The following is a 57671-nucleotide window of genomic DNA, read 5'->3' as shown; positions in this document are numbered from 1 at the left end:
CCGAACCAGTCCTGCATGATCTGATGGCTGCGGCCGGAGACCAGCAGGAAGTCCACATCGGGATTGCTTCCCACCTGGGTCAGCAGACGGCGGAGGGCCTGGGTGGGCTTGGCTCGCTCAGGACGGCGAACCAGCGGGGTCAGCGTCCCGTCATAGTCGCACAGGACCAGACGACGATGGGCGCCGTCCCACTGACGAACGATGGCGTTGTGGTGATCCATACGCAGCCTCCTGTCTGTCATGCCCGGAGTGGACACCTGCCGCAGGGAGTCGAGGAACGAGGTGCACCAGTTGGCTGCGGTGCGCACCTTGAGCCGGGCCTGCATGCGGATGTTGCGCCGTTTGGACTCCTCGGGGGTGATCTCCAGAGCGTTGTGCAGCGCCTCGCAGACCATGTCGATGTCGTAGGGATTGACGATGAAGGCATCGGTCAGCTCGTCGGCAGCCCCGCACATGTCCGACAGGACCAGGGTGCCGTCGCGCCCGTCATGGCAGGCCAGGTACTCCTTGGCCACCAGGTTCATCCCATCGCGCAGGGGGGTGACCAGGGCTACGTCTCCAGCCGTGTAGATGCCGCAGACCGGCTTGATGGACAGGGAGCGGGTGATGTAGTGGATGGGGGTCCAGGCTAGCAGGGAGTAGCGGCCGTTGATCTCGCCCACCAGCTGGTCCACCTGGGCCTTGAGCCGCTGATAGGACTCGACGACCTCACGCGAGGGGGTGGCCAGCAGGTAGTAGGTGACATGGCCCACCCACTCAGGGTACTTGTCCAGCATGCGGCCGAAGGCCTGAAGCCGCTCGGGCAGACCCTTGGTGTAGTCCAGCCGGTCCACCGAAACGATGACCTTGTTGGAGCGGCTGCCCACCGAGGAAGCTGCCTGCTTGGCCAGCGTGGACTCGGGGATGTCCTTCTCCATGTAGTGGCTCCACCAGTTGGCGTCCGATGTGGCGGCTTCGTTGGCCGCCACGCCCTCGGCAGTCACCGAGGTGCGGTAGCGATGACGGGGGGACTTGCCACAGGCCTCGTCGATTCCTCGACGCATGGCCCGGGCCAGGCCGGAGTGGGCGGTACGCCGGTAGAGATTGTAGTCGATGCCGATGGGGAAGGCGTCGATGGCTGCTCGGTGGCCGTCAGGCATCTCGACCACGCCGTCCCGGTTGACGGGCAGTTCGGGCAGCAGCCTGTGCAGGGAAGCCAGGAAGCTGGCGGAGAAGTCCACCGTGTGGAAGCCGATCAGGTTGGCGCCCAGGACGCCCTCCAGGATCTCGCGGCTCCAGGGCAGGGAGCGGAAGATCTCGGCGCTTGGGAAGGGCACGTGCAGGAACCAGCCGATGGAGGCGTCAGGGTAACGTTCGCGCAACATCTTGGGCAGGAGCATCAGGTGGTAGTCCTGGACCCAGATGGTGTCGCCCTTGCGGATAAGCGGCTCCACCACCTGTGCAAAACGCATGTTGACCTTGCGGTACATCTCCCAGTCCTCCTGGCGGAAGACGGCCTCGTGCGAGAAGTCATGGAAGAGCGGCCACAGGGTGTTGTTGGAGAACCCGGCGTAGTATCCGTTCAGCTCCTCCTTGCTCAGGAAGATAGGAATGCACCGGCTCTCCCGGTAGGCCTGACGGATGCGGTCCAGCTCCTTTTCCGAGTACTTCTGAGGATCGATGCCGCTCCAGCCGATCCAGAGGCAGTCCTTATGGGAACGGTGGTAGGGGCCGATGGCCGTGGCCAGTCCCCCCACGTTCTGGTGCAAGGTGTAGGAGCCGTCTTCCTGCGCCTGCAGTGACATGGGCAAACGATTGGAGACAATGATCAGACGAGACATGCAACCCGCTTTCTATTCCCGTCCGTGCCGGAATCGTCGGGATTGACCACGGCGCGGACCCATCGCCCCTGGACCCGGGGGACCCATCCGGTCCCACAGGCCCATCAGGGCATCGCTGACTTCCACTCTAGCCTGGAAGTTGTGCCGGCGACGGGGTTTCCTCAGAGTCGGTAGACGAAACCCTCCCATGGGGAGAGACGACCGGTCAGCAGTGAGCTGGCAGTTTGCTCGGGCCGGTAGGTGGATATGAGGATCCGGTCGGGATCCACATCCCCAAGAGCCATAGAGGTGAATCCGGTCTGGTCCAAGCCCAGAAGCGCTGCGGTTTCAGGAGGCAGTGAGGCCGGGCGGCTGCTCAGATTGACCACAACCAGCAGGCGCTGGCAGGGCAGGGCATCCAGAACACTGGCAGCCTCGGGTCCCGACTTGGGCTCCGGCGCCTGGTCCAGGCAACGGGTGAATGAATAGATCTGGTCCGCATCCGGATCCAGAAGGGTGAAGTCGCCGGCCGCCACGACCGGATTGGTGTGACGCAGACGAATCAGCTCACGGTAGAAGGCCAGGACCGATTCAGGGTCACGCAGCTCGGTCTTGGCGTTGACCTTGTCCCGGTTGGCATTGACGGCCAGCCAGGGCTCCTTGGGAGCATAAGAAGCCGTGAAGCCAGCGAACTTGGTGGAATCCCACTGCATGGGGGTGCGGGCATTGTCGCGGCTCATATAGGCCAGGGCTGCCATCATGGACTCCGGATCCTGCTCGTGCGCCTGGTCGACCCGCTGATGGTAGAGGTTGATGGATTCCAGATCCTGGTACTGGTCGAGGCTGGTGAAACCGGCGTTGGTCATGCCCAGCTCCTCGCCCTGATAGATGTAGGGGGTCCCCCGATGCATGTGCAGGAGGAGCCCCAGGGCCTTGGCCGAACGCGAGCGCAGCTCCTCGCTGGAGGTGTCACCCCAACGGGAGACGATCCTGGGCTGGTCGTGGTTGTCGAAGTAGAGGCTGGCCCATCCGGTCTTGGCCACGGCCTGCTGCTGCTCGTCCATGACCGCCTTGAGCCGGGAGACCTGGAAGGGGCGGATGTCCCACTTGCTGTCCCCGGTGTCAACCTCGGTCTGGGTGAAGAGGAAGAGCATGTCCAGCTCGTGGTTGGCCGGATCGGTGATCTGCCCGCTGCGGGCAGGCGCCAGACTGGGAGCCTCCCCCACGGTCAGGTAACCCTGCCGACCCTGGAAGACCCGGCTGCGCATCTCTTGGAGGAACTCATCCAGCCTGGGGCCGTCCACGCAGAAGGGCACCGAGGACGAGTACCCCTCAGGCCCCACGGGACCGTCAGCGATGGCCGATCCGTCCTCGCCGGGCAGACGACCCTCGGGGTCGACGGCCTTGGAGATCATGACGATCACATCCATGCGGAACCCGTCGATGCCCCGGTCCATCCACCAATTCATCATGTCGAAGACGGCCTGCCGGACCTGGGGGTTCTCCCAGTTGAGGTCAGGCTGCTTCTTGGAGAACAGGTGCAGGTAGTATTCGCCTCGCTGTGGATCGTACTGCCAGGCGGAGCCCCCAAAGTAGGACCCCCATTGGTTGGGCTCTGCGCCCGGAGTGCCGGGTTCGTGGCCGGCCTTGGCGGGACGCCACCAGTACCAGTCGGCGTGCGGGTCATCCTTGTTGCGGGAGGCCTGGAACCAGGCGTGCTCGTCCGAGGTGTGGTTGACCACCAGATCCATGACCACCTTGATGCCCCGACGGTGGGCCTGGTCCAAAAGCTCGTCCATATCGTCCATGGTGCCGAAGATGGGGTCGATGTCCTGATAGTCGGAGATGTCGTACCCGTTGTCATCCTGGGGAGATCGGTAGACAGGGCTCAGCCAAATCACGTCCACGCCCAGATCGGCCAGGTAGTCCAGACGCTGGGTAATGCCCGGCAGGTCGCCGTAACCGTCGCCGTTCGTGTCCTGGAAGGACCGTGGATAGATCTGGTAGACCACCGCATTGGCCCACCAGGGATTGGGGGTGGCTCCGTTGGTCCGCACCCGGTCGGGCAGCTGCATGCGTTCTTCCTGGGTCATGATCCTCCTGGCCGGACGGGTTCGGACGTCCTTGTGCCACCCCCACTATAAATCACCCATTCACCCCCGGTTGGCCTGCTCCTCATGATGGACGCGGAAAGCCAGCTCGGCCAGATGGACGCCGTGGGTCAGGAACTCCTGGGTCCGGCAGACGTAGTCATGCTCGCGTCCCAGACGTGCCAGATAGCCGTTGATGTAATCCACCTCGGTCGGGCGGCCCTTGGACATGTCCTGATACATGGAGGGGTAGTGGAGGGGATTGCCCACGCGGCTGACATAGTCCACCTCGTCCAGGGTCTCCTGACGGGTCTGGATCAGCTGCTTGCCGGCCCGCTCGCAGGCGTCATAGGCCTCGTCGATCAGCTGGCGGGACATATCCTTGGCGCCCGGGTAGGAGATGAACTGGCCCATGGTGATCTGGTACATGGTGCAGATGGTGTTGACCACCGAGTTGAAGATGATCTTGGCCAGGCAGGTGCCCTCGAAGTTCTCGGTCAGGATGGGGTTGAGGTTGGCGGCCTTGAAGTCCTCGGCCATTCCGCGCTCCAGGTCGCTGGTCTGCTCGGTCATGGCACACAGGTGCATGGAGCCGGCCCCGGACTTGCCGATGAAGTCCACGTCGCCCGGCCCGTTGAGGACTGTGCCGATCATGGCCGTGCCGCCGTAGATGCGCTCCTTGGGGAAGTACTTGAGCAGCTTGTCGAAATGCCCCCAGCCATTCATGGCCGAGAAGACCACCTGATGGTCGCGGAAGAGCGGTGCGCAACGCTCCAGGACAGCCTCCAGCTGCATCTGCTTGAGCATGACGATCCAGACATCGGGGTCGCCCTTGTAGTCCTCGGGGGTGTAAATGTTGACGGGCACCAAATGACGATTTTCGTGATCGCGGGAGACATAGACGCCTCCCTGGTCATGAACCTTGTCAATATTGGGCATCCAGGTATCCACGAAATCCACCTGCAGGCCGGCCTGCTCCTGCAGCAGCACACCCAGACGATAGCCCATGGCTCCGGCACCGATGACCGTATATCGCATCGAAACACACCCTCTTCATTTTCTTGATTAGACAACGCACCTCCGGGGACCGGCCCGGGGGATACCAAGCAGTATGCCGAGACGGCAGAAGGGAACCAAGGCAACGGTCGCATGGTGGACATAAGAGCTGGGATATGCCAGGATTCCAGCACCTTGGAGGACCTGGCCACATACGCGGACATCCTGCCATCACAACGAAAACGTCGACCTAGGCTGGAACCCATGCAGAAAGAACAGAGAGGAGCCGGAGGGATGGACCGGCGGACCCTGGCCATCCTGATACTGGTGGGCGTGATCAGCGGATTCCTGTCGGGGATGTTCGGCATCGGCGGCGGATCGATCATTGTGCCTGCCCTGGTATGGACCGGACTGCAGCAACGTCAGGCCTCGGCTACCTCGCTGGCATCCATGATCCCCATGTCGCTGGCTGGCGTGGCCTCCTACGCCCTGGGCGGGCATGTGGACTGGCTGGCCGCCCTGCTGCTGGCCGTGGGCACGGTCATTGGGGCGCAGATCGGCACCTGGCTGCTGGACCGGCTTCCAGAGGTGATACTCAGGTGGCTCTATGTGGGCTTCCTGATGGCAGTCATTGCCCAGCAGCTGCTGTCCACGCCCTCCAGAGATAGCAGCATCCAGCTGAGCCCGGCGGTGGCTTTGATCATTCTGCTGGTCGGCATCCTGATCGGAACCCTGTCAGGGTTGCTGGGCGTTGGCGGCGGAGCCATAGCGGTCCCTGCCCTGGCTCTGCTGGGCGCCAGCGACCTGATCGCCAGGGGGACCTCCCTGCTGGCCATCCTGCCCAGTTCACTGTCAGGGACATTCACCAACCTGAGGCATCATCTGGTCCACGCAGGCCAGGGGCTGCTTCTGGGCATCGTGGCCGCACTGACCACGCCGGTGGGCACCTGGGCGGCTTCAGGGGTCAGCGCGCGAGTGGGCGCCAATCTGTTCGCCGCCTACCTCTGCCTGATTGTCCTGCGCTGCATCTGGGCGGCCCTCCAGGTCACCCCGGCCTTCCAGCGGTACAGGGCCAATCACAGCCACCGCTGAACAACGGGACTCAGTCCTGGCGGCGCCGGGCGAAGAAATCGGCAAGAATCCCGGCGCATGCCTGTTCGCACACACCGCCCAGCACCTCGACCCTTGTTCCGGTGTGCGGGTCACGAGGCAGATCCCAGACCGACCCGCAGGCCCCCATCTTGGGATCCCAGGCGCCGAAGACCACCCTGCTGAAGTGGCAGGCCATCAGGGCTCCGGCACACATGGGACAGGGCTCCAGGGTGACGACCATGGTGCACCCTGCCAGATCCCAGCCCGCGTCGGATTTCCCGATGGCCTCCATCTCGGCATGAGCCAGGGGACGGCCCAGGGTCTGCCGCTGGTTGAAGCCCCGACCGATGACCCGGCCCGAGGCATCCAAGACCAAGGCGCCCACGGGCACGTCCCCCTGGTCTCCGGCTATCCCGGCCAGCCGCAGGGCCTCCTCCATGGGCGCCTTCCACCGTTCTTGCACGGGCTCAGTCTGACAGTCCAGCCCGACAGGCCAGTTCAGTTGATCATGCCCGCGATGCGGCGGCGCACATGGTGCAGATGGCCCTTGGGCCGCCCGGACGTGTCGATGCCACGCTTGGCCAGGAAGGCACGAACCATCTTGTCGCCCTCGCTGAAGATCAGGACCGTCAGCCCAATCACCAAGCAGATGAGCCACTGGCTTGCGCTCAAGGGGGCCATGCCCAGTACGCCTGCAACCGGAGCCAGATACATGGCCCCCGCATGGATGCCCAGGGCCACGAACGAGGCCACCAGAAGGAAGGTGTTGTCCAAGGGATTGAGTTGGAAGATCAGCCTGTTCTCGGACCTGGCCGACATGGCGACGAAGAAGTTGAAGAGGACCAGCAGGGTCAGGGCGATGGTCCGGGCGTGGGCCAGATCCATTCCCGCGTTGATGTTGAGGCGGAAGAGGACCAGGATGCAGGTGGCCATCCAGAGCCCGCAGACGGCCAGTCGCGCCCAGAGCACCCGCGAGAGCAGGCCCTCTCCAGACGAACGCGGGGGCGACTCCAGTTCATCCCCGTTGCCTGGTTCGAATCCCAGGGCAATATCCTGGACACCGTTGGTCACGAAGTTGATCCAGAGCATCTGCAGGGGCAGGAAGAGCAGGGGCTCCTCGGAGATCACATTGACCCCGACGGCGATCATGGCGGCTGCAGCCGTGGACAGGAGGAAGTAGGCGGACCCGCGGATGGCCTTGAAGATGACCCTCCCCTGGCGCACGGCCTGGGTGATGGTGACGAAGTTGTCGTCGGTCAGGACCACATCGCTGGCCTCCCGGGCCACGTCGGTGCCGGAACGGCCCATCGCGATACCCACTGAAGCTGCCTTCAGGGCCGGGGCGTCATTGACGCCGTCGCCGGTCACAGCCACCACGTGGCCCTCGTCCTGCAGGGCCTCCACAATGCGCAGCTTGTCCTGGGGGGAGACGCGGGCGGCGATGGAGGTCTCACGCAGACGGGCCCGGAGGACCTCGTCGCTCATCTCCAGCATTTCGCTGCCGGTCAGCGCCTGGTCGGTGTGCTCCAGACCCAGGCGGCGGCCTATGGCGGCCGCGGTCACCGGGTGGTCGCCGGTGATCATGACCACGCGGATGCCGGCCCCTGCGCATTCGGCGATGGCCTCGCGCACGCCGGGTCGAGGCGGGTCGAGCATGCCCTCAAGCCCCAGGAAGGTCAGGTCGTCGGGTCGACGACGGGAGGCGGGGTCCTGGTCAGAGGAGAGGACCCTGCTGGCCACGCCTATGACGCGCAGCCCCTGGGAGCCCATGGCTTCGTAGGACTTGTGGACGGCCTGGGTGTCCAGGGGAACGACCTGGCCATCCGGATCCAGCATGGTTCGGCTCATGGCCATGACCGCGTCCGGGGCGCCCTTGACGTATTGGGTCAGGGTGCCGTCCGGACTGCGGCGGATGGTCATGGAATGGAGCAGCTCTGGCTCGTAGGGGGTCTCCATGACGATAGGAGCGTCCAGGTCTTCAGCAGTCACAGCCCCGGTCTGGTCGGCCAGGCGGGCCATGGCCATGTCGACCGCGTCGCCGCTGTATTCGATGCCGCCCTGTTCATTCGGCTGCCGGTGGGCCTCATTGGTCAGAGCCCCGGCCCGGGCAAGGGTGGCCAGGCCGCTCATACGATCGTCGTCGGATACAGCCGCTGCGCCCAGGTCCAGGCCCTCTACGGGGACCGGCTGGCCGCCGCCCAGGGTGAACTGTTCCACGGTCATGCGGTTCTGGGTCAGCGTGCCGGTCTTGTCCGAGCCGATGACGGTGATGGAGCCCAGAGTCTCCACCGCTGGCAGCGAACGGACGATGGCATGGTATTCAGCCATCCTCGAAACGCCCAAGGCCATGGCCACGGTCAGCACGATGGGCAGGGCCTCGGGCATGGAGGCCACCACCAGCGAAACTGCTGACAGGAAGGCCCCCGTGGCATCGCCATTGAGGATGGCTCCGCCGATGAAGACGAAGATGGCCACCAGGATGACGGCGACGGCGATGCCCAACTCAGTGCGATGGATGATCCGCTGCAAAGGTGTGCGGCCCTTGGCCACATGGACCAGATCGTTGATCTCGCCCAGCTCGGTGTCAGAGCCGGTGGCCACCACCAGCCCGCGTCCACGGCCGCTGGTGACCATGGTGCCTGAGAAGGCCATACAGTGCCTGTCGCCCAAGGCTGCGTCACGGTCCACAGGGTCCGTATTCTTCTTGGCGTCCTCGCTTTCGCCCGTCAGCATGGCCTCGTCGATGCGCAGGTGGAGGGCCTCGATCAACCGCAGGTCGGCGGGGATGCGATCGCCGCTCTCCAGGAGGACCAGGTCACCCGGGACCAGCTGGTCGGCGTCAATCTGCTCCATCCGGCCCTGGCGCACCACCCGTGTGGTGGGGGTGGACAGGGTCGTCAGGGCCTCCACGGCCTTGTCGGCCTTGGACTCCTGCACATAGCCGATGATGGCGTTGAGGAAAAGGACCAGGAATATGGCCGCAGCGTCCACATAGTGCTGCAGAAAAATGGTGATGATGCCGCAGACCATCAGAACGGCGATCAGGGGGCCGGCGAACTGCTCCAGGAAGAGCTTCCAACGGGGTTTGGCCTGGGCCTCGGCCAGGCTGTTGGGCCCGAAGATCTCCAGTCGGCGTGCGCTCTCCTGCGTATCCAAACCCTGATCCCCGGCGTGCAGGGTCTCCAGCACAGCCGAGGTCTCCAAGCTGTGCCAGTCGGTGTCGTCGAAACGCATGTCAGCCCCTGCCGCCGCTGCGTTCTGATTCTTGATATTTGTAGATGTCATGGATGATGTCATCGGTCAACCTGGCCTTTCCAAACCGGATCGGTCATTTGTCCCCGCATGCGACCCTCTGCAGTCGTTCTTGCAATCTTCCTTCTGGACCGGGGGATGTCCAAAAGCGTCGGGGAAACAATAGCGTGCGCGCAAATCCCCGGGGTCAGGAGATGGGGCTCCATGGTCAGCCGTCGCAAGCAGTGCCCGCTGGGAGGTTCGGAGCCTTCCCGGTCTTCACGAGTATACCGATTAAGCCGGCCTTTCATGCGCTTGCGGGGATCCCCCGGGCCGGATTTTCACAAATGTTCGCCTATCGCGAGCGCAGTCTGTCCACCGTTTTGACTGGAGGTGTCAACTTAGCGCACATTGTCCATCAATACTGTTCCTGGATATCGCCATTCCGTATACTGGACTATGCGACGTCGATCCTCATGCGACCCTGCACTCGAAGATTCCTTCATTGGTCGAACGAACCCTGCTAGTCGGGCCTGCGGCAGCCCGCCCGGGATTGCGTGGCGGAAAGGAAGCCCGTGGAAACATTCATCCTCATTCTGTGCATACTTGCTGCCGTCCTCGTCTCTTCCTTCATTTCCAGATTCATTCCCCGGATCTCCACCCCTCTGGTCCAGATCGTCCTGGGCGCAGTCATGGCCCTGCTGCCCATTTTCCCGCGGATGCGGCTGGATCCTGAGCTGTTCATGGTCCTCTTCATCGCGCCCCTGCTCTACTACGAGGCCCACACCATCAACAAGGTGGAGCTGCTCAAGGGCTTGCGGTCATCCCTTTCCCTGGCCATTGGCCTGGCTGCCCTGACCATGATCATGGTGGGCGTCATCCTGCATGCCGCCTGGCCCATGTTCCCCCTGGCTGCAGCCATGGCCCTGGGCGCCGCCCTGGGGCCCACCGATGCCGTGGCCGTCTCCTCCCTGGGCGAGAGCGCCGACCTCACACCGGACGAACATTCCATTCTTGCCGGCGAATCGCTCTTCAACGACGCCACCGGCGTCATCGGCTTCCAGTTCGCTATCCTGGCCACCGTGACCGGGTCCTTCTCCCTGCCCCGGGCCCTGGGCGAGTTCCTCCTCGAGTTCGTGGGTGGCATCGGCTTCGGCCTGATCATGGGATTTGTGGTCAACTGGCTTTTTGAGTCCGCTCGCCGCCTGGGCTGGGAGACCACCACCACCAGGATCCTGCTGGAGCTCTTCCTTCCTTTCCTGATCTACATGGTCGGGCAGAACATCCTGCATGTGTCCGGAGTCCTGGCCGTGGTCTCCACCGGGCTGCTGGTTCGCTTCGACCACACCGGAGTAGGCCCCAATACCTCCAAGGCCAACATCGTCTCATCAAGCGTCTGGAAGGTGCTCTCCTTCAGTCTCAACGGCGCGGTCTTCGTCCTTCTGGGCATGCTGCTGCCAGCGGCCATGGGCACCAGCTGGCGAGACCGGCGGGTCAGCAACTGGATGCTGGTGGCCACCATCACCCTGGTCTGCCTGACCGTGATCGTGCTGCGCTTCCTCTGGACGGCCAGCGTCCTGATCTTCACCAAGGACCATGAAACCGGCAGCAGACGAAGGATCACATCCAAGCTCCTGAGGTCGGCGGCCGTCATGACCTTCGGCGGCCCCAAGGGGACCATCACCCTCTCCTTGGCCCTGACCATCCCCTATATGACCGACGACGGATCCTCCTTCCCCATGCGCAGCGAGCTGATCTTCGTGGCCGCCGGAGTCATCATCGTCACCCTGGTGCTGGCCAACTTCGCCCTGCCGCTGCTGGCCCCTTCACAGAGCAGCGAGGTGCCGGCCCAACAGGTCGAAAAATCCATCAAGGTGCTCAGGGGCACGGTCCGGGAGCTCTCCAGCAGGATCACTGACGAGAACCGGCTGGCCATCCAGCAGGTGATCAAGCAGTACAACCACCGCATCGCCAAGCTCAAGTCGCGGATCGGCCAGTACTCCCCCAAGGACTTCCAGGACCTGCAGGTGCAGACCATGGAGTGGGAGCAGGACTACATGGAGGAACGGCTGAGCCGGATCGAGGAGGCCCAGGACCAGCTGGAGGAGCGGATCAAGAACGAGAACGCAACTATTGAGCAGGCACCTGCATCAACACAGCCTGCGGCCGAAGCCGAACCCAGCACCGAGGCCGAGACCATAGCCGACAGGGATGCCGACGCCCAGCTGATCAACCGACGCAGCGAACGTGGCGATGACCAGGAGGAGCTGCTGAATCTGCGCAGCCAGGAACAAGCCGCCCGCAGGATCCTGTCCACCATATCCGGATCCCTCTTCCACCTGGACAGGGGCGGGGAGCTCCGCTGGAGGGCCTACACGGCTCGTCGGCGTATCAGGGGCCTGCTGCACAGCCAGTTCCACCGCCTAAAGCACCTGACCCAGCCGATCGACAAGGACCGGGTCTACGTGGCAGGACGCCATCTGCAGGCGGAGATGAACCACTTCCTGATCGAAAAGCTCTACTCCGAGCTGGGCAAGGGCCGCTTCAAGACCGAGGACCTGCTGAACACCATCATCAACCACCAGATGATTGAATCCTCGGCGGAGGGAAAGACCGAATACGCGGGGATACCTGCCGTCAGAGACCAGGTGGAGGAAGCCAAGCGCGAAGGGTATGCCATCGAGCTGGGTCAGATCCAAGACATGGTCGAATCCGGGGAGATATCGCGTACGACAGCCAGGAAGATGCGCCGCAACGTCTACGTCATGCAGGTAGACGCCGACTCGGCCCTGTGAGCCGATCTACATGAGGCCCGAGGTCACGTCAATCTCGCCCAGCCACTGGCGAAGGTCGTTCATTTCGCGCATGTCGACGGCATGATCCAAGTGGTCGTACTCGGTGGTGTGCAGCCAGACGTGCTCGTCCAGCCAGGCGGCCAAGGCCCGGAATTCGTACTTGGGCACCGTGGTGTCATCCGAACCGAAACCCAGAAAGACCGGCTTGTTCAAGCCAGCCAGACGCTCATCCGCCGGAGCAGTGCCGGGCACCAGGCCTGGGGCAAGGAACCCGGACAGGCATATGGATGCCCGGTAGCGCTCAGGGTTGACCCGAAGCAGATGAACAGCCAGCATGGCTCCCTGGGAGAAGCCCATGGCCACCACAGGTCGGTCCTCGGGTATGTTGGCTGAAACCCATGCGTCCACAGCCCGGGCCGCTGCATAGCCATCCCGATCCAGGTCCTCCTGCTCGGGGCGCATATCGTGAAACCAGGTGTAGCCCGGGCCGAACATGCCGCGCTCGCTGCCTGGCACCACCATGGGCGCCCGAAGGGATGCGTAGTCGTTGTAGGGGGCCACGTAGCGCATCAGGTCAGCCATGTCCTCCTCGTTGGAGCCCCAGCCGTGCATGAGTACAAAAATGGGCCGCGAGGGGTTGCCCGTGCCCTCCTTGCGGGACCAACGGACCTGCTCGACCTTGAGCTCCTGCCCAAAACGTCCGGGCACCACCGTGGAGGGCCGACCCACCAATCCGCCGTCATCCTTTTGTGCTTGATCCATATCTGCCACGATAGTCGACTGGCCCGGTCATTCACTGCTGGCTCATGAGCGGCTCGACCTGGCCACCCCACTGGCCCTGCAGTCCGGTCACCTGGGTCTTGCTGCCCACCACCATCCAACGCTTGCCGGTCAGCATCCATAGATCCTGAGGCTGCAACCCGCCTCCATAGCGGGAGAGCAGATCAGGCACGCGGGCGCGGATAGGCCCTTTGGCCAGGGATGCCGCTGAATCGTTGTCGAAAACCACGTAGGCCATGGTCGTATCCGTGCAATACCGGGCTTGGGAGATGCCCACGTACCCGTCCAGGCCGATGTCATGCCAACCCGAAGCGCACTGACCGACAGCCTTGTCGATACCGTCGGTCATAGCCTGGGCCGAGCTGATGGGCGCTTCGTCACGCGCAGGAACCTTGATGATGCCCTTGGGAAAAGAGTTGGCGATGAGCAGGCCTGCCACGGTCAAAAGCATTCCGCAGATCAGCAGAATAATGCCCGCCGAGCCTACCGACGGCCGGTTCGGAACTGTTCCGGAGTGACGGGCTATGACGACCAGGATTACGGTCAAGAGGGCAAAGGCCACAGAGACACCCACCCAGGCTGAGATGCCCACCTGGCCTATGACCCCCAGCCGGGAGGGGGCTATGGCGTGGGCCAGCAAGGCCGCGCCCGCCAGGGCCGAGACCAGCCCTGTGACCGCCGCAAACCGACTCCAGATGTTGGCATGGGCTATCTGAATAGGGCGCTCATCAATATCAGGGCGAGGAGGATAGGAGGCCGGCAGACCCTCGTCATACCCGCTGTCCGCCAGCCGCTGATCCAGCTGGTTGAATCCATCGGCCATCGACCTCGCCACCTTTCACGGTTGGTTTCAGTCTATGGGGGCCGACGCATGCAGACAGGCGAGGGCGGCCAATGCTTCACCATCCCAACATCCTGCTGGGCTGATGGCTGGGCATAGTTCTATGGGCATAGGGTACTTATCGCCGTGACGTTCGGCATCCGTACATGCCCGATGACGACGAAAGATCCCAGGAGCCAACTGGAGGAGTTCAGCCCTTGATGTCTCGGGGATCCTTCTTGCCTATGGTGCGCTTGTCGCGGATTTTGTTGCCACCCTTGTTATGGATGTTGACCTCGCCGCCGCCGGACCGGTCTGCAAAGACCTTAGCCTGCTTGGTGGCCTCCGCCTTGGTGGCGAAGGTCCGGGAGACGCGTGAGGCCCCGGCCCGCTTGACTGTCCAGAGATCGCGATCCTCGTCGTATTGCACGTGATAATCAGCCATGATGGCCGTCCTTTCCGTACTTCCCTGTACCCCCTCATCTTCCACTGCCCGACCTGAGGCACCGTGCTTCGACACTCCAGAATTTTCAGGAATATTGTTTAACAAAGACACAGCCCTGTGCAGCAACTCCTGTCTCAAATACGAAGTGACTTTCTAGTTAGAACGAAGTACGGCGACAACTCGACGCGGTCCTGCAAATACCGAAAAGCACACGCATGACTTCGGCCACGTCGAAGTACGAATAAAACCTGTTATGAACTACTTCCAATAAATACAAATTGGCTATTGTCGAATAATTCGGCTCATGCAGAACAGTTCCAACTTCTCATGCGTCAGAACCTTGTTACAAGAAAAGCGCGGATCACCGTATCAAATTAACACTAACAACCGATTACAAAGAACCATCCGACTCCGCACATGCAAGTGAGTTCATAACATTGATTGACATAACAGTGAACATCACCAAGCCCGAACGCTTTTTCTATAATCACATCCTCGATATCATTGGGATTTTTCACGACGGATTTTTCGATGACATCGGCATCTTTGATTCCGTAGGAGTCAACGATCTTGAGAACGGACTGGAATTAAAGGATAATCTCATAAACCAAGGAAACAGATGAATTCCAGTTCTAAACGACAAAAGCTACCTGAAGAAGAAATACGAAATAATATATCTCTTACACTGATTCTATGAGACAAAAGAAATGGACCATACCTGCTCTGATAGTCGGCTCAGTCCTCTTTTGCGTTATTCCATACCTCTACCAATGGCTTACTGGCAACAACTCTGACTGGCAAGCTTGGTGGGCTTTTGGCACCTTCCTCGTCGCCCTTATCGCAGCCATTATCGCTTATAAAGAGTACAGCGCCCGTATCAGCGCAACCGAGCCGCTCATCATAGTTCGGGTTGTAAACGTGAATGGCAGCAATACGGTATTTCTCACCAACGTAGGCGGTTCCATTGCCATCGATATTAAATTTTCGCTTTCGCCAGGAATAAGGCTAAAAAACTGCCCAGGCATAGAATATCTGGCTCGAAATCTTCCAAAACTGAAACCAGACGAAGAAACCATAATTATCGAGGCACAACACTTTGCCGCGGTTCAAATCCTAGTGGAATCAAACCATTCTCGCCAGATACTCCGCGTTGAGTGGAAAGATGCATTAGGCAGACAGTACGTGAATGATAATCAAAAGCTTGACTTCGGCATTTATTCTTCCGCGTTTGTTTCTGAGAAATAATTTTCAAGAGCATCCTTACCAAGAACAAACGAAAGCAGTTTAGGAATAAGGCGCTTCGTAGAGATATACAGACTCGACAAGACTATGGTCAACAAATGACCACGTAGACACCTCTATTCCATATGTTAGATCTGTGAAATAAGACGCGATCTCGAAAAATTACATCAATAAAAGCTCAAACTAAGTGCGAATATGACAGGTTTAAAATTCTAATCTTTATTGACACACCTGTAAATCCGACTGGAGCGGGCGACGGGAATCGGACCCGCCTCTGAAGCTTGGGAAGCTTCCATTCTACCAATGAACTACGCCCGCAAATCCGGCTACCCGGGTCAGACCTCGGCCAACCGCATGCGAGTCACCATGGTAGCAGGTCTCGGCGATGTGCGCGAATCACCAACTCCGGGCACGGTTGCGCGACAGGTCTTCAATCCACTTTCAGACGGTACCGTCAGGCTCGATCAGGTCAGCCACCACCGTGGAGCAGGCCCCAAGCAAGGCGGCATCCTCACCCAAGGTCGATCGGTCAACTACAAGTGGCCGCCGGAAATCAGTGGCCAGGGCATCGTTCATGGTCTTCTCCATGGCGCTTAGGAAGATGCGGTTGACCACCCTGGAGTCGCCCAGGACAGCCACGCGAGGAATATCCATAAGGCCGGCAGACATGGTCAGAACACTGCCCAGCAGTTCACCGGCCCGACGCAGAATACTAGCCAGGTGGTCGGGATCCCTGTCCATTGCAGCAGTCAGCTTGGGAACGCTGATCAGCGATTCCAAGCAGCCCCGCTTGCCGCAACGGCACTGCGGACCGGTGGGGTCCACCACCACATGGCCGATTTCGCCGGCCGCACGGTTGCAACCGGTCACCAGCTCGCCGGAGACCAGCAACCCTGCCCCAACTCCGTCGCCCAGATGAACCAGCAGCAGGTCGGACTGGCCTGAGCCAAACTGCTGCTCGGCCAGGACCTCGTTGTTGGCATCGTTGTTGACCGTCACCTCCAGGCCTGTCTTCTCATGCAGATAGCCACGCAGATCGGTCTGAACCCAGCCCAGGTTGGTGGCATCATCGACCACGCCTTCGGCACTGACGATGCCGGGACTGGATACGCCGATACCCATGACGGGATGGGTTGCACGTTGCATCAATGAATCGGTCAGCTCTCCCACCAGGTCCAGGGGGACCTTGCCGTCAGCCGTGAGCGGGATCTCCTCACGCGCCACCACCTGCCCGGTCAGGTTGAGGACCGCTCCCCTGAAGACATAGGGCGTGGAAAGGTCCAGGGCCAAGATGCTGCGCCCGTCAGGATTGATGCGCAGCAGCCGTCCCCTCTTGCCCGGCCCGGTGGATTTGCTATAACCCACCTCCATGAGCAGATGCTCGCCCAGCAGCTCGGCCACGATGTCCGATATGGCGACTCTGGTCAATCCTGAGGCACGGGCCAGATCAGCCCTGGTCATACTGACATCGGGGTAGAGCAGCCTGAGCAGGATAGCTCGGTTGTGGTGCCGCACCGACTTGGGCAACGCCTTGGACAGGTTGCCGGTATTGCTGATCATGATTCGCCTGACGATAGATAATGCGGGAACGGGGACCCGCCATGGGGATTGGGCCTTGAACCCCGTGACCATGCCCATCCATGCTTGCTCCTTATATTGTAAACTTCCTTGCCCTGGCAGGCCCAGATCTCGCCATAGCAGTATCAAAAAGGTTCGTTTTCAAGACCGCGCAATAGCATCGTAGACAAGACCACGGGGGCTGCCAATAAAAAGTTCAGTTTCCTAACAATTACGTGTTAGGCTGTGAACAGATACCAGAAACAGCTGCATCCCCTCGCTGAGCAAAGGAGCGATCTCCATGACCACGACACCGAACCATTCGGGAACCTCACCGTCCGCCATCAATCCCCGATACCTGCTGGGCAACGAGGCCAACCGCATCTTCATGGCCTCGCAGACCTACGGTTTCCTGGACTTCGGGCGCGGGTTCCCCACCGAGCAGGGCGGCGCCGGCTGGCTCAATGACGACGGCAGCATCGACCCCGACCAGGGCATTCAGACCTGGATCACCTGCCGGATGACCCACGTCTACGCCATCGGCAGCATCCTGGGCTACCCGGGAGCGTCGGAGCTGGTCCACCGCGGCGTCCAGGCCCTTCAAGGCAACCTGCACGACGATGAACACGGCGGCTGGTACCCTTCAGTCTCCTGGCAGGGCCAGCCCGAGAGCGGCAAGTCCTGCTACACCCACGCCTTCGTGGTCCTGGCTGCCTCCTCGGCCATGCTGGCCGGCGATCCCGATGGACAGGAGCTGCTGGATCAGGCGCTGGAGATCTTCAACCGCTACTTCTGGGATGACAAGAAGGGCCTGGCCGTCGACACCTGGGACAGCGGCTTCACTCGGCTGGACCCCTACCGGGGGCTCAACGCCAACATGCACAGCACCGAGGCCTTCCTGGCCGTGGCCGATGCCACCGGCAAGGAAGACTACCGCGAGCGCGCCGGCCGCATCATCGACCAGGTCATCAGCTGGGCCGAGAACAACCAGTGGCGCATTCCCGAGCATTTCAACAGCGACTGGCAGGCCGACCTGGACTACAACCAGGACAACAAGGCCGACCAGTTCAAGCCTTACGGTGCCACGCCGGGCCACGGAATCGAATGGGCCAGGCTGATCACCCAGTACGCATTAAGCAGGTTCGATCAGGAGACCGACCGCCACCGCTACATCGAAGCTGCCGAGCACCTGTTCGCCAGGGCTGTTGAGGATGGCTGGGCCGCCGACGGAGCCGAGGGCCTGGTCTACACCACGGACTGGCAGGGCCGCCCGGTGGTCCACGACCGCATGCACTGGACCCTGGCCGAGGCCCTGAATACCTCGTCCACCCTCTACGCAGCCACCGGCAAGGCCACCTACGCCGACTGGTACGCCACCTTCTGCAGCTACGTAGACCACTATCTGATCGACCACCAGGGCGGATCCTGGTGGCATCAGCTGGATGCCGACAACCACGTGATCGGCACGGTCTGGCCCGGCAAGTCCGACCTCTATCACGCCTTCCAGTCCACCCTGATCCCCTACAACGACCCGGCGGTCTCCATCGCTACGGCCGTCAAGCAGGCCTGCGGACAGGGACAGGCGGACCAGGGCCAGGCCCGCTGAAATCCATGGCAGCATCGACCCCGCATCCCAGGGCGGACAAAGATAGCGTCCAGGCCGGCCCGATCAGCCTGGGAATTGACATCGGCGGCACCAAGATCGAGGGCGTGGCCATAGATGGTGACGAACACCTGCTGGCCTGCCATCGAACCCCCACGCGCCAGGGCAACCAAGCGGTTCATGACGACACAGCGGCACTTATCCGCCACCTGCTGGATCAGGTGGGCCCAAACCAGGGTCCGGTCACCGTAGGATTAGGCATCCCGGGGCGAGTGGATGCCAATCGGGGGATGGTGGATGACGCGGTCAACCTAGGCATCCGCCACATGGCTCTGGGCCCTGCCGTTGCCAAGACGACCGGTCTGCCCGTCCGCGTCGAGAACGATGTCAACGTCGCTGCTCTGGGAGCTGCCTCGCAGGCTGGCAACACCCTGATAGCACCTGGAGCCACACCACACTCCGCATCTGCCCGGAAGCAGGCCCGACGACCCGCATCAGAGCCGGGGCGTGACGGACCCAGGGCCCTGCCTGACCAGGACAACCACGTAGTGGCCTTCATCAACCTAGGCACGGGTCTGGCAGCAGGCATCATACGCGGAGGCCGAATCGAACACGGAGCCAGCGGGGCAATCGGCGAAATCGGCCACATCCCAGTGGATTCCCACCAGTTCCCCTGCAAGTGCGGTCAGTCTGGCTGCCTGGAGACCGTGGCTTCAGGCTCGGCCGTGGAAGCCCTCTGGCCGGGAATCGCCCACCCCCTGCCCGACCTGATCGCCCAGGCAAGCCAAGGGAATCAGCGTGCCCAGGAAGTAGAGGACATCATCGGCCATGGCATTGCCCTGGCCGTACAGATCGTAGCCCTGACCGTCGATCCTGCAGTCATCATCCTGGGCGGCGGCATGAGCAGAACCGGCCAGCCCCTGCTGGATCTGGTCGCCGAGCATCTGAACAGAAGCGCGGCCTGCAGCCACTTCATCGCCTCGCTGAGTCTGCCCGACCGGCTGCGGCTGGCTCCGGCCGACCTGCCCATCGCAGCCATCGGCGCCGCCCTGGCAGGGCGCATGGCCGCCGACAGCCGCCCATCTGAGCTTATTGGAAAGGAAATCGCATCATGACCGAAATCATCATCGTCAAGTCCCAGGAGGAAGCCGGCGAAATCTATGCCCGCTGCACGGCCGACCTGATCCGGCGCAAGCCTGACTGCGTGCTGGGTCTGGCCACGGGTTCCAGCCCCCTGGCGGCATATCAAGCGCTGGCCGAACTGGTCCACAAGGAGGGGATCGACGTCTCCCAGGTGCGCGGTTTCGCCCTGGACGAGTATGCGGGGCTGGATCCGGCCCACCCCCAGTCCTACCGGTCCACCATCGACCGGACCGTGGTCGAGCCTCTGGGCCTGGACCCTGCCAAAGTGAAGGTGCCCAATGGGAACCTGGACACCATCAAGGACGCTGGCCGCGTGTACGACCAGGCAATCGAGGATGCCGGCGGCGTCGACCCGCAGATCCTGGGCATCGGCACCGACGGGCACATCGGCTTCAACGAGCCCGGATCATCTCTGGCTTCAGGCACCCGCATCAAGACCCTGACCGAACAGACCCGCATCGACAACGCCCGCTTCTTCGACAATGACATGGACCAGGTGCCCACCCACTGCATCACCCAGGGAATCGGAACCATCCTCAAGGCACGCCAGCTGGTCCTCCTGGCCTTCGGGGCCGGCAAGGCGGAAGCCGTGGCGGAGAGCGTGGAAGGTGGCATATCATCCTTCTGCCCAGCCTCCGCCCTCCAGATGCACCCCCACGCCACCGTGATCGTGGACGAGGCCGCCGCCTCCCGCCTGCGCAACCGCGACTACTACAAGTGGGCCTATGCCAACAAGCCTGACTGGCAGTCCATCTAGAAGGCAGACCAAACATGTCCAAGGAAGCATACGAGTCGGCGGGGCTCGCGGTCGAGTCATCCCTGAATGGACCGGCCCATCCCCTTGTCCTGACCGGCGCAAGACTGATAGATGCCCGGGGCATCAGGGAAGATAGCTGGATTCTGGCCCCGAAGGGTAGGATTGAACAGGTCGGACAAGGCAGGGAGAGCCTGGAATCCGCCCTCAGGGCCGCTGGCCTGCCCAGTCTATCCCCCTCCTTCCAGCCTGGATCCGATAACCATGACGTGAATGCGAACGGCGTAGAGTTCATCGACGCCACTGGCTTCATCCTCACCCCCGGGTTCATCGACATCCACTCCCACGGCGGCTGGGTTCACTCCTTCGATGACGGGGACGAGGCCATTCGCACGGCCAGGGCCTGCCATATGGTCCATGGAACCACCAGGCAGGTGCTCAGCCTGATCACCAACCCGGTCGACACGATGTGCACCAATCTGCGCTCGGTCAGGCGGGTCATGGACTCCAGACCCGACGTGCTGGGCGCCCACTTGGAAGGGCCCTTTATTGCCCTTTCCCGTAAAGGGGCGCACGATCCCAAGTGCCTGCGCGACCCTGAACCTGCTGTTCTCGACAGTCTCCTGGAGGCCGCCGACGGTTGCATACGCCAGGTGACGCTGGCCCCCGAGCGCAACCATGGCTACGAGGCCATATCACGCCTGGCCGGATCTGGCGTGGTGCCCGCGGTCGGCCATTGCGATGCCGACTATGACCAGACCCGCCGCGCCTTTGATGCCGGTGCCCGCATACTCACTCATGTCTTCAACGCCATGAACGGCATCCGCCACCGTCAGCCAGGACCCATTCCGGCCACTGTGGAGGACCCCCGGGTCACGGCCGAGCTGATCAACGACGGTTTCCATGTGCAGGACCCCTGCGTCGATCTGGCCTTCAGGCTCTTCCCCCATCGGATAGCCCTGGTCACCGACGCCATGGAGGCCACCGGCTGCGAGGACGGCGCCTACAAGCTGGGTTCCCTGGACGTGACAGTGAAGGGCGGCCACGCCCGCCTGACCTCCAACGGAGCCATCGCTGGTTCAACGCTGACCCTTGACGTGGCAGTCGGCAGAGCAGTCCAGGCCATCGGCCTGCCAGCCCCCCAGGCTGTGGAAGCCGCCACGCTGACACCTGCCCGGGCCCTGGGACTTGACCGTCCCAATCCGATTACCGGCTCTCCGCTGGGTCTGCTGGCACCCGGCTATGCGGCCGATCTCCTCCTCCTGAACCCGACCGACTGGTCCGTCAAAACCGTGGTCTGCAACGGGCGCAGAATTCAGATCTAAAGACGGATAGCCAAAAGCCTCCGATTCCTCGTTGCCTCTATGACAAGCTGGATTCTTCGCAGCTGAGGGCACTAAGGCAGCGGGGAGGGACCACCGCTATCAGCAGGCGCATGAGTCCGTTGATCTCTCAGTACCCCACCTGGGCTCCACGCCCGGAATTCACCTGGGTCTGCTGTCCCATCTCCTGGCTCATCTGCATCAGGCGGGCTATGCGCTCATCGGTGGGCGGATGGGTGGAGAAGAGCCTGCTGAATCCCCTGACCGAGAAGGGATTTTCTATCATCATGGCGGCGGCGCTCTGGGTGCCGGCGGTCTGCGGCATGGGCGCGGCCTGAGACCCGTAGGATATTTTGTTCAGCGCCGATGCCAGAGCCGCCGGGTCCCCGGTCAGCCGACTGCCGTCCTCGTCGGCGTCATACTCACGGGTGCGCGAAATCGCCATTTGGATCAGGGAGGCGCCCAGGGGGGCCAGAATCGAGCTGATCAGCACGCCCAGGAGACCGAAGACGCCGGAATCGTTATCCCTGTCCCGGCTATCGCCGCCGAAATACATGAGGGAGTAACCCAGGTAGGTGATGACCGTGGCCATGGCCGAAGCCACAGCAGAGGTCAGAATGTCATGGTTGTAGACATGCATGAGCTCGTGGCCCAGCACCCCGCGAATCTCACGCTCGTTGAGGATACGCAAAATCCCCTGGGTGCAGCAGACGGCAGCATGGCGCTCGTTGCGGCCTGTAGCGAAAGCATTGGGCGAGTCGGTGGGGGCAATGTAGATGCGGGGCATGGGCTTGCCGGCCCTCCCCGACAGCTCTCGGACAATCCGGTAGAGGTCGGGGGCCTCCTGCTCACTGACCGGCCGGGCGTGCATGGAGGCGATCGCCACCTTGTCGGAGAACCAGTAGGATCCGAAAGTGGTGGCCAGGCCTATGAGGATATAGATGCCCAGCGTCCCCTGGCGACCGCCGGTCAGCCACCAGATGAGCATAATAACGGCCCACATGAGGGCGAACAAAAGCGTCGTTTTCAGGCCGTTGAAATGTCCGTGAACCTTCAGCTTGCCATTCATGGATTCCATGGTAGACAATACCACTGAATTTTTGCTGAACGACCGCTGAAAAGATGAGGCTGGCGATGTCCCCTCTCCATTTCAGAACAATACGATTGGATCTCCGCTCTTCTTGTCATGAGGCTTAGGAACATACCGGGCTTTCTTCAACCTCCCGTTTTCATCGAAGAACCGACGAAGATTCATGGTCTTTACCCCAAAATGGTCTGCGATGTTAGGGATCTTGGGCTCTTTCTTCATGTGCTGCCCCTGCTGCAGCGGAACCCGGGCCTCATCCGTCACAATGACCGCCCCCTTGACTTTGGCCACGGCGATCAGCCAGGGATCCGCCTTGCTCTCTGGCTCCCAACATTGGCGTGACTCTTCTGCGTAATACCCGCAGGTGACCAGATAATCCTGGATTTGCGCATAAACCTGCGCATACCTGTCATCCTTATGACTTATTTGGCGGCCTTTGAACACTGCACGCACCCAAAGATCCAGCATATCGGGATCAGCGGCTTGCTCGTTGACCAGCTCTTCGTAGACAACATCCACCATGGCAATCGCCTTGTCCTCAGCCAGCTTTTCCATCCATCGCCAGAAGGGATGGAACTCCTTGTAGTCGAAAGGATGGTTGAGCCGGTAGGAGGCGATGAAGATGTTGGAATCAGGCAGGTAGAGGGTAGCGGTCATATCAGCTTCTTTTCACGAATCAACCCCTGATAAGACTGCGGGGAGCGCACTCCCACCAGATCGAAGCCCTCAGTCGGAGCCAATCTGCCCCCGTCCATGGCGGCATTGACCAGGCGGACGAAACCGGTGTCAACCCTGGAGGCATTGATCCTGTTGCCATTACCATGGGTTTCCTGCTCCTGACGATGAGCAGTCTTGTTCTGAAGATGCCGATCCATTCGTGCCCGCAGTTCCTCGAGCGTATCCTCGTCAGTCAAGCCGAACTGATGGGCCTGTATCCCCATGGCCAAGGCACTCAGATGGAAGTCGTCAGCTATAGACTCCGCAGCGTCGGCCGGCTTTTGGCCCTCGTCCAGCTTCTCCTGCCACAGCCGCCGGAAGCGCTCGTCGTCAATCACAGCCATTACCACCGCCCGGTTTATCGCGCGCTCCATGGCCTTGCGGCCCCCTTGGCCGCCAATGCCGTCGAAGAGCTCCTGAGTGCCCAGCAGTACGTGCCCCACCTCGTGAATCAAGGTGAAGATCATGCCGTCAAAGGAATCATTTCTGTTGATGAACACCAGCGGAGCCATATCGTCGATCAGCACGAATCCCCGGAACTCCTGAAGATCCAGCTTTCGAGAACTCACGGAGCCCACCTGGGAGTTGAGCATGATCATGATGCCCGCATGGGAGGCACGTTCCTTGAGCTGAAGGAAACGGTCGCTGGAATTGCCGCCCTCCCAGGCAGAGCGCCCATCCAGCCCAAGGGTGGAGCGAAGCGCATCAGCCAGGGAATCGTCCTGCTCGGCATCGCGCACCGAACCGACTAGCGGGTTGGCATCCAGGCCAGACTCAAGCAATTCATCCCTGGCCCACTCCTGCCTGAACCGCATCTGGTCGATGGTGTCCTGCAGATTTTTGCTGGGCTGCACAGACGTGTTGCCTACGGTCCGGTAACGAACCAGAGGTTCAAGGCGACGCTGGGGCACAACCGACCTGACCAGGGCGCCGAAAGGCACATGCAGGGCCCTGCTGAGCTGCTCAACCTTGTTGAAGGATACGGATACGGGTTCCTTGGATTCCAGCCAATCCGGCAACTGGCCAAGTCCCCGGCGCTGAGACAGGGCCACTGGATCGGCATCGCTCTCCTCAACGGCCCACTGGAGGGTGGCCGGATAGAGAGTCAGATTAGCCATGTCACGCTCCTTCGATTCCGTGAGGGGCTCTAATGACAATGATAGCTGCACCAGGCCTATCCGTCTGCCGTAAGCACCCAGTAGGGCATACCAAGAAAACAGGGCCTGGGTGAGGATTCATGAACCTCATCCAGGCCCTGCCACTGCCACCGACGACCTAGGCGCGATCGTCTACTCGCCGTGGGCGAGCTGGCGGAGCTGGTCTGGGTCGATGACCTTGATGTGCTCGCGTCCGACCTTGGCGCCCTCGGCGCGCTCATAGGCATCGACCCGCTTCCAACCGGCGAAGTCGATAGGCTGGATGCCCTTGTCCGCCAGGAAACGATCAATTGAATCATCGTCCCGGTCCTGGGCAAAGCGGCCGCGAGTCGGGCTGGCCGCCAGATCATCCAGCATGTTGCCGATGGTCTCCAGGGCATCGGACTTGGTGGACCCGATCAGGCCCACAGGCCCCCTCTTGGCCCAGCCCGTGGCGTAGAGACGGTCGATGGGTCGGCCGTCCTGCCCCTCGGGAGCAGTGGTCACACGACCGTGGACGTTGGAGAGGGTGTAGCCGGAGAAATCGTAGGGAATGCCGGGAACCTCGGCAGGCTTGTAGCCGATGGCATGATAGACGGCCTGCACCGGGTACTCTTCGTACCGGCTGGTCTCCTCCATGGCGCCCTCGGGCGTAACCTTGGTCTTCTCCACGCGAATGCCGGTCACCCTGCCGTCCTGGCCGATGATCGCGGCAGGCATCCGGTAGAAGTGCATATAGAAACGGCGGTCGGCGGGATTGCCCTCGAAGTCGACGCCGCCGTCCTCAGCCATGTCCTCGGCCATTTCCCTGATGGTGAAGAGCTCCTCCAGCATCTGCCTGGTCAGCTTGTCGGCACCGGCCCGGTCGATGGTCTCCTGATCCAGGTCGAAGTCCTCTTCGTTGATGATGATCTGCACTCCGGGCAGCTTCTCCAGCTCGCGCAGCTCCTGAACCGAGAACTTGGCCTGGGCCGGGCCGCGGCGGATGAACATGTGCAGTTCGCGGGCCTTGTTACCCTGGACCCCCTGGTAGACATTGTCGGGGATGTCGGTGCCCAGCAGGTCGTCAGCCCGCCGCATCAGGATTCTGGAGACATCCATGGCCACGTTCCCGCCTCCGATGACGGCCACCTGCTTGGCATCCAGGGGCCAGTCCTGGTCAGCGTCGGGATAGCCGTCATACCATTCGACAAAGTGGGCGGCCCCGTGAACGCCATCAAGCTCGTGCCCGGCGATCTCCAGGGGGCGGTCGTCCACCGCACCAGTGGCGAAGAGCACCACATCGTAGCGTTCAAGCAGATCATCCAGGTTGATGTCCCTGCCGAACTCCACATCCGCATAGAGGTGGATCTCGGGATTGTCCAGGGTCTTCTCCAAGGCGCCGGCGATGTACTTGATGCTGGGATGGTCCGGGGCCACACCGTAACGGACCAGACCGAAGGGGACGGGCAGTTTTTCGAACAGGTCGATGCGGGCCCGGTCGCCCAGTCCAAGGTCGGCGCCCTTCTCCCGAAGCTGCCGCAGCAGAATGTCAGAGGCATAGACCCCTGCAGGCCCCGCGCCTATGACGGCCACGCGCAGGGGTGAGCCAGCTTCCTCGCCGCGGGCCGGTGCAGGCATGGTGGAATCGTTGACAGTAATATCGCTCATGCTTGTCAGCCTAACGCAAAGCAGGGGTCGGGAACAGGGTCGATCGGGCTCCATCCCCGGGACTTTCACCAAGCGTCGCGAAATGACCTCAGTCCCGGTCTATCAGCGCAGTCAGGGCCCAGAGGATGGAAACCACATCGATGGCCTCCTGGGTAAAGGCGCCGACAACCACCGGAATCAGGTCGAAGGCGGCACAGAGCATGCCCACCGTGGCCAGGGTCAGCCCCAGCATGACCGCCTGGAGCATGACCCGCTTGGTCCTGCGGGCGATGGTGATCGACCTGGGTAGACAGGCGATATCGTCATTCATGATTACGGCCTGAGCGGACTCAGAGGCAGCCGTGGTAGTGCCGTCAGTGATGGCCATACCCACGTCGGCGGCAGCCAGGACCGGAGCATCGTTGACCCCGTCCCCCACCATTACAGTGATGGATTTGGTCACTGACTCCCCCAGGAATTTCGACAGCCAGATGTCCCAGAGGGGCTGTCGGTTGGGCTCCTCCTTGGAGGCCTTGGCGATCAGATCGGCCTTGTCCTCAGGGAAGAGGCCGGCATGCACGTCGGTGATGCCCACCTGGTCGGCGATGATCCGGGCCGAGGCCTCCTTGTCACCGGTGACCATGGAGAGACGGGTGATCCCCAGCTCCCGCAGCTGGGCGATGGTCTGGGCGGCATCCGACCTGGGCACGTCCTTCATGACGACCCTGGCGGCCAAGACTCCATCAATAGAGACGAAGGAGGCCATCTCGTCAGGCGCCAAGGGGCCGAAGAAATCGCTTGAGTGCCCGTCACCCACGAACTGGGCCCTGCCTACCTTGACCTGATGGCCGTCAACCAATCCCTGGACCCCGTTGCCGGAGTCCTCCCGAACCTCCCGCGCATGCAGATGGGTCTCACCCTCGCTCCGTGCCCGCAACCGCTCCTGGGCGGCAGCTCCGGCCTCAGCGATCCCGTTGGCCAGGATGTGGACCGAGTAGGCCTCCACAGCGCCCGCCATGGCCAGAATCCGGTCTGTATCCACTTTCTGCTCCCTGCCGTCAGGCAGGTCGATCTTGGCCACTTGGGGACGTTTGACGGTCAGCGTGCCGGTTTTATCGAAGAAGATGTGCGAGACCCGGCCCAGATTCTCGATCACGTCCTGGGTTTTGATTAGCAGACCCGCCTTGGCCAGCCTCCCGGTCCCGGCCATGTAGGCCACAGGGGCGGCGATTAGCAGAGGACAGGGGGTGGCCAGGACCAGAACCTGGGCGAACCGGGTCGGCACGCCGGAGATGATCCAGGCCACACAGGCGATGATGAAGGCCACCACAGTGAAGGGGACCGCCATCAGGTCGGCTGTTCTGACGACTGCAGCCCGGGAGTTCTGGGCGGAGCGCACCAGGTTGAGGATGCGCTGGTACTGGGAGTCACGGGCCAGCTGGCGGGCCCGCATCAGGAAGGTGCCCGAGCCGTTGACCGCTCCGGACATGACCTGGGCATTCTGGTAGAGCCTGCGGGGCATGGGCTCACCGTTGATGGTGGACATATCCAGGGTGGCGGTGCGGCTTATCAGCTCGCCGTCAACGGGCACAGTCTCGCCGGGCTTGACCACCAGGAGGTCGCCCAGGCGGACCTGATCGACCGCCACCGTGCTCCAGTCGCTCTCCTTGGGAAGGCCATGCTCTCCCTCTGGCAACTCTGCCTGGACAACGTGGGCCACCTGAGGGGCGGCCTGAACCAGCACCGTCAGGTTGTTCTGCGCCCTGTTCCCTGCATACTGCTCGATGGCATCGCCGGAGTAGAGCATGAGGACCACGGCCCAGCTGGCCCAATACTGCTTGACAGCCAGGGTGGAGAGAATGGCGACCACAGCCAGGATATCCACGCCCACGTGGCCATGTCGCACGTCATCGATCATCCCCTTGAGGGTGTCCACCAGCGAAACAGCCACCAGGGCCGCAACCAGCCATTGGGCAGCCTGGCGATAGGGGTGCCAGAGCAGGCCCATGACCAGTCCGCAGACCAGAACCACCCAAAGCATGGGAACCTTCTTGGCGAAACCCAGGATTTTTGACATGACCACTTCCCCGCTCCGGACTTGTCTGCCCGACAGCCGCAGCCGGATCACGGCTCTCTTCTGCACCTGACATATCAAGCCTATACCGCGCCAGGCCCAGCGACGTACGGCGGATATGACAAGGGGCCGCACCCGTCATCTGACGGATGCGGCCCCTAGGGGTCAGCCCCGGATCACTGCCCGAAGAAGAAGCGGAAGGGATCCATGGAATCGTCGTCGCCCGAACCGCCCTGGTCGGAGTCACCGTCCTGACCGCTGCCGTCCGAGTTCCTCCTATTGGTCCTGGGCTTGCCCTGAACGGTCTGCTCCTCGCGGTCCAGAGTGGCGTTCACTTCGGAGGTCTTACCGTCCCTGACCACGGTGATCTTGACCGAGTCACCGAAAGCGGCAGCCCGGACAAAGCCCAGCAGGGAGAAGTTGTTGTTGACCGCATGGCCGTTGAAGGCCACGATGGTGTCGCCAGTCTTGATGCCCGCCTTGTCGGCCGGGGAGCCGGAGACCACCTTGGTGACCTTGGCACCGCCTCGGGTGACCCCATCGGCCTGGGCCGTGCTGCTCTGGATGGTGACGCCCAGGGAGACGTGCTTGGCCTTGCCGTCCTTGATGATCTCATCAGCGATCCGCTTGACCAGGTTGGAGGGGATGGCGAACCCGATGCCGATGGATCCCGCCTCAGACTTGGAGGAGGCCATGGAGGCGATGGAGGAGTTGATCCCGATGACCTCGCCGGCCGCGTTGAAGGTGGGGCCGCCCGAGTTGCCGGGGTTGATGGCCGCATCCAGCTGGACAGCGTTGGTCACAATGGGGTTGTTGTTGCTTTCGTCCATGACCGAGACCGGGCGGTTCAGAGCCGAGACGATGCCGGTGGTGGCCGTGTTCTCGTAACCCAGTGGGTTGCCGATGGCCATGACATTCTCGCCCACAGCCAGCTTTTCGGAGTCGGCGAATTTCACGGGCTTCAGGTCGGAAGGCGCCTGATCCAGGCTGAGGATGGCCAGATCGGCTGTAGTGTCGGTGCCGACCACCTTGGCCGTGTACATCTGCCCGTTGGAGAGGGTGACGTGGATCTCCTGGGCGCCATCGACCACGTGGTTGTTGGTGACCACATGGCCCTGGGTGTCGAAGACCGCGCCCGATCCTGCCCCCACGCCGCTCTTGGTCTGCACCTGAATAGAGACCACAGACTCAGAGACCTGCTTGCTGATGGCCTGCCAGTCGGGAGCCTGCCCGCCCTGGACCTTGGCCGTGCCCTGGCCCGAGGAGTTGGAGGAGACTCCGTTCAGCGAGGAGGACGAGGGCAGGGTGATCCATCCGTTGGACAGTGCCGCCCAACCCAGTCCCAGCATGAGGGCAGCGGCCACTAGTGCGGCCACCACAGCGGTGAAGACGTACTTGCCCGTGCCGCTCAAGCTGCTGCCGGCGTGGTTGGCTGGACCGGGCCGGCCGTTGGGGCCGCCGGAACCGAAAGGCGGGAAGGGACCCTGGCCGGAGGCCTGGCCGGCATTCTGACGGGGCTGGCCGTTCTGCCCGAACTGGCCTGGCTGTCCGTACTGTCCGAAGAAGCCCTGCTGAGGACCGGAGCCATACCCCTGGTTATTGGGCTGCTGCTGACCCTGGTCGTTGGCAGGCGGACGCGAGCCTGCGGGTGCGTAGGCACCATACTCGGGCGCAGGCCAGTAGTAAGACTGCTGCTGCGTCGGCGCATCCTGCCCTGTGGTCGAGCCGTTGGAGGCGGAGGCTGAAGCCCCGACGTTGCTATCGCCATTCGACCCGTTTTCCGTAGTCGCGGACTGTGCATCGACACCAGGCATGGCAATAGGGGTCGTGGGCCTCTGATCCCAGGCCTGAGTCTGCTGGTCCCCTTCTTCTGTCGCTGGGACTTGAGCAGAGTCGGTCTGGTCTGTGGAAGCTCCCGTCGCCTGCTCTTGCTCGGCGGCCCCGCGCTCGATGTGGCTTGGCTGCCAGGACTGACCGTCATCGCCGCCCCTCCAAGGGTCGGCCTTGTGCTCTTCAGCCATTTCTGCTCCTTCGGATCGATGCCGCTGCCTGCTATTCGGTCACGCTTGTCAATCTACCCCGTCGCCCGCGCTTTTTGCTGTTTCCGGCTGACAGGCGAAGCGGGTCGTCGCATGCATTGCTTCCAAGTCTAGAGCCGCAATGCTGAATGTTGTCTGGACATTGCATGAAAGTCATATCGACTGTACGCAGGGCAGCAACGGGACGGTTGGATGTCTTGGATACAGTGGAGCCATGAGCCTGATCACCAACCCGCTGGGAGCCACGCCGGGCCGACCCGGCGACCGCACCGCATTCTCATTCGAGACCCTGAACCGTCTGCCTGACAGCCCCGAAGGCCTGGGACGCGATGGCCGCCGCTACGGCCGCACCGGCATCATCCACACTCCCCACGGAGACATCCACACCCCCGCATTCATCCCCGTCGCCACCCAGGCGGCCATGAAGGCTGTCCTGCCCGAGCAGATGCGGCAGCTGGGCGCCCAGGTCCTGCTGGCCAACGCCTTCCACCTGTTCGAACGCCCCGGCCCCGACATTCTGGACCAAGCAGGCGGCCTGGCCCGGTTCATGAACTGGGATGGCCCCACCTACACCGACTCGGGCGGCTTCCAGGTGCTCTCGCTGGGGGCGGGATTCAAGAAGACCCTGGCCATGGACGTGACCGGCATGAAGTCGGACCAGGTGATCGCCGAAGGCAAGGAGCGCCTGGCCTTCGTGGATGAGGACGGGGTCACCTTCAAGTCCCCGCTCAACGGCGACCGGCACCGCTTCTCGGCCGAGATCTCCATGAGCATCCAGCACCGCATCGGCGCCGACATCATGTTCTCCTTTGACGAGCTGACCACCCTGATGAACACCCGCACCTACCAGGAGCAATCAGTGGAGCGCACCTTCCGTTGGGCGAAGCGCTGTGTGGACGAGCACCACAGGCTGACCCAAGCGCGGACCGGCAAGCCCTACCAGGCCCTGTTCGGCGTGGTGCAGGGGGCCAACTACGAGGATCTGCGCCGGCGCGCCGCCAGGCAGATCGCCTCCCTGGACTTCGACGGCGTGGGTATCGGAGGCGCCATAGAGAAACGGCTGCTGGGACAGACCTGCGCCTGGATCTGTGACGAAATGCCCGAATCCCGGCCCAGGCACGTGCTGGGCATCGCCGCTGTGGACGACATTTTCGCAGGCGTGGAGAACGGCGGGGACACCTTCGACTGCGTATCCCCGGCCCGTTGCGGCCGCAACGGAGCAGTCTTCACCCGTGACGGCCGCTGGAACATCAAGCGCGCCCAGTTCAAGGCTGATTTCAGACCCATCGAAGAGGACTGCGACTGCTACACCTGCACCCACTACTCCCGGGCCTACATCGACCATCTGCTGCGCGCCCATGAGCTCAACGGCTACACGCTGGCCACTATCCACAACGAACGCTTCTTCGTGAGGCTGCTGGACGAGATCCGCCAGTCCATCGATGGCGGCTACTTTGACGAATACAAAAAGGAGACGCTGGCCAGGTTCTACGCCCACGGATCCAAGGGCTGAACCAACACGCCATTATTGCGCCGCGCAGGCAACCGTGCTAACCTTTCCAGTTGTCTGCGAACGTGGCGGAATGGTAGACGCGCTGTCTTCAGGTGGCAGTGAGCTGATGCTCGTGAGGGTTCAACTCCCTCCGTTCGCACGAAGCAATGGAAATGTCTTCGGCTGACTGATGTCGGTCGAAGACATTTTTTATTGGTCCGATGGCAGCCGAGGCTGTTCAGCCTATTCGATATTCCCGGCACGCCCACCAGAATCCCCAGTCCGATTGGGCCTGTCGGACAGAGGTTGCTAGGAGCGGACCAGGCGGGCGATGGCATCGGAGGCCTCCTGCATCTTTTCGTCGGCCTCTTCGCCTCCCTTTTCGGCAGCTTCGCGAACGCAGTGGTTCATGTGGTCGTCCAGCAGGGTCAGGGCCACCGACTTCAGGGCGCTGGTCGAGGCGGCGATCTGGGTGAGGATGTCGATGCAGTAGGTGTCCGATTCGACCATCTGCTCGATGGCCCTGACCTGGCCCTCGACACGCCGGAGTCTGGTAATGGTCCGCTTTTTATCGTTGGCATATCCGGGCACGATTCACTCCATTCGCATTCATCCCATGGCCTTCATGACGCAGCCAAGACTGACCCGAATCCATGAAACCCATCTCGAAATTCACTATCAGTATACCCCTGGGGGGTATAGTGAGCCACATGAGCAGCATCCTGGTCCTTATCGCGGCCCTGGCCATCACGGCAGGCATCATCTGGTACTTCTTCGCGCCCAAAAAGGCCACCCAGGCCAAGGATGAGGGCGGTGTCCAGACCGTCCACATCACAGTCAAAGGGGGATACAGCCCTCAGCTGATCCAGGTTCAGGCCGGGCGGCCGGTCAAGTTGGTCTTCGACCGCCAGGAGAGCGGGGAGTGCTCCTCGCACGTGGTCTTCAACGACTTCAACATCGACAAGACCCTGCCTGCCTTCCAGACCTCGACCGTCCAGCTGACCCCGCCCAAGGCCGGCGACTATCCCTTCGCCTGCGGGATGAACATGCTCCACGGGATGCTCCGGGCCACCGATGGACCGACGACCGGCAGCGCCGGGACTCAATCCGAACACGAGCAGGGCGACCAGTCACAAAGCGAGCGCCCACAAACCGAACCCACCGAAACCGCCAAGCCTGCCCAGACCAACGGCGGCAACGACCAGGACGAGGCGGATCAGGAGCGCACGGCAGAAATCCGCGACCTGACCAAGCGCTTCATCGTGGCCCTGGTCTTCACGCTTCCGGTCTTCATCCCAGCCATGTTCGGCATGTTCCTGCCCATGCCCCACATCCTGATGAACCCCTGGGTCCAGCTGGTCCTGATCCTGCCGGTCATGTTCTACTCGGGCTGGCCCATCCACCGCACCGGGTGGCTGGCTCTGGCACACCGGGCTCCGGAGATGAATTCCTTGGTTGCCCTAGGCACTGCCACGGCCTTCCTCTACTCACTGGTGGTTACCGTGGCCCCGCAGCTCCTGCCCGAGGGAAGCCGTGAACCCTACTACGAGGCCGTGGGCACCATCATCACCCTGATGATCCTCGGCCAGATCCTGGAGGCACGGGCCCGGCGCGGCACCGGCGATGCCATCCGCGCCCTTGTCGGACTCAGGCCCAAGACCGCCACCGTGGTGAGGACCGGCCAGGACGGCAGGGAGACCACCCAGGAGATCGCCGTCGACGATGTGGCCGTCGGAGACGTAATCCAGGTCCATCCGGGCGAGAAGCTGCCGGTGGACGGCCAGGTCATTTCCGGATCATCCTCAGTGGACGAATCCATGGTGACCGGCGAGCCCATGCCTGTCCTCAAGCAGGAGGGCGATTCCCTGGTCGGAGCCACCGTCAACGGCACGGGCTCCCTGCGCTACAGGGCCACCCAGGTAGGGCAGGACACGGTTCTGGCTCAGATCATCCGGCTGGTCAAGACGGCCCAGACCTCCAAGGCACCCATTCAGAAACTTGCTGACCGCATATCGTCAATCTTCATCCCTGGGGTCATCCTGGTGGCGCTCTGGACCTTCGTAGCCTGGTGGATGTTCGGCCCCATGCCTCGCGGCGTATTCGGAATCGTAGCGGCGGTCTCCGTACTGGTCATCGCCTGCCCCTGCGCCCTCGGCCTGGCCACTCCCCTGTCCGTAACGATCGGCACCGGACGCGGCGCCCGTGCAGGCGTGCTCTACCGATCGGCGGAGGCCCTGCAGGGAGCGCATGACGTCGACACCATCGTCCTTGACAAGACCGGCACCATCACCCAGGGCCGACCTGAACTGGCTGATGCCCTGAGCGTGCAAGGGCTTGATGAGAACCTGCTAATAAGAGCGGCCGCGAGCGCCGAGAGCAATTCCGAGCACCCCCTGGCCCAGGCCATCGTCCAGGCCGCCAAGGACCGCGACCTGGAACTGGTCCCAGCCAAGGACTTCGATTCGGTCACTGGCGCAGGCATCGATGCGACCTTCCCCTCCGGCTCCTTCGAATCAGGCGGAGGCACCCCGCATGTCCTAGTCGGCAACCGCAGGCTGCTCCAGGGCAAGGAAATCGAACTTGAGAACGAAACGGCGGACCTGTCTGGCACGCAATCCCTCTTCGACACCGCCCGCAGCTGGGAGGATCAGGGCCGCACGACCATCTTCGTAGCCATCGACGGCAAGCTTGCCGGTGTCCTGGCCGTGACCGACCAGGTCAAGTCCGGGTCCAAGCAGGCCATCCACGACATGAACGAGCGTAACATCCAGACCATCATGCTGACCGGCGACAACCAAGGCACCGCCGAGCAGGTCGGCAGCCAGGTGGGCGTGACCCGAGTGGTGGCACAGATCCACCCTGAAGACAAGGCGAGCATCGTCAAGGCCCTTCAGGCCCAGGGACACAAGGTGGCCATGATCGGCGACGGCATCAACGACGCCCCGGCCCTGGCCCAGGCCGACCTGGGCATGGCCATCGGCACTGGAACGGACGTGGCCATCGAGTCCGCCGACGTGACCCTGGTCTCGGGCGACCTGAACGCGGCCGTCAAGGCCATTGACCTCTCTGCTGCGACCATGCGCAACATTCACCAGAACCTTTGGTTTGCCTTCGGGTACAACGGTCTGGGCATCCCCATCGCCGCCGGCGTGCTCTACCCCTTCATCGGCCTCCTGCTCAACCCCATGATCGCCGGCGCAGCCATGGCCTTCTCATCTTTATCAGTGGTGCTCAACGCCAACAGGCTGCGCCACACGCCCCTGAAGGCCAGGCCGATCAAGGAGGCCAAGCCAATCGACATGGATGCCCTGACCAGGGACCTCAGTATTTCCACCCATCAAGAACACAACCAAGAGAAAGGAAATGAGATGGGACTCTTCCATCATCATGACGACATGCAGCAGGACCAGGCAGCGACGGACAAGGTCACCGACCCAGTCTGCGGCATGACCATCGACCCCAACACAGCCGCAGCCAAGCGCGACTACCAGGGCAAGACCTACTACTTCTGCTCGCAGAACTGCGTCGATACCTTCGACGCCGATCCTCAGAAGGTGCTCAACAAGTAGGATTGCGGGCGTATCATATTCCTGTAGACACTTTTTATGTCTACAGGAATATCGGTGATTATCATGCGTCTGCTCAGAATGGTCGTCGAGGGCCTTGAACCCTTTGAAAACCAGACCCTGGCCCTGGATCTTTACGCCCGGGACCAGGTCCGCTCGAAAGCCCCTGGCAACGGTCTGACTTATCTGGAGAACAATCCGACCAGCCACATTTACGCACAGAACGTGCTGTGCCTCACAGGCATCAACGCGTCCGGCAAAACCACGGCGCTCAACGCCCTGGCTCTGGCCGTCAGCATCCTGAGCAAGGATGCCAGCCCCATGCTGTCCTCCGTCAGATCCCTCAGCGCCTTCGGGCCCAGCCTGCAGATTTCCCTGATATTCGAGTCCAATCAGCAGTTCTATCTGCTCAAATCACAGCTGGACGCGGTCCGGAACGACAACGCCGATGAAAGTACGGACCCGCTAGCAGATAGCACTTATCAGTTTTCTCAGGAACAACTTTGGCACTATCCAAGCAAACCCCTGCCCAAGTCCGTGCTTCGCAATACAAACGCTTTCCAACAACGCTCGAAGCTGATCAAGGTCCGGCGTCCGGCAGCCCAATCCTCAGGCGATGCATCCACCGATGCCTACCTGACCCAGGAGGCCTTCGACTACCTTTCGCCTCACTCGAGCATCGTTCTGCCAAAAACCAAGACGGGTCTGACTCAGGTCATCGCCCGCATCGGACCAGAAACCTACTTCCCTATCGTTCCGGTCGGCACCATCGCCGATCCCGTGCTGCACGTCTTCGATGACAGCATCGACTACTTCCATATCGACCAGGAACACCGCGCCCATCTGCGATTTGCCGGCACCTCTCAAGAAGTGGTCATGTCCAACATGGACACGGCCGGACTGCTTTCCCTGGGCACAGTCCGCGGATCCCGAATCGTCAAAGCAGCCATCCGGGTCCTGCGCACCGGCGGCTATCTGCTGATCGACGAAATCGAGAACAGCATCAACAAGGAGCTGGTGCGCATGATCATCAACCTCTTCATGTCTACGACCAGCAACCCTCACGGCGCTACCTTGGTGTTCACGACCCACTACGCGGAACTGCTCGACCTGATCCAGCGCAAGGACAATATTTACTTCCTCAGACGCGGCGAGGACGAGCGCAAGGGCATCCAAGCGATCAATTACTCGGAGGCAGTCAGGCGCGGGGAGCTCAAGCACAGCGAGGTTTTCCTGTCCAACTATATCGGAGGCACCGCTCCCAAAGCAGCCGAGCTCAAGACCATGCGCCAATACGTAGCCGACCAGGTAGCAGGGCAAGAACATCATGCATAGCAGGCGGGAGAAGCTTGCAAGGGCCATCGGAGACGATGCAGTTCTCTTTTCATGCGAAGGCGTAGCCGAGCAGGTCATTGTCGACAAACTGGTCACCAAGCACCTGACCTTCATCGATTGGAATCGCATTATCACCGACCCCTACAACGACGATGCCTGGTCAACCCGCGACAGAAGCGGCGAGAGCCTGGCTCGTGACTTCCTGACCCAGGACTACGGACGAAATGTGACCATCCTCTGCATACAGGACCAGCTGGGCCACCGCACCTTGCTGCGCCAGCCTTACGCTGAACATGCCCGGACCATCAACGTCACCACGCATCCCGAGATCGAGATGCTGATCGTCTACCGCGAGGGCAAGCTGGACGAGTACAACAGTTGGAAGTCACACCATCGCGGCGCAAAGAACAGCAAACTGAAGCCCAGTCTCTTCTGCAAGGAAGTGCTGGGCAAGGACGACCACGACTTCCGCAACATCAAGAAATATCCTTTTCTGAATCAATACTGGGATGATGCGGATGCGCTGGTCAGAGCTTTAGAGCTGTACAGGGAATTAGCCTCGGCAAAAAAACAGGGCGGTGACTTCCTACTGGCCGATCTGCTCAACGTCTGATCAGCGGTCGTCAGCGAGCTGCCAGGGCTGGTCGAAAAAGTCGAAGATGCGCTCCAAGTAGGGCCCCAGAACCTTGTCAGGCATCTGGTAGAGCTCGTGCATGCTGCCCGGGATGCGCACCAGCGTGGCCTGGCAGCCGCCCTGCTGGACCTGGTCGACAAAACGGTTCTGGGGCATCGGCAGCACGAACCGGTCGGGTTGCGCCTGAAAAAGCAACAGAGGGGTCTCCACCCGATTGCACCGATCGGGACGCAGTATGGCCCGGCTCATCTCCAGGCTCTCCCTGACCCAGCCGAAGGTGGCTGCGCTGGTCTGGTAGTGCAGTTCCTTGGCCCGTAACTTATGGGTCCAAGCCACCCGAGCCTGGCTGCCATTGGGGTACTTGCCCATGTCCAGTTCGGGGCGGAAGGGGCCGAACCCTGGAGCCATGCTGCGCGAGCGGCCCATCATGCAGGCGGCGTTTGTTGCCGTCCAGGCCACCGAGGGCATGAACCCGGTCCTCGGAGCAATCATGGGTGATGACAGGACCGCCTTGTCAATAAGGGAGGGGAAGGTTTCCAGCATCCGCGCAGCCACGCCGCCGCCCATGGAGTGGGCATAGAGCACCATGGGCTTGTCCTGAGCATATTGCTGGCCCACCTGGGAGCAAAAGGCGGCCAGATCCGCCACATACCGCTGCCAATGATCCACCCATACCAAGCTGGGATCACTCACGCCACGGCCGGAGAAACCGTGTCCCCAGTGCTCGGGAATGCAGACGGAGTACCCCTGCATCAGGAAGTACCAGGCCATCTCCTGATACTTGTCGGCGAATTCCGAAAAACCGAAGGAAATGATTACGGCCCCGCGCACGCGAGCCGACCCTGACTCCACCGCGCTCTGGCGAAACAGCGTCCTGTCATAGCAGACATAATGCAGAAGCCGGGAGGGGTCGACGCCGCTGAGATGGGCCTTGTCCAGCAAGGTTCCCCCGTCCTCGCCGCCGTCATGGGAGATCATCCATCCCTCACTGCGGCAGGATGCCAGGTCAGGAAGGACGCGATCCTTCATGATCTGGTCGTAGTGGCGCTCCTCAACCAGTTGGACGCTCATGCTCTCACCCTATACCACCTGCTGTTGGACTCGGCCCTACATGAGCCGGGTGCTCTCCAGGTTTCTGACGATCCAGTCATTGAAGCGGATGACGGGCTTGCGCAGGACCAGCCCCAGCAGCAACGAAGGCACCAGGAAGAGAGCCAGGGTGGCCATCTCCCGCCAGAACTCCATGCCGTAGGCTCCGGCAACGGCCGACTGCATGGCACCGATGGCGTGGACGAAGGGCAGGAAGGGATAGACCCCCTGGAAGAAGCCGGGCAGGGTTTCCATGGGGAAGGTGCCGCCCGAGCCAGCCACCTGCATGACCAGGAGGATGACAGCGATGGCCTTGCCGATGTCCCCGAAGGAGACGACCAGGGTGTAGATCAGATTCATGAAGACGAAGGAGGCGAAGACCGCCACCAGCACGAACATCAGCGGATGCACGCACTGGACCTTCAGGTAGAAGAGGTCGCCCAGGGCGATCAGGCAACCCTGGAGAATGGCCATCAGGGCGAAGACCGCGAATCTGCCGAAGTACTCCTGGTAGAGCTGAAGGCCAAAGCGGCGGGCGTTGCCTGGCGACTCGGGGCGGAAGGCCCCCCAGGAGCGGCTGTCCTCGGTATCCTCATCCAGGTCATCGGCCCTCTTCCAGGCATCCTGCAGGGAGTCCAAGTGCAGGACGAAGGCCTTCTTCTTGTCGGACAGAGCCACCTTCATCATGGCTGCCAGAATGGTGGCGCCCACCCAGATGGAGAGGATGGTGTAGAAGGGGGTCATGGCCGACCCGTAGTTCATGACCGGGAAGACCGCATGCCGATGGATGCCGACAGGCGAGGACAGCAGCGCAGCCAGGGTTTCGGAATCCCCGCTCAGCAGGGATTTGACCTCCTGGGTATCCTTGCCCTGCGAAGCCTGGGTCAGGTGTTCCCCCAGGCCAGTCAGCCGCTTGGAGGCCTGGTCCAGACGCTGGGAGATCTCACCCAGCTGGTCCTTGGCCTGGCTGATGTCCTTGGTCATAGGGCCCGTTAGCCCAGAGGCGCCTTTGACGGTTCCATCCAGCCCCGTCAGCAGCCGGTCGGTCGAGGTGACCACGGTGTCCATGGAGGAAGCCAGGTCGTCCAGGCGGGGCTTCAAATCATCGCGGTACTGGGCGCGGACCTGATCCACCGAGGCGCGGGCCTGGGCGATCCTGTTCTTCAGATCCTGCCGCTGACCACCCAGCTTGTCCTTGCCCTCCTTGGCTGTCTGGGAGGCCTGGCTGATCCGGTCCGCCAGGTCGCGCTGGGTTGCCTGTGCCGCGCGCATTCCGGCCTGGGCCTGATCGATGGCGGTCAGCAGGGCCTGGCGCTGGTCTGCTGTCAGATTGGCGTCGGATTCCACCGTGGCGCGCAGATCCTCCAGGCTGGCGATCATCCGGTCGTAGTCGGCCGCCGAGTCTCTGATCCGTTCGCTTAGATCGTTCAGCTGGCTGCTGACGGCATCGCTCTGCTGACCTACCTTGTCAAAAGCGTCGTCGATCTTGGAGCCGATGGTGTCATAGGCACCCGATGCCTGGTCAAGGGCAGCGTCGACCGCCTGCGCCGACCCGGAGAGGGACTTGCCCAGATCCTTGGACCCCTTGGTTCCCTGGTTCAGGGCCTTTCTGGCATCGGCCATGGCGGAGTCGGATCGGCCCAGAATCCTGCCGGTGGAGTCGATCATCTGTCCGGAGGAGTCCAGAAGGCCCGCATAGGCATTCACCTGGCTGGAGGCAGTGGTCAGCCGCTGTGACATCTGATCGATGTGGCCGGTCGTCCTGGTCAGATAATCCTGGACCTGGGGGCTCTGGGAGTAGGTGAAGACCTGGCTGGCCAGGTCAATCCCCACCTGGCCCACGGTTTTGACGAAGGTCTTGTCGATGGTCGTGGCCACGGTGTCGGCCCCCTGCTCGGTGACATGGGGGGCGATGGCGTTCTTCTTCTCGTTCAGGTAGTACTCGAGGTTGGCGTGCTTCACATCCTGCGAAAAGAGGGTCATCATGTCCGCGCTGAAATCCTTGGGGATGACGATGGCGGCATAGTACTCGCCTGAACGCACCCCCTCCAGGGCCTGGTCGCGGTTGACGAACCTCCAGTCCAGTTGGTCGTTGGCCCGCAAGGTGCTGGTGACCGTCTCCCCCACGTTGATCCTGACCGGGATCAGGTCGGACTTGTACCCCTTGTCGGTGTTGGCCACGGCCACCTTGATGGCCTTGGTGTTCTTATAGGGGTCCCAGCTGGCGGCGATGTTGAACCAGGCATAGAGGGCCGGGACGATGATCAGGCCCATCAGGACGATGATGGCGATGACGTTGCTGGTGGCGTCGGCCAAGTCCTTGCGCAGGATCCTCCAGATGTTCCTCATCGGCGATCACCATCCTCGTGAGCGCCCTCCTCATCGCGGTTCAAAACTGATTCACGCACGGCCGTGGTCAGCCTGGTCATGGCCGAGGGGCCCTGCCGACGCGGGCGGATCAGGGTATGGAAGTCCATGCCGGGACGCTCGGTCAGGCCCAGCTGCTGTACATAGCTGTCGCAGATGTACTCGACGATGATCAGGTAGGCGTCGATCAGGACGATGGAGGCGATGCAGGCGATCAGCATGACGATCTTGGCCTCGGTGCTGAACAGCAGGATGAGGAAGAGGACCGGCAGCAGCACCAGGGCCAGACCAGCCCGGATCAGCGTTGGATAGAGGGCCAGGAAGCGATGCGCCCGCCGCCTTACGACGGCGCGGTAGTCGCCCTCGCCCAGGATGGAGCGGGCCAGACTGCCCAGGCTCAGGCGACGGTCGGCCGAATGGTTCTGTTCGGTCAGCATCAGGTCGGTGGCGCCGAGCCGCCGGTCGAAGAGGGCATTCAGGTTGAGCAGGTATCGCCGCACCACCAGTCCGATCAGGAGGGCCGCAGGCAGGTACCAGAAGATGTGGAGCATGTCCTGCCAGTAGTGGTTGCCGTACATGCCGCCGATGGTCTCGCGCATGGCGTTGATCCCGTAGGTGAAGGGCAGCCAGGGGTTCAGATTGCGGAAGAAGTCGGGCATCATCTCAATGGGGTACATGCCCGAGGAGCCGGGTATCTGCAGAATGACCAGGACCACAGCCAGGGCCTTGCCGATGTGCCTGAAGGAGGCGGCCAGGGCATAGATGATGTTGATGTAGACGAAGGAGGCAAAGACCCCGGCCAGGACAAACAGGGCCGGCTGCTGGCACTGGATGCCCAGCATCAGGTCGCCCACTGTAGCGATCAGCGCCTGGAAGAAGCCGACGAAGACCAGCAGAAGCCAGCGGCCCAGGTAGGCCTGGGTGGCGGTGCACTTGCGGATGCCCTCCTTGTCGACCTCCAGCTTGTAGATGGCGATCAGGATGAACCCGCCCACCCAGAGGGCCAGATTGGTGTAGAAGGGCGCCACGGACGACCCGTAGTTGCTGACCGGATAGACCGTGTGGGAATCCAGCTTGACCGGAGAGGCCATGGCCTTTCCGAAGGATTCGGGGCTCAACCCCAGGGTCTGGGACATCCGGTTCCAGGCGGCCGAGGACCCCAGCGCCGCCACATCGGTGCGAACCCCCTCCAGATCGGACCTGACCGAGGCCAGGGAGGCCCTGGTGGTGGACAGGGTCGACTGGGCCTGACCAATGGTGGAATCCAGCTGATCCAGCAGGGCATCAGTCTGGGCGGCTGTGGTGGCCAGGCTGCTCAGGGCGCCCTGAAGGGAGCCGTTGGAGGCATTGAGGTTGTCCAACCCGGTAAGAAGGTTGGGCATGGAGGTCCCCGTCAGGCTCTGGCTGGCCGCGGTCAGGGCCTTGATGCCTGTGTCGCCGGTGTCGGTCATGGCCGAGCTCAGGTCCGATGCGGCCTGCTTGCCCGAGTCCAGGGCCGTCGAGGAGTTCTTCTTGAAGGCATCCAGGGAGGCCTTTTGCTGCTGGTTGGTCTTTTTCAGGTCGTCGATCTGCCGTTGAATGCTCTCGTAGGCCGGATCACCGGGATGCAACCCGGACTGGTTAAGACCCGACTGGAGCCGGTCCACGGTCTTTCCGTTGGCTTCGACCAGCTGGCCCAGGCCGGAGTTGACCCGGTCCACCTTGTCCTGGGTGGCGTTCAGGTCGGCCGTTATCCCGCCTGCAACTGTATTCACATCAGTGACCGCGCTGGACAGCCGAACTGACCCGTCCGCCAGGGCCTGATTCAGTGCAGATGAAAAACGAAGACTGTCGTCACGGGTCCTGGTCATCTGGTCCTGGGCCTTGCTCAGGGTGGCCTGGGTGGCCGATATCTGGCTCTGCAGGTCCTTGATGTCGCTTCTGGAACCGGCCACGGTCTGCCGGGCCTGGCCCATGGTGGAACCAATCCGGTCAAGCTGGCCGTCCGTCCGCTCCAGCTGATCGATAATGTCCCCCAGGTCGCCCACCACCTGGCTACGGCTTTGCTCAGCCGCGCCCTTGGCGTCGCCGGCTGTCTGCAGGACCTTCCCGGCCAGGGCATCGCTGACGGCCGAGACGAAGACCGTGTTGATCTCCTGGTCGATGGTGGAGGCGCCAGTGTCGGTCACCTTGGGAGCGATGGCGTTCTTCTTCTCGTTGACGTAATAGTTCAGGGCAGGCCTGTTCCCGGTCCCCTCGACGATGCCGACCAGGTCGGCACTGAACCGTTCAGGAATGATGATGGCCGCGTAGCACTGGCCCGAGTGAACCTCGTCGATGGCTCTCTGGTCGTCGTCCATGAACTTCCAACCCAGGCTTTTGTTGGCGCGCAGCTCCTGGATGACTGATCTGCCGGCATTGATCCTGCCGGTTTGCGCGGATTGCGCCCCTCGGTCCATGCTGACGACGGCCACGGGGAGGTTCTTGGCATTGCTGTATGGGTCCCAGAGGGCCATGATGTTGAACCAGGCATAGAGGGAGGGCAGCACGGCCACGCCGATGGTCACGACCAGGGCCACGGGGTTGCGCAGTATCCGCCAGAGATCTCGCCTGAAGATGGCCAACACGGTCTTCACCGCCAGGCACCTCCTTCTTGTCTGTCCGGGGTATCACGGCATTGGCCTGCTCCACTCGGATCGGCTGCATCCTCCCGGGACCTACGTCCGGCCCGAGTATAGCCACCCTTCCTTACTGGCCCAGGCCGGTCAGCTGATCGTGAATGCCCGCTCGATGCCCGCTCAATGCTGGAGGCGGAAGGGCAGGCATGCGACCAATGGTGGTTTCATCGTATATGAGTAAGGACGGATCCCTTGGGCGACACGGGCTACCGACGACGGTTTATGCCTTGGCCACGAACAGACGGGAGACCGCCGTCGACAGGGCCACAGCCAGGCCCATGGGCATGAAGGCCATGACCGGCAGATGGCAGACCTCCATCAGCATGGCCATGGCCATGAGCGGGGCCTGCTGGGAGGCGGCCAGCAGGGAGGCGGCGCCGATCACGGCACACTGCCAGACCGGCAGACCGGGCATAAGGCAGGCCAGCAAGAGGCCCAGAACAGCGCCCATGGCGGACCCCAGGGCTATGGACGGCGTCAGAGTACCGCCAAAGGCTCCGGCACGGATGGTGGCTGTGGTCAGCAGAGCCTTGGCCAGTGCGAAGAGGGCCAGCAAGGCGAGCGGCTGAGCCAGTTGGAGTCCGGAGAACCCCGCAGACAGCCGCTGGTCCATGCCCATCTGAGCCAGAGCCCGGCCGTTGCCCAAGACCTGGGGAACGGCCAGGGCGACCAGACCGGTCAACAGCGCTACCCCCGTCAGTTGCCAGATGGCTGCAGGGCCAGTGGTTCTATGGGCCTCTGCCCAGGAGGTCATCCGCCGGAATCCAGCCCCCAGCAGACCCATGACCGGTCCGATCAGCAGAACCACCGCCATGAGCCAGGGCCGGAAGGGCGCGGAGCCGACCTTATAGTAAGGAGCAAACCCCTTGATGGAGCCTCCGACCAGAGTAGCCAGGGCCGACATGGCCAGATTGACCGTCACCACTTCGGCATCCACCCGCCGCAGCAGCACCTCGATGCCGAAGAAGGCCCCAGTCAGCGGTGCGATATAAATGCCGGCGAATCCGGCTCCTGCTGCGGAGGCCACCAGCAGCGGACCGTCCTGATCACGCAGCCCAAGCCGCCGGCCCATCCTGGTCCAGAGACCGCCCAGAAGGGCCCCGGCCTCGCGCGGAGCCACCTCCCTGCCGATGGAGCCGCCAGCAGCCACAAAGAAGATCTGGGTGAGCACATGAACCACGGTCCGCCCCGGGGGCATGGGCGCGCCCTTGACAGCCTGGCCGACCGAGGGAACCAGCCTGGTCCTCGTCCGCAGCCAGGCCCAGACCAGACCAGCCACCAGACCGGCAACTGTCACCGAGGCCAGCCTCCTGATCGGCGGCACCGCCTCAGCCGTGGGAGTCCCTGGAGTCTCGGCGAAGCCCAACAGACCGACCTGGGTCAGCTCGAAGAATCTTGCCAGCAGGCCCGAGGAAAGTCCGACCAGCAGGCCCAGGCAGAGCACCGAGACCGCCAGGCCCCAGCTGCGGGGAAGCTGGAATCCGCGTTCGGGCCCTGGTGTCTGGTCAGGCTTTCGTTGGGTATGCACAACCCCAATCTAGCGGAAGCAACCGCCAGCAGAGCGTCAGCCCAAGCAGCCTTTTGTCAGTCCGTCTTGTTCTTGAGAGCCTCCCGTAGGAAGTCCCGCTGCAGAATAAGCAGGTTCTCGGCAACAGTCTCGTCATTGGTCATATGGGTGATGCCGGTCAGCGGCAGGACCGTATGGGGACGGCCAGCCGCCATCAGAGCGCCGGAGAGCCTCAGGGTGTTGGCCACGGAGACGTTGTCATCCGCAAACCCGTGGATCAGCATCAGCGGGCGGCGCAGCGAGGGGGCGTCATCAATGATCCCATTGCGGCGGTAGACGGCCGGGTCCAGACCCAGATAACGCTCGGTGTAATGGGTGTCGTAAAGAGTCCAGTCCGTGGGCGGGGCGCCAGCACAGGCCGCATGGATACGGTCGGGAGCCCGCAGAACCGAGAGGGCTGACAGGAAGCCGCCATAGGACCATCCGATCATGGCCACATGCCCCAGGTCGGCCTCGGGAGCGAAGTCCGGCAGAGCCGCCAGAGCCTCAAGTTGATCATCCAGAGTCACCTGGGCCATGTCCTCGAAAATGGCTCGATCCCAGGCAGGCCCACGACCCGGCGTACCCCGGCCGTCGGCGGTCAGGACCAGGAAGCCCTGATCCGCCCACCACTGGGACTCCCAGTAGTAGGACTGGTTGAAGACCACCTGCTGGGCGCCCGGCCCGCCGTAGGGCTTGAGCAGGACGGGCAGGCTGTCGGCGCTGGCGTAGGGGCTGGATTCGGACGGTCTGACGATGGCAGCGAACAGCTCGTGCTGGCCCATGCGCACGAAGTCCACGTTGGGAGTGAACCCTGGATCGCTGCTGGTGTCGGCCAAGACGGCGCTCATGGCTCCTTGGCTATTGGTATGACCGGCATCCACGGCCCGCCGATCAGGACGATCCTGATGCTCCGGCCGTACAGACTCACCAGTCTGCCTAGCGCTGCTGTCGGGGCGGGCTTCGCCCACCAGCCCCAACCCTTCAGCACCCAGTCGGTCCAAATCTCCATCAGCTCCCAGGTAGCAGTGACGCACCTGCCCCTGCGCCGAAGCCATGGTCCGGCCGCTGACCACGATGCCATGGCCGGCTCGCGAGGCGGACCACACTCCGGGCAGACGGTTGAGCACATGAATGGAGCCGTCATAGCCCAGGCGCATCAGGTCGAAGCTGCGGGGGTCAGTAGAGACCACCGCCAGCACATCGCGGTCCTCCACGGACAGCACCTGTCGAATCTGGCAGCCAGCGGGAGAGAATACCTTTCCGTCCAGGCGCAGCCGTGTGGTATCGGCTTCTGTATCGATGAAGGCATCCACCAGCCCGCCCTGGGGCTGGTAGGCCGGCAGCCCCGGCACCAGGTCGATCCACTGGTCGTTGCCATGCTTCTGCAGCACCCTGGTGGCCACCTTGGGCGCCGCCTCGGGATCAAGCAGGGTCATATTCTGCCCCGGCTCCAAGCCCTGGCGGGCATCCGGCACCTGCACATCCAGGATCCTGTCCTCGGTCTGTCGACGGTTCTGAACCAGCAGCAGGGGCCGATGCCCGTCCTGCCAGCGGACCACGGCCAGGTACTCGAAGGCCTGATGGTCCCAATCCACCTCGCCCACCCAGGGATCGTCGTCATCCTGGCCCAGGAGGACCAGACTCAGCCCGACGCGGGCGTTGGCGGTCAGAGCCTGGGGATACCGCCGAGCGCGCGGCCCGACCTGGGGATTGGCCGGATCGCTGATGTACCAAATCGGCTCATCGGAGGAATCCGTGTGCTCGACCAACAGGGACCGGGAATCCGGCGACCACCAGAACCCCTGGTAGCGGTCCATCTCCTCACCGGCCACGAACTCGGCCAGCCCCAGCCGCATCCGATCATCGGTGCCGGGGCGCAGGGCCAGGACAGCCCGTTCACGGTCCTGCTCGGCACCCTGCCCGATAGTGACCACCATCAACCGGTCGCCAGTGGTATAGGCCACCATAGTGCCGTCCGGACTGATGGCAGGATTGAGCACAGCCGAATCGCTGTCTCCCAAACTCAGGACCCGCGTGGAGGCGGTGAGACCATCAGGGGCAATCAGTGAGAGCCAGAGCCGACCGCCCAAGGCAAAGACCACCCGATCCCCGGCAGCGTCCACGCTGTAATCGACAATGCCCTCGCCGCCCTCCCGCGAGCGCTCCCTGCGAGCTTGCTCAGCGGCTGGCACCTGTTCCTGGTCCGCATCATCCAGCAGGGCCCTGGGGTCGGCCAGGAGCACCTCATGGTGGCGGCCTTCCTGGTCAAAAACGGACAGCCAGAGCCCGGTCACCAGGTCTTCAGGTCCGTCGGAGCGCAGAAAGACGGCCCGTGAGCCATCCCCCACCGCCAGGGCCGACCGTGGCGCACCCAACGTAAACCGCAGGGTCCGGGCCTTGGCCCGCGGATATGCCTCCATCGCCCGATCCACCTCTTCGGCCATGCTCGCTCCTCGAATATCTCTGACATGATCCCCATGATCATGCGTCTGCCACGATGATAAGCGCCCAGGCGCCAAAGGGGAATTCGAATAGCTCAACTGCGATACGCCGCCCAGCCCGCAGCAGACGTTAATCGTTCTACATGAGAAATTCTTATTGCCGAATATGGCCTATTCCCGGCCTTCGGCCGGCCGATGACCATTCCCTGCGGTAGAATAGTAGCGTGTTGTCGCCAAAGACTGGTTGATGATGCCTGTTTCCCAGGGGTCGGGGTGTCAAGGCAGGACATCCCATGAATGTATCTGGGGAGCAACCGACAATAGAGAAAATAGAGGTAACCAATGAATATCATGGTTCGTATCAAACGCGCATGCGCAGTACTCGCTGCCGGCGCCACCCTGGCAGGCGGCCTAGCGTTGCTGCCTACCGTGGCCCAGGCTGTCGAGAGCAAGAATGTCCAGACCAAGGCCGCTACTTACACAATCACGTTTAACGACACCGGTGCTGGAACCGTGATTACTCGTACTACCGGCACAGACGGCAAGCTGAAACTCGAAGATGTCCCAACGCCTACAGTGTCCCGTGAGTTGACCGAGCAGAATGTGAAACCTGACGGCTGGGTTGAGGATCCAACAGACCCAAATCAACATCCGATCGACTTCGCCAATCATGTTTTCACCGACAAAGCCGAGCTCTATCCTCACTTCGTGGTGTTAGACCCCGCCGCCATCCCCACTTACACGGTCACTTTCATCAGTGTGAATCCGGAAAATATCCAAGATACATATATGGACCCGTTCCAAACTAATAGTGAAGGCAAGCTGGATATAGACGAAAACACACAACCCGAGGTTCATAACTTCGATGGTTACACCTTCGACGGTTGGTTTAGCGATAATGGCGGATCCCGTTACGTCCCCGGTGGCACCTACACCGCAGACACTGTTTTCAGGGCCAGGTACACCAAGGTGACCACTCCCAACGAGCCTAACAAGCCTGGTCAGACCGCTCCGGCTGACAACAACACCAAGCAGCCTGCCAAGGACAACAAGGCTCCCGCCAAGGATCCGGCTAAGAAGGACGCCAAGAACAACAACACTCTGGCTCAGACCGGCGCCGACGCCGTGGCTCCTCTGGCCATTGCCGCTGGCCTCTGCCTGGCTGCCGGCATCACCCTGGGTCTGCGTCGCAAGCTGGCTCTGTGAGCCTGCAGGCTTCGGCCTGACCCATGATGATTGAAGTTCAAAGGCCCCTTGGTCCATTGTGGCCACGGGGCCTTATCCATGCCTGGCAGTCGCGGTCGTTCGAACCTGTTCATTGAAGAAATTGCAAGCATCCGACCGCCCATTACCCCCTTCCGGCAGGGTCACGTACTATGAAAGGGTTATATGGAAAGGGATGACTATGAGCGTTCTCGATCGTTTCGAGAAGAGCGTGGAAGGCGCCGTTAACGGTGTCTTCTCGAAGTTCGGCTCCAAGGACCTACAGCCCGTCGACCTGTCGAGCGCCCTCGAGCGTGAGATAGACTCACAGGCCATGCCCGTCGGTCGCGACCGCACCGTGGCGCCCAACGAGTATCGGTTCAGACTATCCACCCCAGACTTCGACCGCATCGAGCAGTGGGGTTCGGAGGCTCTGGCCAACGAGCTGGCAGACAACCTGACCAAGTACGCCGAAAGCCAGCACTATGCCTTCGTCGGCCCGGTCGTGGTCATTTTCGAGGAGGACCTCAACCTGAACAAGGGCGACTTCCACCTGTCTGCCGAGTCGGTCCAGGGCAACGCGGCACCCGTCACCACACCCGAGGAGTCCAAGGACTGCCCGGTGCTGGAGATCAACGGCCGCCAGTACCTGCTGACCGCCCCTATTACCACCATCGGCCGTGGATCCTCCTGCGACATCGTCATCGACGACGCAGGCATCTCCCGCCGACACCTGCAGATCGAGATCACCGACAAGGGCGTGGTAGCCCGTGATCTGGGGTCCACCAACGGCACCTATGTAGAGGGACATCAGGTTCCCGCAGCCACCCTGCTGGACGGCAATACCATCACCATCGGCCGTACCCGCATCCTCTACTGGGCATCGTCGCAGGAACAGGATTCGTAAGTCGCCCAGACCTTGAAGTAAGGTCGAATCATTATGCTGACTGAACTGACATTCGCCATCCTCAAATACGGATTCCTGGCTCTGTTATGGGTATTCGTCTGGCTGGCCATCCGTTCACTCCGCAAAGACATCGAGACTTTCAGCCCCAAGACCTCTCATACCCGCCGACGCAGTGAGCGCGCAGCCCAGCGCAAGCTTCCGGCGGCCGCCAGATCCGTGCCTATCGCCCCGGTCAGCAAGACAGAGCCTGCAAGCGACGACCCATCTTTGCTGGTAGTCATTGACGGACCTCTGGCCGGCTCCTCCACGCCGCTGTCTGGACGGCCCATCACCTTGGGACGCTCCTCCTCGAACACCCTGGTGCTGGACGACGAGTTCGTCTCAGGGCATCATGCGCGGGTCTACCAGGATCCTGCATCGGGCCGGTGGGCCATTGAGGATCTGGGGTCCACCAACGGCACCGTCGTCTCGGGGCAGAAAATCACGGCGCCGACAATCCTACCGGCGGAGGTTCCCGTACGCATCGGTGCCACCACCTTCGAGTTGAGGTAGCCGCCCATGACCAGGAACGATGCGAGCCAAAAGCTGTTCCTCTACTCCACGGCGGTTTCAGACGTGGGGTACGTGCGCAGCAACAACCAGGATTCTGCCTTCGCCGGCGAGCGCCTGGTGGCCATGTGCGACGGCATGGGCGGCCACGCAGGCGGGGATACGGCCTCGACCATAGCCATCCGATCCCTGGCCCACATCGAACGCGACGACCGTGAGCAGGACGTGCAGTCCCTGGCTCGGATGATGGAGACCTCGGTCATCGCGGCCCATGACGCCATCGTGGGCAAGGCCAAGCGCGAACACCGCCTGTCAGGCATGGGCACCACGGTCACGGCCCTGGCTCTGGCCGACGACTCCTGGGTGCTGGCCCATATCGGGGACTCCCGGGGCTACCTCCTGCGGGATGGCAAGCTGATCCGGATGACCCAGGACCACTCCTACGTGCAGCACCTGATCGACACCGGCCGCATCTCCCCGTCTGAGGCCCGCAACCACCCTCAGCGCAACGTAGTCATGCGTGTCCTGGGTGACTTCGACATCGACCCCCGCCCGGACATCTCCATCACCAAGGCCCTGCCTGCAGACCGCTGGATGATCTGCTCGGACGGCCTCTGCGGCGTTCTGGAGGATTCGACCATCGCCGAGGTGCTGTCCACGGTCTCGGACCAGGCGGAGTGCGCCCAGCAGCTGGTCACCTTCGCCCTGAAAGCCGGCAGCACCGACAACGTGACCGTGGTCATCGCCGATGCCACGCTGGCCTTGGACGCCGATGCCTTTGACCTGCCCCATCAGACCCCTCTGGTCGGCGGCGCAGCCAGCTCCAACCTGGAGGCCCTGGCCGACATCCTGGATGAGCCCGTAGCGGCTGCACCGCGCCTGCGCGACCAGTCCCGGGAGTCCCCCGCCAAGCGTGCCGCCGATCTGACCCAGGACCGGGATATCGCCAAGCAGGAGGACGAGGACGAAGACGGCCGCACCGCCCAGCCTTCGGCGGCCCGCGAGGAGAGTGGCGAACGGCATGTGCCCGACACCAGCGAGATCCCCGTCGTCCGCAAGAAGGACGGTTCGGCTTCAGCCGACCCCTACGACCCCGACGTGGCTGACGCCATCCACAAGGAGCACCTGGAGCAGCGCAAGCGCCAGCGCTCCCGGCACCGGAGAATTCGGCTGATCCTGGCCGGCATCATCACCCTGGTGGTCCTGGCCCTGGCCGGAGGCACGGCGGCCGCCTATCGCTGGAGCCAGGAACAGTACTACCTGGGCACGGATCAGGGCCGTGTGGTCATCTACCAGGGTGTGCCCACCAAGGCCTTCGCCCTCTCGCTGTCCCACCCGGTGCAGACCACGGACATCGCCGTCAAGGGGCTGCCCCAGTCCTGGCGCGACCAGTTGGAAGAGGGCATCACCGTCTCCAGCATGGATGACGCCCAGGAGCACGCCAATCTGATCCGCAAGGAGGCCCGTGACCTCAAGCGCGAACACGCCAAGACTGCTGCTTCCCCCTCCGCCTCACCCTCCCCGTCGAAAACCAGCCAGGACGGGCGGCACTCGTCATGATCGCCATCCGTCTGCGCCGCATAGGCCTTCTGCTCTTCTCCCTGCTGGTGGGGTTCATCGGCTTCTTCCAGATGTTCGCCCGTTCGGCGGGCCGCTTCCCTGGAGACTACGCTGCCCTGCTGGCAGTCACCGCTGCCCTCTTCATCGCCCTCTGGGTCCTCTTGGAGATTTTCCAGCCTTATGGCAGCCAGGCCATCCTGCCCAGCATCGTCATTCTGAGCTCGCTGGGCATCACCCTGATCACTCGCATAGATCTGCGCAACGCCCGGATCGGCCAACCCACACGAGTGGGCTTCACTCAGCTGATCTGGCTGTGTCTGGCCCTGGTCCTGTGCGGACTGCTGGTGGTGCTGCTGCGGGACTACAGGCTGCTGCGACGCTTCTCCTATGTGAGCATGGTAGTGGGCCTGGTCCTGCTCCTGTCGCCCATGCTTCCCGGCATCGGCCGCGAGATCGGCGGCGCCCGCATCTGGATCGGCGTAGGGTCGCATACCCTGCAGCCCGGCGAATTCGCCAAGCTCTTCCTGGCCTTCTTCTTCGCCGCCTACCTGTTCGACCACCGAGACCAGCTGGCCGTGGGCGGCAAGAAGGTGCTGGGCATGCGGATGCCCCGAATCAAGGATCTGGGCCCCATCATCATCGTCTGGCTTATTTCGCTGGCCGTCCTGGTCATCCAGCATGACCTGGGCACCTCGCTGATGTACTTCGCCATGTTCGTCTCCATGCTCTATGTGGCCACCGGCCGCACCAGCTGGATCGCCATCGGCTCGGTCTTCTTCGTCATCGGGGCCGTGGCCGCATCCATGATCTTCGCCCATGTGGGCGCCCGCGTGGACGCCTGGCTGCACCCCTTCAGCGACGCTGAGTTCAGCAAGGCCTTCGGCGGGTCCGGCCAGCTGGTGCGCGGCATCTTCGGCCTGGCCGCCGGCGGGCTGACCGGCACCGGCCTGGGCCAGGGACGCCCCTGGATCACCCCCCTGGCCAACTCCGACTTCATCTACACCTCGGTCGGCGAGGAGCTGGGGCTGAGCGGCCTGCTGGTGGTCCTGGCCCTCTACCTGGTCATCGTGGCCTCGGGCATGATCACGGCCATGAAGATCAAGGACGGCTTCGGCAAGCTCCTGGCCTCCGGCCTGGTCTTCACCATGGCCTTCCAGGTCTTCACCGTGGTGGGCGGCATCACCCTGGTGATCCCCCTGACCGGCCTGACCATGCCCTACATGGCGGCGGGCGGCTCAAGCCTGGTAGCCAACTGCATCCTGGCCGTCCTGCTGATCATCATCTCCAACGCGGCCAACAAGCCGGCGCCCGAGGTCAGCTCAGACACCTTCAAGTACGAGGCCCTGGCCGTCCTGCGCCAGCAGGAGACCAGCAAGCGCAGCGGACAGGACGACTCGGACCAAAACGATTCGAACCAGGACGAGGAGACCGACCTGCCAGCCACCGGACGCATTCCCGCCCGCCAGGTGCGAGGAGGTGGACAGTGAACAAGGCCCTGCGTCAACTCTTCAACGCCGTCATCGTCCTCTTCGTCATCCTGGGGCTTTCCAGCTCCATCATCATGGTGATCCGGGCCGGGAGCCTGAACTCGGATCCGCGAAATCTGCGCGCCCTCTACCACGAGTATGCGGCACCCAGGGGGGCCATCCTGACCTCGGACGGCGCCGTCATTGCCCAGTCCGACCCCATCAACGACTCCTTCCAGTACCAGCGGCACTACAACAAGGGGGGCATCTACTCGCCCATCACCGGCTACTACTCCATCACCAGCCCGGCCGACCGGGGAATCGAGGCCTCGCGCGACCGTCTGCTGAGCGGCCAGTCGGACAGCCTGTGGATGGACCGGCTCAAGTCCCTCTTCACCGGCACCCAGAACAAGGGCGCATCCATCGAGACCTCCATCAATCCCGGCATGCAGGAAGCGGCCTATGACATGCTGGGCAACCTGTCCGGATCGGTGGTGGCCATCGAGCCCTCCACCGGCCGCATCCTGGCCATGGTCAGCACGCCGAGCTACAACCCCGGCGACCTGACCGCCCACGACAGCGGCGATGCCTCCCAGGCCTACCAGAAGCTGGCCTCCCGCTCAGACAACCCCATGCTCAACCGGGCCACCTCGCAGCTGTATCCGCCCGGGTCCACCTTCAAGGTGGTCGTGGCCGCCGCCGCCCTGGAGTCCGGTCAGTACCACCCCGACAGCCAGCTGCCGGCAGGAGCCTCATACACCCTGCCCGGCACCAACTACAACCTGACCAACGCCACAGCCACGGGCAACGGGGTCAACGGCAGGATCAGCATGGAGAACGCCCTGGCCTACTCCTCCAACACCGCCTTCGCCCAGCTGGGGGTCAGCCTGGGCGGCAAGGCCTTGGCCGAGCAGGCCCGCAAGTTCGGCTACGGCTCCACCATCACCCTGGACGGAACCAACTCCACAGGCCGGCCCATGAAGGCTGTGGCCTCCAAGTTCCCCGAGGACCAGTCCCAGGACCGGCTCGCCCTGGCCTCCATCGGCCAGGGGGACACCCTGTCCACCCCCATGCAGGCGGCCATGACGGTCGCCGCCGTGGCCAACGGCGGCAAGCTCATGCAGCCGACCCTGGTTGACCGGGTGCGCTCCAGCGATCTGAGCGTCATCAGCGAAACCACGCCCTCGGTCTACTCGCAGGCCTTCTCCACGGACACCGCCAAGGCGCTGACCACCATGATGGATGCGGTGACCACCAAGAGCTACCCGGAGCTGGCCATCCCCGGCATGCAGGTGGCGGCCAAGTCCGGCACGGCCCAGATCGGCGCGGGCAATGCGGCAAATGACGGGTGGATGGTAGGATTCGCCCCGGCCGATAACCCCAAGGTGGCTGTTGCCGTCGTGGTGCATGGCATCTCCTCCTATGGCATGGAGATCGCCGGGCCGATCATGAAACGCGTCATGCAGGAGGCTGCCAAGTGAAACTGGTACAGGGACAGCTCATCCATCGACGGTACCGTCTGGACCGCCGCCTGGCCCAAGGGGGCATGGGCGAGGTCTGGAAGGGCTATGACATCGAACTGGGCCGCGTGGTAGCCATCAAGGCCCTGCGCGAGGACCTGACCAACGAGGAGTCCAAGCTGCTGAGGCTACGGGCCGAGGCGCACAATTCCGCCAACCTGGCCCACCCCAACATCGCCGCTCTCTTCGAGTACTACGAACACGACGGCATCGGGTTCCTGATCATGGAATACGTGCCCAGCCAATCCCTGGCCGACATCTACCGGGACCGGGGCGCCCTAGACCCCATCGAGCTGCTGCCCATCCTGATCCAGACGGCCCGGGGGCTCTACGTGGCCCACTCCCACGGTGTCATCCACCGGGACGTCAAGCCGGCCAACATCATGGTCTCCGACACCGGCGAGGTCAAGATCACCGACTTCGGGGTCTCCTACTCCACCAACCAGGGGCAGATCACCCAGGATGGCATGGTGGTGGGCACGGCCCAGTACATCTCGCCCGAGCAGGCCCAGGGCCTCCAGGCCACGCCCCAGTCAGACATCTACTCCCTGGGCGTGGTGGCCTACGAGGGGCTCTGCGGGCACCGACCCTTCACCGGCGCCACCCCGGTGGACATCGCCGCAGCACACGTCAACGACCCTGTGCCGCCGCTGCCCGACTCGGTAGACAACCAACTCATGAACTTCGTCATGTCCATGCTGGCCAAGGACCCGCGGGACCGCCCGGCGAATGCACTGGTGGTCTCGCACACACTGGCCAGGATCGAACAACGGCTGCTGGACCAGCAGGTGGGCGAGACCGAAGTCATCGACCCGCGCGCGCCCATGCCTAGGCGGATCATGAGCAGGCCGCACGCGGTAAAAGACATCTTCAGGCCCTTCTGGGGGCACTATGGAGAAGGAAGCGCACAGCGCGGCCTTGAAGCGACGAACGGAGGGGATACCCTATGAGCATCACACTGCCGCCGTCCCTAGCGGACGGACGATACCGTCTGGGACAGCTGATCGGACGCGGTGGCATGGCCGAGGTCCACAAGGCTGTGGACACACGTTTGGGAAGGACCGTCGCGGTCAAGATCATGCGGTCCGATCTGGCCAACGACGAAGTCTTCCTCTCGCGGTTCCGGCGGGAGGCCCACTCGGTCGCCCTGCTCAACAACCCCAACATCGTCTCCATCTACGACTCGGGCGAGGAGATACTGACCGACGACCAGGGCAACCATGAGCGGGTGCCCTACCTGGTCATGGAGTACGTCAAGGGCCAGACCCTGCGGTCCATCCTCAAGGAGAACGGCGCCCTGAGCCAGCGCGACAGCGAGCAGGTCATGCTGGGCATGCTGAGCGCCCTGGACTACTCCCACCACATGGGGGTCATCCACCGGGACATCAAGCCCGGCAACATCATGATCTCGGAGCAGGGCATCGTCAAGGTCATGGACTTCGGCATCGCCCGGGCCATGGACGATTCGGCCGCCACGATGACCCAGTCCCAGGGCGTGGTGGGCACGGCCCAGTACCTGAGCCCCGAGCAGGCCCGCGGCGAGAGCGTGGACATGCGCTCCGACCTCTACTCGGCCGGCTGCGTCCTCTACGAGATGCTGACCGGACGGCCGCCCTTCAACGGGGATTCGGCCGTGGCCATCGCCTACCAGCACGTCACCGAGGTGGCCACCCCGCCCAGCAGCATCGTGCCCGGCCTGCCGAAGATGTGGGACTCCATCTGCGCCAAGGCCATGGCCAAGGACCGGCAGAACCGGTATGCCACGGCCTCCGCCTTCAAGAGCGACATCCTGGCCTTCATGAACGGCGGGACCCCGGTGGCTGCCGCCTTCAACCCGCTGACCGACCTGGCCAACGTCAAGGCCCGCAAGGATGCCGAGCAGGGGACCGAAACGGCCACCATGCCGCTGACCGAAGAGGAGACGGCCGCCACCCAGGCCTTCAACCCCGTCCAGGATTCACTCAACCCTGCTGCCACCGGCGTAGCCACAGCTGAGCGCACAGCCGCCAAGACGGCCCAGCAGAAGGCCAAAAAGCGCAAGAAGATCATCATCGGCGCCGTCCTGGGAGCCCTGCTTCTGGTAGCCGCCGGGCTGGGACTCTGGACGGTCGTGAACCGGAACCATCATCAGATGGCCGAGGTGCCTACCATCAACGCGCAGATGTCACGGATCCTCGCCCGCGAGAAGGTCACCGCCGCAGGCTTCCACTACCAGGAGAAGGAGGACCACGACTCGGCCGAGCCCAAGGGGACCTTCACCAAGCAAAGCCCCAAGGGCGGAAGCATGGCTCCCAGAGGCTCCACAGTGACCGTCTGGTTCTCCTCCGGGCCCAAGGACACAGCCATTCCCGACGTCAAGGGCATGAACCAGCAGGAGGCCCGCAGAACCCTGGAGAAGGCCGGATTCAAGGTCTCCCCAGCAGCCTCGGTGGAAGACAGCCAGGACGTGCCCAAGGACCATGTGACCCGCACGGATCCCGCCGCAGGCCAGAGCGTGGCCAAGGGAACCAGCATCCTGATCTACATCTCCTCGGGCATGACCAAGGTGCCTGATCTGTCTGGCAAGAGCAAGGACGACGCAACCAAGACCCTGCAGAGTCTGCACTTCAACATCACCATCCGCGAGCAGGCCTCCAACACCGTGGCCAAGGATATGGTCATCAGCACCGATCCGGCTGCCGGGTCCTCCGTCCAGCAGGGAGCCATGATCACGGTCACCGTCAGCAACGGCATGCAGTTGGGCAACTACATCGGTATGACCCTGGGCGAAGCCAAGCGCACCCTGGGCCAGGGGGTCAAGATCACGGTCAACGGCCCTGACAACGACAACGCCGAGGTCACCGGCCAGGATCCTGCCGCAGGCGCCTCCTTCGACAAGTCCAAGGACACCATCACCCTGACCACAGCCATCCGCATCCCGCCCTTCTCCCAGGGCGAGACCTTGGGCAGCTACCGGCAGAAGCTGACCAACAGCGGTGTCAGCGC

40 protein-coding genes and 2 tRNA genes (2 of these 42 cut by a window edge) are annotated in these 57671 nt (G+C 62.6%); 20 read left to right on the top strand and 22 right to left on the bottom strand.

Going from position 1 to position 57671, the window contains the following annotated elements; translation table 11 throughout:
• The 3 genes from AC0AII_RS07755 to AC0AII_RS07745 all read right to left on the bottom strand — a co-directional run.
• Nucleotides 1–1820, bottom strand: partial view of a bifunctional alpha,alpha-trehalose-phosphate synthase (UDP-forming)/trehalose-phosphatase gene (locus AC0AII_RS07755; RefSeq protein WP_313837517.1) — the 5' portion only. The gene continues 646 nt to the left of window position 1, outside the view; only the first 1820 of its 2466 coding nucleotides appear in the window; it begins with the start codon at nt 1818–1820; the stop codon falls past the left edge of the window.
• A 161-nt stretch (nt 1821–1981) separates the two neighbouring features.
• Nucleotides 1982–3892, bottom strand: a complete 1911-nt coding sequence (locus AC0AII_RS07750; protein WP_490446716.1) for a glycoside hydrolase family 13 protein — start codon at nt 3890–3892, stop codon at nt 1982–1984.
• Nucleotides 3893–3952: 60 nt separating this feature from the next.
• Entirely contained in the window at nt 3953–4927 is a 975-nt protein-coding gene (locus AC0AII_RS07745) for a ketopantoate reductase family protein (RefSeq protein ID WP_313842275.1), read from the bottom strand.
• 222 nt (nt 4928–5149) lie between these two features.
• Between AC0AII_RS07745 and AC0AII_RS07740 the strand changes: the two genes are divergently transcribed.
• Nucleotides 5150–5977 (top strand): sulfite exporter TauE/SafE family protein, encoded by an 828-nt coding sequence (locus tag AC0AII_RS07740; RefSeq protein WP_490446715.1) that lies wholly within the window; start codon nt 5150–5152, stop codon nt 5975–5977.
• 10 nt (nt 5978–5987) lie between these two features.
• Here the strand turns inward: AC0AII_RS07740 and AC0AII_RS07735 are convergent, their stop codons facing one another.
• Together AC0AII_RS07735 and AC0AII_RS07730 are read right to left on the bottom strand one after the other, a co-directional pair.
• Nucleotides 5988–6416: a nucleoside deaminase gene (locus tag AC0AII_RS07735; protein ID WP_490446722.1), complete on the bottom strand. Its 429-nt coding sequence runs from the start codon at nt 6414–6416 to the stop codon at nt 5988–5990.
• A 59-nt stretch (nt 6417–6475) separates the two neighbouring features.
• Nucleotides 6476–9262: a cation-translocating P-type ATPase gene (locus tag AC0AII_RS07730; protein WP_490446714.1), complete on the bottom strand. Its 2787-nt coding sequence runs from the start codon at nt 9260–9262 to the stop codon at nt 6476–6478.
• Between the two features lie 521 nt (nt 9263–9783).
• Here AC0AII_RS07730 and AC0AII_RS07725 point away from each other — a divergent pair.
• Complete coding sequence (locus AC0AII_RS07725; protein ID WP_490446713.1) at nt 9784–12003, top strand: cation:proton antiporter; 2220 nt, start codon at nt 9784–9786, stop codon at nt 12001–12003.
• 6 nt (nt 12004–12009) lie between these two features.
• Here the strand turns inward: AC0AII_RS07725 and AC0AII_RS07720 are convergent, their stop codons facing one another.
• The 3 genes from AC0AII_RS07720 to AC0AII_RS07710 form a co-directional block, all read right to left on the bottom strand.
• On the bottom strand, nt 12010–12765 hold the full coding sequence (locus AC0AII_RS07720) for an alpha/beta hydrolase (protein WP_490446712.1): 756 nt from the start codon (nt 12763–12765) through the stop codon (nt 12010–12012).
• A 31-nt stretch (nt 12766–12796) separates the two neighbouring features.
• Nucleotides 12797–13606: a hypothetical protein gene (locus AC0AII_RS07715; RefSeq protein ID WP_490446711.1), complete on the bottom strand. Its 810-nt coding sequence runs from the start codon at nt 13604–13606 to the stop codon at nt 12797–12799.
• 208 nt (nt 13607–13814) lie between these two features.
• Complete coding sequence (locus AC0AII_RS07710) at nt 13815–14048, bottom strand: DUF2188 domain-containing protein (RefSeq protein ID WP_144085876.1); 234 nt, start codon at nt 14046–14048, stop codon at nt 13815–13817.
• 693 nt (nt 14049–14741) lie between these two features.
• Here AC0AII_RS07710 and AC0AII_RS07705 point away from each other — a divergent pair.
• A complete protein-coding gene (locus AC0AII_RS07705; protein WP_490446710.1) occupies nt 14742–15293 on the top strand; it encodes a DUF8453 domain-containing protein in 552 nt (183 codons plus the stop codon).
• Nucleotides 15294–15534: 241 nt separating this feature from the next.
• Here AC0AII_RS07705 and AC0AII_RS07700 read toward each other — a convergent pair.
• Nucleotides 15535–15608 (bottom strand) — tRNA-Gly (locus tag AC0AII_RS07700).
• Nucleotides 15609–15731: 123 nt separating this feature from the next.
• The gene (locus tag AC0AII_RS07695; RefSeq protein WP_490446709.1) at nt 15732–16850 is read right to left on the bottom strand and encodes an ROK family transcriptional regulator; all 1119 of its coding nucleotides are present in this window, start codon (nt 16848–16850) and stop codon (nt 15732–15734) included.
• A gap of 298 nt (nt 16851–17148) precedes the next feature.
• On the opposite strand from AC0AII_RS07695, the gene AC0AII_RS07690 reads away from it, so the two are divergent.
• The 4 genes from AC0AII_RS07690 to nagA are packed head-to-tail and all read left to right on the top strand — an operon-like array spanning nt 17149 to nt 21672.
• Nucleotides 17149–18453: an AGE family epimerase/isomerase gene (locus AC0AII_RS07690; RefSeq protein WP_490446708.1), complete on the top strand. Its 1305-nt coding sequence runs from the start codon at nt 17149–17151 to the stop codon at nt 18451–18453.
• 5 nt (nt 18454–18458) lie between these two features.
• The gene (locus AC0AII_RS07685) at nt 18459–19565 is read left to right on the top strand and encodes an ROK family protein (RefSeq protein WP_490446707.1); all 1107 of its coding nucleotides are present in this window, start codon (nt 18459–18461) and stop codon (nt 19563–19565) included.
• Complete coding sequence (gene nagB, locus AC0AII_RS07680) at nt 19562–20350, top strand: glucosamine-6-phosphate deaminase (protein ID WP_490446706.1); 789 nt, start codon at nt 19562–19564, stop codon at nt 20348–20350. The genes AC0AII_RS07685 and nagB overlap by 4 nt, the downstream gene beginning before the upstream one ends.
• Before the next feature lie 14 nt (nt 20351–20364).
• On the top strand, nt 20365–21672 hold the full coding sequence (gene nagA, locus AC0AII_RS07675) for an N-acetylglucosamine-6-phosphate deacetylase (RefSeq protein WP_490446705.1): 1308 nt from the start codon (nt 20365–20367) through the stop codon (nt 21670–21672).
• Nucleotides 21673–21799: 127 nt separating this feature from the next.
• Here nagA and htpX read toward each other — a convergent pair whose 3' ends face one another.
• The 6 genes from htpX to AC0AII_RS07645 form a co-directional block, all read right to left on the bottom strand.
• A complete protein-coding gene (htpX, locus tag AC0AII_RS07670) occupies nt 21800–22738 on the bottom strand; it encodes a zinc metalloprotease HtpX (RefSeq protein ID WP_198201187.1) in 939 nt (312 codons plus the stop codon).
• A gap of 81 nt (nt 22739–22819) precedes the next feature.
• Nucleotides 22820–23413, bottom strand: coding sequence for a DUF4411 family protein (locus AC0AII_RS07665; RefSeq protein WP_490446704.1), 594 nt, complete (start codon nt 23411–23413; stop codon nt 22820–22822).
• Nucleotides 23410–24591, bottom strand: coding sequence for an ImmA/IrrE family metallo-endopeptidase (locus tag AC0AII_RS07660; RefSeq protein ID WP_490446703.1), 1182 nt, complete (start codon nt 24589–24591; stop codon nt 23410–23412). The genes AC0AII_RS07665 and AC0AII_RS07660 overlap by 4 nt, the downstream gene beginning before the upstream one ends.
• Nucleotides 24592–24762: 171 nt before the next feature.
• Complete coding sequence (locus AC0AII_RS07655; protein WP_490446721.1) at nt 24763–26229, bottom strand: FAD-dependent oxidoreductase; 1467 nt, start codon at nt 26227–26229, stop codon at nt 24763–24765.
• A 118-nt stretch (nt 26230–26347) separates the two neighbouring features.
• On the bottom strand, nt 26348–28315 hold the full coding sequence (locus AC0AII_RS07650) for a heavy metal translocating P-type ATPase (protein ID WP_490446702.1): 1968 nt from the start codon (nt 28313–28315) through the stop codon (nt 26348–26350).
• 173 nt (nt 28316–28488) lie between these two features.
• Nucleotides 28489–30333, bottom strand: a complete 1845-nt coding sequence (locus AC0AII_RS07645; RefSeq protein ID WP_490446701.1) for a S1C family serine protease — start codon at nt 30331–30333, stop codon at nt 28489–28491.
• A 232-nt stretch (nt 30334–30565) separates the two neighbouring features.
• Between AC0AII_RS07645 and tgt the strand changes: the two genes are divergently transcribed.
• Nucleotides 30566–31864: a tRNA guanosine(34) transglycosylase Tgt gene (gene tgt / locus AC0AII_RS07640; RefSeq protein ID WP_490446700.1), complete on the top strand. Its 1299-nt coding sequence runs from the start codon at nt 30566–30568 to the stop codon at nt 31862–31864.
• Between the two features lie 56 nt (nt 31865–31920).
• A tRNA-Leu gene (locus tag AC0AII_RS07635) sits at nt 31921–32003 on the top strand.
• A 149-nt stretch (nt 32004–32152) separates the two neighbouring features.
• Here the strand turns inward: AC0AII_RS07635 and AC0AII_RS07630 are convergent.
• Nucleotides 32153–32434, bottom strand: a complete 282-nt coding sequence (locus AC0AII_RS07630) for a metal-sensitive transcriptional regulator (protein WP_045934848.1) — start codon at nt 32432–32434, stop codon at nt 32153–32155.
• Nucleotides 32435–32553: 119 nt separating this feature from the next.
• Between AC0AII_RS07630 and AC0AII_RS07625 the strand changes: the two genes are divergently transcribed.
• The 3 genes from AC0AII_RS07625 to AC0AII_RS07615 all read left to right on the top strand — a co-directional run bounded on the left by AC0AII_RS07625 (nt 32554) and on the right by AC0AII_RS07615 (nt 37357).
• Nucleotides 32554–35412: a heavy metal translocating P-type ATPase gene (locus AC0AII_RS07625; RefSeq protein ID WP_490446699.1), complete on the top strand. Its 2859-nt coding sequence runs from the start codon at nt 32554–32556 to the stop codon at nt 35410–35412.
• 63 nt (nt 35413–35475) lie between these two features.
• Nucleotides 35476–36744 carry an AAA family ATPase gene (locus AC0AII_RS07620; protein WP_490446698.1) on the top strand — a complete coding sequence of 423 codons (1269 nt, stop codon included), beginning with the start codon at nt 35476–35478 and terminating at the stop codon, nt 36742–36744.
• Complete coding sequence (locus AC0AII_RS07615; protein WP_490446697.1) at nt 36737–37357, top strand: hypothetical protein; 621 nt, start codon at nt 36737–36739, stop codon at nt 37355–37357. Before AC0AII_RS07620 ends, AC0AII_RS07615 begins: the two co-directional genes overlap by 8 nt.
• Here AC0AII_RS07615 and AC0AII_RS07610 read toward each other — a convergent pair whose 3' ends face one another.
• The 5 genes from AC0AII_RS07610 to AC0AII_RS07590 all read right to left on the bottom strand — a co-directional run bounded on the left by AC0AII_RS07610 (nt 37358) and on the right by AC0AII_RS07590 (nt 47484).
• Nucleotides 37358–38449, bottom strand: coding sequence for an alpha/beta fold hydrolase (locus AC0AII_RS07610; protein ID WP_490446696.1), 1092 nt, complete (start codon nt 38447–38449; stop codon nt 37358–37360).
• Between the two features lie 36 nt (nt 38450–38485).
• Nucleotides 38486–40816 (bottom strand): YhgE/Pip family protein, encoded by a 2331-nt coding sequence (locus AC0AII_RS07605; RefSeq protein WP_490446695.1) that lies wholly within the window; start codon nt 40814–40816, stop codon nt 38486–38488.
• On the bottom strand, nt 40813–43449 hold the full coding sequence (locus AC0AII_RS07600; protein WP_490446694.1) for a YhgE/Pip family protein: 2637 nt from the start codon (nt 43447–43449) through the stop codon (nt 40813–40815). Before AC0AII_RS07600 ends, AC0AII_RS07605 begins: the two co-directional genes overlap by 4 nt.
• Nucleotides 43450–43711: 262 nt before the next feature.
• Nucleotides 43712–45019, bottom strand: coding sequence for a chloride channel protein (locus AC0AII_RS07595; RefSeq protein WP_490446693.1), 1308 nt, complete (start codon nt 45017–45019; stop codon nt 43712–43714).
• A gap of 56 nt (nt 45020–45075) precedes the next feature.
• Entirely contained in the window at nt 45076–47484 is a 2409-nt protein-coding gene (locus AC0AII_RS07590) for a S9 family peptidase (RefSeq protein ID WP_490446692.1), read from the bottom strand.
• A gap of 339 nt (nt 47485–47823) precedes the next feature.
• Between AC0AII_RS07590 and AC0AII_RS07585 the strand changes: the two genes are divergently transcribed.
• The 8 genes from AC0AII_RS07585 to pknB all read left to right on the top strand — a co-directional run.
• On the top strand, nt 47824–48687 hold the full coding sequence (locus tag AC0AII_RS07585) for an LPXTG cell wall anchor domain-containing protein (RefSeq protein WP_490446691.1): 864 nt from the start codon (nt 47824–47826) through the stop codon (nt 48685–48687).
• Between the two features lie 199 nt (nt 48688–48886).
• Nucleotides 48887–49591 (top strand): FHA domain-containing protein, encoded by a 705-nt coding sequence (locus AC0AII_RS07580; protein WP_015021121.1) that lies wholly within the window; start codon nt 48887–48889, stop codon nt 49589–49591.
• A 36-nt stretch (nt 49592–49627) separates the two neighbouring features.
• Nucleotides 49628–50143, top strand: a complete 516-nt coding sequence (locus tag AC0AII_RS07575) for an FHA domain-containing protein FhaB/FipA (RefSeq protein ID WP_372338672.1) — start codon at nt 49628–49630, stop codon at nt 50141–50143.
• Nucleotides 50144–50149: 6 nt separating this feature from the next.
• A complete protein-coding gene (locus AC0AII_RS07570; protein ID WP_490446690.1) occupies nt 50150–51700 on the top strand; it encodes a PP2C family protein-serine/threonine phosphatase in 1551 nt (516 codons plus the stop codon).
• Complete coding sequence (locus AC0AII_RS07565; RefSeq protein WP_490446689.1) at nt 51697–53187, top strand: FtsW/RodA/SpoVE family cell cycle protein; 1491 nt, start codon at nt 51697–51699, stop codon at nt 53185–53187. The genes AC0AII_RS07570 and AC0AII_RS07565 overlap by 4 nt, the downstream gene beginning before the upstream one ends.
• A complete protein-coding gene (locus AC0AII_RS07560) occupies nt 53184–54647 on the top strand; it encodes a peptidoglycan D,D-transpeptidase FtsI family protein (RefSeq protein ID WP_490446688.1) in 1464 nt (487 codons plus the stop codon). The genes AC0AII_RS07565 and AC0AII_RS07560 overlap by 4 nt, the downstream gene beginning before the upstream one ends.
• Complete coding sequence (locus tag AC0AII_RS07555; RefSeq protein WP_490446687.1) at nt 54644–55636, top strand: serine/threonine-protein kinase; 993 nt, start codon at nt 54644–54646, stop codon at nt 55634–55636. The genes AC0AII_RS07560 and AC0AII_RS07555 overlap by 4 nt, the downstream gene beginning before the upstream one ends.
• Nucleotides 55633–57671, top strand: partial view of a Stk1 family PASTA domain-containing Ser/Thr kinase gene (gene pknB / locus AC0AII_RS07550; RefSeq protein ID WP_490446686.1) — the 5' portion only. The gene runs 121 nt beyond the window's last position; only the first 2039 of its 2160 coding nucleotides appear in the window; the start codon lies at nt 55633–55635; its stop codon lies beyond the right edge, outside the window. The genes AC0AII_RS07555 and pknB overlap by 4 nt, the downstream gene beginning before the upstream one ends.

The sequence above is a fragment of the Bifidobacterium sp. VU/mBH4 (B4) genome, from assembly GCF_058199535.1.
The sequence above is the reverse complement of the archived record's forward strand: the minus strand, read 5'-3'. Positions and strand labels throughout refer to the sequence as shown.

Coding starts and splice junctions, on each gene's coding strand:
- AC0AII_RS07750 (WP_490446716.1), bottom strand. CDS start 3,892: ATGACCCAGGAAGAACGCATGCAGCTGCCCGACCGGGTGCGGACCAAC.
- AC0AII_RS07745 (WP_313842275.1), bottom strand. CDS start 4,927: ATGCGATATACGGTCATCGGTGCCGGAGCCATGGGCTATCGTCTGGGT.
- AC0AII_RS07740 (WP_490446715.1), top strand. CDS start 5,150: ATGCAGAAAGAACAGAGAGGAGCCGGAGGGATGGACCGGCGGACCCTG.
- AC0AII_RS07735 (WP_490446722.1), bottom strand. CDS start 6,416: ATGGAGGAGGCCCTGCGGCTGGCCGGGATAGCCGGAGACCAGGGGGAC.
- AC0AII_RS07730 (WP_490446714.1), bottom strand. CDS start 9,262: ATGACATCTACAAATATCAAGAATCAGAACGCAGCGGCGGCAGGGGCT.
- AC0AII_RS07720 (WP_490446712.1), bottom strand. CDS start 12,765: ATGGATCAAGCACAAAAGGATGACGGCGGATTGGTGGGTCGGCCCTCC.
- AC0AII_RS07715 (WP_490446711.1), bottom strand. CDS start 13,606: ATGGCCGATGGATTCAACCAGCTGGATCAGCGGCTGGCGGACAGCGGG.
- AC0AII_RS07710 (WP_144085876.1), bottom strand. CDS start 14,048: ATGGCTGATTATCACGTGCAATACGACGAGGATCGCGATCTCTGGACA.
- AC0AII_RS07705 (WP_490446710.1), top strand. CDS start 14,742: ATGAGACAAAAGAAATGGACCATACCTGCTCTGATAGTCGGCTCAGTC.
- AC0AII_RS07695 (WP_490446709.1), bottom strand. CDS start 16,850: ATGATCAGCAATACCGGCAACCTGTCCAAGGCGTTGCCCAAGTCGGTG.
- AC0AII_RS07690 (WP_490446708.1), top strand. CDS start 17,149: ATGACCACGACACCGAACCATTCGGGAACCTCACCGTCCGCCATCAAT.
- AC0AII_RS07685 (WP_490446707.1), top strand. CDS start 18,459: ATGGCAGCATCGACCCCGCATCCCAGGGCGGACAAAGATAGCGTCCAG.
- nagB (WP_490446706.1), top strand. CDS start 19,562: ATGACCGAAATCATCATCGTCAAGTCCCAGGAGGAAGCCGGCGAAATC.
- nagA (WP_490446705.1), top strand. CDS start 20,365: ATGTCCAAGGAAGCATACGAGTCGGCGGGGCTCGCGGTCGAGTCATCC.
- htpX (WP_198201187.1), bottom strand. CDS start 22,738: ATGAATGGCAAGCTGAAGGTTCACGGACATTTCAACGGCCTGAAAACG.
- AC0AII_RS07665 (WP_490446704.1), bottom strand. CDS start 23,413: ATGACCGCTACCCTCTACCTGCCTGATTCCAACATCTTCATCGCCTCC.
- AC0AII_RS07660 (WP_490446703.1), bottom strand. CDS start 24,591: ATGGCTAATCTGACTCTCTATCCGGCCACCCTCCAGTGGGCCGTTGAG.
- AC0AII_RS07655 (WP_490446721.1), bottom strand. CDS start 26,229: ATGCCTGCACCGGCCCGCGGCGAGGAAGCTGGCTCACCCCTGCGCGTG.
- AC0AII_RS07650 (WP_490446702.1), bottom strand. CDS start 28,315: ATGTCAAAAATCCTGGGTTTCGCCAAGAAGGTTCCCATGCTTTGGGTG.
- AC0AII_RS07645 (WP_490446701.1), bottom strand. CDS start 30,333: ATGGCTGAAGAGCACAAGGCCGACCCTTGGAGGGGCGGCGATGACGGT.
- tgt (WP_490446700.1), top strand. CDS start 30,566: ATGAGCCTGATCACCAACCCGCTGGGAGCCACGCCGGGCCGACCCGGC.
- AC0AII_RS07625 (WP_490446699.1), top strand. CDS start 32,554: ATGAGCAGCATCCTGGTCCTTATCGCGGCCCTGGCCATCACGGCAGGC.
- AC0AII_RS07620 (WP_490446698.1), top strand. CDS start 35,476: ATGCGTCTGCTCAGAATGGTCGTCGAGGGCCTTGAACCCTTTGAAAAC.
- AC0AII_RS07615 (WP_490446697.1), top strand. CDS start 36,737: ATGCATAGCAGGCGGGAGAAGCTTGCAAGGGCCATCGGAGACGATGCA.
- AC0AII_RS07610 (WP_490446696.1), bottom strand. CDS start 38,449: ATGAGCGTCCAACTGGTTGAGGAGCGCCACTACGACCAGATCATGAAG.
- AC0AII_RS07605 (WP_490446695.1), bottom strand. CDS start 40,816: ATGAGGAACATCTGGAGGATCCTGCGCAAGGACTTGGCCGACGCCACC.
- AC0AII_RS07590 (WP_490446692.1), bottom strand. CDS start 47,484: ATGGCCGAAGAGGTGGATCGGGCGATGGAGGCATATCCGCGGGCCAAG.
- AC0AII_RS07585 (WP_490446691.1), top strand. CDS start 47,824: ATGAATATCATGGTTCGTATCAAACGCGCATGCGCAGTACTCGCTGCC.
- AC0AII_RS07580 (WP_015021121.1), top strand. CDS start 48,887: ATGAGCGTTCTCGATCGTTTCGAGAAGAGCGTGGAAGGCGCCGTTAAC.
- AC0AII_RS07570 (WP_490446690.1), top strand. CDS start 50,150: ATGACCAGGAACGATGCGAGCCAAAAGCTGTTCCTCTACTCCACGGCG.
- AC0AII_RS07565 (WP_490446689.1), top strand. CDS start 51,697: ATGATCGCCATCCGTCTGCGCCGCATAGGCCTTCTGCTCTTCTCCCTG.